Annotated in this window: 50 protein-coding genes, 1 tRNA gene and 1 pseudogene (2 of these 52 only partly in view); 28 read left to right on the top strand and 24 right to left on the bottom strand. The window is 47.4% G+C overall.

Features of this window, described 5'->3' with window-relative positions; translation table 11 throughout:
* Nucleotides 1-401 carry the final stretch of a DNA polymerase IV gene (dinB, locus tag CEQ32_RS10990; protein WP_069453369.1) on the top strand. It extends 679 nt beyond the left edge of the window, so only the last 401 of its 1,080 coding nucleotides appear in the window; its start codon lies beyond the left edge, outside the window; the stop codon is at nt 399-401.
* 169 nt (nt 402-570) lie between these two features.
* On the opposite strand, the gene CEQ32_RS10985 is transcribed toward dinB, so the two are convergent.
* Entirely contained in the window at nt 571-2,034 is a 1,464-nt protein-coding gene (locus tag CEQ32_RS10985) for an aminoacyl-histidine dipeptidase (RefSeq protein ID WP_037427053.1), read from the bottom strand.
* Nucleotides 2,035-2,252: 218 nt separating this feature from the next.
* On the opposite strand from CEQ32_RS10985, the gene CEQ32_RS10980 reads away from it, so the two are divergent.
* From CEQ32_RS10980 to CEQ32_RS10955, 5 genes are all read left to right on the top strand, one after another.
* On the top strand, nt 2,253-3,791 hold the full coding sequence (locus tag CEQ32_RS10980; protein WP_037427051.1) for a peptidase M17: 1,539 nt from the start codon (nt 2,253-2,255) through the stop codon (nt 3,789-3,791).
* A gap of 918 nt (nt 3,792-4,709) precedes the next feature.
* Complete coding sequence (locus CEQ32_RS10970; RefSeq protein WP_055647154.1) at nt 4,710-6,899, top strand: TonB-dependent siderophore receptor; 2,190 nt, start codon at nt 4,710-4,712, stop codon at nt 6,897-6,899.
* 409 nt (nt 6,900-7,308) lie between these two features.
* Nucleotides 7,309-8,598 carry an NCS2 family permease gene (locus tag CEQ32_RS10965; protein WP_037414991.1) on the top strand — a complete coding sequence of 430 codons (1,290 nt, stop codon included), beginning with the start codon at nt 7,309-7,311 and terminating at the stop codon, nt 8,596-8,598.
* Between the two features lie 177 nt (nt 8,599-8,775).
* Nucleotides 8,776-9,894 carry a glutamate 5-kinase gene (gene proB, locus CEQ32_RS10960; protein WP_037414989.1) on the top strand — a complete coding sequence of 373 codons (1,119 nt, stop codon included), beginning with the start codon at nt 8,776-8,778 and terminating at the stop codon, nt 9,892-9,894.
* A gap of 12 nt (nt 9,895-9,906) precedes the next feature.
* Complete coding sequence (locus CEQ32_RS10955) at nt 9,907-11,184, top strand: glutamate-5-semialdehyde dehydrogenase (protein WP_088586011.1); 1,278 nt, start codon at nt 9,907-9,909, stop codon at nt 11,182-11,184.
* A 58-nt stretch (nt 11,185-11,242) separates the two neighbouring features.
* Here CEQ32_RS10955 and CEQ32_RS10950 read toward each other — a convergent pair whose 3' ends face one another.
* The 3 genes from CEQ32_RS10950 to CEQ32_RS10940 form a co-directional block, all read right to left on the bottom strand.
* Complete coding sequence (locus tag CEQ32_RS10950; RefSeq protein WP_088586010.1) at nt 11,243-11,545, bottom strand: hypothetical protein; 303 nt, start codon at nt 11,543-11,545, stop codon at nt 11,243-11,245.
* A gap of 110 nt (nt 11,546-11,655) precedes the next feature.
* Nucleotides 11,656-12,132, bottom strand: coding sequence for a Cys-tRNA(Pro) deacylase (gene ybaK, locus CEQ32_RS10945; protein WP_088586009.1), 477 nt, complete (start codon nt 12,130-12,132; stop codon nt 11,656-11,658).
* Between the two features lie 123 nt (nt 12,133-12,255).
* On the bottom strand, nt 12,256-13,176 hold the full coding sequence (locus CEQ32_RS10940) for a DMT family transporter (RefSeq protein ID WP_088586008.1): 921 nt from the start codon (nt 13,174-13,176) through the stop codon (nt 12,256-12,258).
* Nucleotides 13,177-13,462: 286 nt separating this feature from the next.
* Between CEQ32_RS10940 and dnaK the strand changes: the two genes are divergently transcribed.
* The gene (gene dnaK / locus CEQ32_RS10935) at nt 13,463-15,382 is read left to right on the top strand and encodes a molecular chaperone DnaK (RefSeq protein ID WP_088586007.1); all 1,920 of its coding nucleotides are present in this window, start codon (nt 13,463-13,465) and stop codon (nt 15,380-15,382) included.
* Between the two features lie 109 nt (nt 15,383-15,491).
* A complete protein-coding gene (gene dnaJ / locus CEQ32_RS10930) occupies nt 15,492-16,625 on the top strand; it encodes a molecular chaperone DnaJ (RefSeq protein WP_037414972.1) in 1,134 nt (377 codons plus the stop codon).
* A 268-nt stretch (nt 16,626-16,893) separates the two neighbouring features.
* Here the strand turns inward: dnaJ and CEQ32_RS10925 are convergent, their stop codons facing one another.
* Nucleotides 16,894-17,127, bottom strand: a complete 234-nt coding sequence (locus CEQ32_RS10925; RefSeq protein WP_050991405.1) for a phage integrase N-terminal SAM-like domain-containing protein — start codon at nt 17,125-17,127, stop codon at nt 16,894-16,896.
* A gap of 197 nt (nt 17,128-17,324) precedes the next feature.
* On the opposite strand from CEQ32_RS10925, the gene CEQ32_RS10920 reads away from it, so the two are divergent.
* From CEQ32_RS10920 to carB, 9 genes are all read left to right on the top strand, one after another.
* Nucleotides 17,325-17,999, top strand: coding sequence for a hypothetical protein (locus CEQ32_RS10920; protein WP_037430410.1), 675 nt, complete (start codon nt 17,325-17,327; stop codon nt 17,997-17,999).
* 128 nt (nt 18,000-18,127) lie between these two features.
* A complete protein-coding gene (locus tag CEQ32_RS10915) occupies nt 18,128-18,796 on the top strand; it encodes a hypothetical protein (RefSeq protein ID WP_037430411.1) in 669 nt (222 codons plus the stop codon).
* Between the two features lie 534 nt (nt 18,797-19,330).
* A complete protein-coding gene (locus CEQ32_RS10910; RefSeq protein WP_088586979.1) occupies nt 19,331-20,671 on the top strand; it encodes a DEAD/DEAH box helicase in 1,341 nt (446 codons plus the stop codon).
* A gap of 132 nt (nt 20,672-20,803) precedes the next feature.
* Nucleotides 20,804-21,397 carry a GNAT family N-acetyltransferase gene (locus CEQ32_RS10905; protein ID WP_037430412.1) on the top strand — a complete coding sequence of 198 codons (594 nt, stop codon included), beginning with the start codon at nt 20,804-20,806 and terminating at the stop codon, nt 21,395-21,397.
* Nucleotides 21,398-21,532: 135 nt separating this feature from the next.
* Complete coding sequence (locus CEQ32_RS10900) at nt 21,533-22,342, top strand: M48 family metallopeptidase (protein ID WP_037415087.1); 810 nt, start codon at nt 21,533-21,535, stop codon at nt 22,340-22,342.
* 192 nt (nt 22,343-22,534) lie between these two features.
* A complete protein-coding gene (locus tag CEQ32_RS10895; protein ID WP_037430413.1) occupies nt 22,535-23,152 on the top strand; it encodes an FKBP-type peptidyl-prolyl cis-trans isomerase in 618 nt (205 codons plus the stop codon).
* Between the two features lie 70 nt (nt 23,153-23,222).
* On the top strand, nt 23,223-24,035 hold the full coding sequence (gene dapB / locus CEQ32_RS10890) for a 4-hydroxy-tetrahydrodipicolinate reductase (RefSeq protein ID WP_037415093.1): 813 nt from the start codon (nt 23,223-23,225) through the stop codon (nt 24,033-24,035).
* A 168-nt stretch (nt 24,036-24,203) separates the two neighbouring features.
* Nucleotides 24,204-25,379 (top strand): glutamine-hydrolyzing carbamoyl-phosphate synthase small subunit, encoded by a 1,176-nt coding sequence (carA, locus tag CEQ32_RS10885; RefSeq protein WP_088586006.1) that lies wholly within the window; start codon nt 24,204-24,206, stop codon nt 25,377-25,379.
* Nucleotides 25,380-25,406: 27 nt separating this feature from the next.
* Complete coding sequence (gene carB, locus CEQ32_RS10880) at nt 25,407-28,631, top strand: carbamoyl-phosphate synthase large subunit (RefSeq protein ID WP_088586005.1); 3,225 nt, start codon at nt 25,407-25,409, stop codon at nt 28,629-28,631.
* Nucleotides 28,632-28,702: 71 nt separating this feature from the next.
* Here carB and CEQ32_RS10875 read toward each other — a convergent pair.
* From CEQ32_RS10875 to CEQ32_RS10860, 4 genes and pseudogenes are all read right to left on the bottom strand, one after another.
* Nucleotides 28,703-29,471: pseudogene (locus CEQ32_RS10875) on the bottom strand (substrate-binding periplasmic protein).
* A 305-nt stretch (nt 29,472-29,776) separates the two neighbouring features.
* Complete coding sequence (locus tag CEQ32_RS10870) at nt 29,777-30,865, bottom strand: methyl-accepting chemotaxis protein (protein WP_088586004.1); 1,089 nt, start codon at nt 30,863-30,865, stop codon at nt 29,777-29,779.
* A 316-nt stretch (nt 30,866-31,181) separates the two neighbouring features.
* A complete protein-coding gene (gene mgtE, locus CEQ32_RS10865) occupies nt 31,182-32,555 on the bottom strand; it encodes a magnesium transporter (RefSeq protein WP_088586003.1) in 1,374 nt (457 codons plus the stop codon).
* 22 nt (nt 32,556-32,577) lie between these two features.
* Entirely contained in the window at nt 32,578-33,258 is a 681-nt protein-coding gene (locus CEQ32_RS10860; protein WP_037430570.1) for a hypothetical protein, read from the bottom strand.
* Nucleotides 33,259-33,869: 611 nt separating this feature from the next.
* Between CEQ32_RS10860 and CEQ32_RS10855 the strand changes: the two genes are divergently transcribed.
* Both CEQ32_RS10855 and CEQ32_RS10850 read left to right on the top strand, forming a co-directional pair.
* Nucleotides 33,870-35,003: an endonuclease/exonuclease/phosphatase family protein gene (locus CEQ32_RS10855; protein WP_088586002.1), complete on the top strand. Its 1,134-nt coding sequence runs from the start codon at nt 33,870-33,872 to the stop codon at nt 35,001-35,003.
* Between the two features lie 271 nt (nt 35,004-35,274).
* The gene (locus CEQ32_RS10850; protein ID WP_047536960.1) at nt 35,275-36,465 is read left to right on the top strand and encodes a class I SAM-dependent rRNA methyltransferase; all 1,191 of its coding nucleotides are present in this window, start codon (nt 35,275-35,277) and stop codon (nt 36,463-36,465) included.
* Between the two features lie 91 nt (nt 36,466-36,556).
* On the opposite strand, the gene rpiA is transcribed toward CEQ32_RS10850, so the two are convergent.
* Nucleotides 36,557-37,216, bottom strand: coding sequence for a ribose-5-phosphate isomerase RpiA (rpiA, locus tag CEQ32_RS10845; protein ID WP_039978629.1), 660 nt, complete (start codon nt 37,214-37,216; stop codon nt 36,557-36,559).
* Nucleotides 37,217-37,472: 256 nt separating this feature from the next.
* Between rpiA and CEQ32_RS10840 the strand changes: the two genes are divergently transcribed.
* The 5 genes from CEQ32_RS10840 (at nt 37,473) to CEQ32_RS10820 (ending at nt 41,249) form a co-directional block, all read left to right on the top strand.
* Nucleotides 37,473-38,399, top strand: a complete 927-nt coding sequence (locus CEQ32_RS10840; protein WP_088586001.1) for a DUF808 domain-containing protein — start codon at nt 37,473-37,475, stop codon at nt 38,397-38,399.
* 104 nt (nt 38,400-38,503) lie between these two features.
* On the top strand, nt 38,504-39,403 hold the full coding sequence (locus CEQ32_RS10835) for a 3'-5' exonuclease (protein WP_088586000.1): 900 nt from the start codon (nt 38,504-38,506) through the stop codon (nt 39,401-39,403).
* Nucleotides 39,404-39,447: 44 nt separating this feature from the next.
* Nucleotides 39,448-40,416 (top strand): hypothetical protein, encoded by a 969-nt coding sequence (locus tag CEQ32_RS10830; RefSeq protein WP_037430564.1) that lies wholly within the window; start codon nt 39,448-39,450, stop codon nt 40,414-40,416.
* A gap of 307 nt (nt 40,417-40,723) precedes the next feature.
* Nucleotides 40,724-40,800, top strand: a tRNA-Trp gene (locus CEQ32_RS10825).
* Nucleotides 40,801-40,958: 158 nt separating this feature from the next.
* Nucleotides 40,959-41,249 (top strand): hypothetical protein, encoded by a 291-nt coding sequence (locus CEQ32_RS10820; protein WP_037430576.1) that lies wholly within the window; start codon nt 40,959-40,961, stop codon nt 41,247-41,249.
* 41 nt (nt 41,250-41,290) lie between these two features.
* On the opposite strand, the gene CEQ32_RS10815 is transcribed toward CEQ32_RS10820, so the two are convergent.
* A protein-coding gene (locus CEQ32_RS10815) for an IS630-like element ISSpu8 family transposase (RefSeq protein ID WP_088585529.1) occupies nt 41,291-42,317 on the bottom strand; the annotation gives its coding sequence in 2 pieces (ribosomal slippage) (nt 41,291-41,866 and nt 41,868-42,317; 1,026 coding nt in all).
* A 119-nt stretch (nt 42,318-42,436) separates the two neighbouring features.
* On the opposite strand from CEQ32_RS10815, the gene CEQ32_RS10810 reads away from it, so the two are divergent.
* Both CEQ32_RS10810 and CEQ32_RS10805 read left to right on the top strand, forming a co-directional pair.
* Complete coding sequence (locus CEQ32_RS10810; RefSeq protein ID WP_088585999.1) at nt 42,437-44,584, top strand: TonB-dependent siderophore receptor; 2,148 nt, start codon at nt 42,437-42,439, stop codon at nt 44,582-44,584.
* A complete protein-coding gene (locus CEQ32_RS10805) occupies nt 44,574-45,779 on the top strand; it encodes a DUF1624 domain-containing protein (protein WP_181159775.1) in 1,206 nt (401 codons plus the stop codon). Before CEQ32_RS10810 ends, CEQ32_RS10805 begins: the two co-directional genes overlap by 11 nt.
* Before the next feature lie 84 nt (nt 45,780-45,863).
* On the opposite strand, the gene dpsA is transcribed toward CEQ32_RS10805, so the two are convergent.
* Nucleotides 45,864-46,331 carry a DNA starvation/stationary phase protection protein DpsA gene (dpsA, locus tag CEQ32_RS10800; protein ID WP_037415139.1) on the bottom strand — a complete coding sequence of 156 codons (468 nt, stop codon included), beginning with the start codon at nt 46,329-46,331 and terminating at the stop codon, nt 45,864-45,866.
* A 215-nt stretch (nt 46,332-46,546) separates the two neighbouring features.
* Between dpsA and CEQ32_RS10795 the strand changes: the two genes are divergently transcribed.
* A complete protein-coding gene (locus CEQ32_RS10795) occupies nt 46,547-46,897 on the top strand; it encodes a DNA polymerase III subunit psi (RefSeq protein WP_037415143.1) in 351 nt (116 codons plus the stop codon).
* Between the two features lie 86 nt (nt 46,898-46,983).
* The gene (gene rimI, locus CEQ32_RS10790; protein WP_181159776.1) at nt 46,984-47,433 is read left to right on the top strand and encodes a ribosomal protein S18-alanine N-acetyltransferase; all 450 of its coding nucleotides are present in this window, start codon (nt 46,984-46,986) and stop codon (nt 47,431-47,433) included.
* 70 nt (nt 47,434-47,503) lie between these two features.
* Here rimI and lipA read toward each other — a convergent pair whose 3' ends face one another.
* The 12 genes from lipA to holA form a co-directional block, all read right to left on the bottom strand.
* Nucleotides 47,504-48,469, bottom strand: a complete 966-nt coding sequence (gene lipA, locus CEQ32_RS10785; protein WP_023268311.1) for a lipoyl synthase — start codon at nt 48,467-48,469, stop codon at nt 47,504-47,506.
* Nucleotides 48,466-49,119 (bottom strand): lipoyl(octanoyl) transferase LipB, encoded by a 654-nt coding sequence (gene lipB, locus CEQ32_RS10780; RefSeq protein ID WP_088586977.1) that lies wholly within the window; start codon nt 49,117-49,119, stop codon nt 48,466-48,468. Before lipB ends, lipA begins: the two co-directional genes overlap by 4 nt.
* Nucleotides 49,120-49,211: 92 nt before the next feature.
* Nucleotides 49,212-49,478 carry a DUF493 family protein YbeD gene (gene ybeD / locus CEQ32_RS10775; protein WP_037415150.1) on the bottom strand — a complete coding sequence of 89 codons (267 nt, stop codon included), beginning with the start codon at nt 49,476-49,478 and terminating at the stop codon, nt 49,212-49,214.
* Between the two features lie 120 nt (nt 49,479-49,598).
* Nucleotides 49,599-50,774 carry a serine hydrolase gene (locus CEQ32_RS10770; protein WP_037430803.1) on the bottom strand — a complete coding sequence of 392 codons (1,176 nt, stop codon included), beginning with the start codon at nt 50,772-50,774 and terminating at the stop codon, nt 49,599-49,601.
* Nucleotides 50,775-50,918: 144 nt separating this feature from the next.
* Entirely contained in the window at nt 50,919-51,761 is an 843-nt protein-coding gene (locus CEQ32_RS10765; protein WP_037415153.1) for a septal ring lytic transglycosylase RlpA family protein, read from the bottom strand.
* On the bottom strand, nt 51,745-52,821 hold the full coding sequence (mltB, locus tag CEQ32_RS10760; protein ID WP_088585997.1) for a lytic murein transglycosylase B: 1,077 nt from the start codon (nt 52,819-52,821) through the stop codon (nt 51,745-51,747). Before mltB ends, CEQ32_RS10765 begins: the two co-directional genes overlap by 17 nt.
* Before the next feature lie 17 nt (nt 52,822-52,838).
* Nucleotides 52,839-53,942 carry a rod shape-determining protein RodA gene (gene rodA, locus CEQ32_RS10755; protein WP_037415160.1) on the bottom strand — a complete coding sequence of 368 codons (1,104 nt, stop codon included), beginning with the start codon at nt 53,940-53,942 and terminating at the stop codon, nt 52,839-52,841.
* Nucleotides 53,939-55,795, bottom strand: a complete 1,857-nt coding sequence (mrdA, locus tag CEQ32_RS10750; protein ID WP_055648083.1) for a penicillin-binding protein 2 — start codon at nt 55,793-55,795, stop codon at nt 53,939-53,941. The genes rodA and mrdA overlap by 4 nt, the downstream gene beginning before the upstream one ends.
* A 60-nt stretch (nt 55,796-55,855) precedes the next feature.
* Nucleotides 55,856-56,326 carry a 23S rRNA (pseudouridine(1915)-N(3))-methyltransferase RlmH gene (gene rlmH, locus CEQ32_RS10745; protein ID WP_011621784.1) on the bottom strand — a complete coding sequence of 157 codons (471 nt, stop codon included), beginning with the start codon at nt 56,324-56,326 and terminating at the stop codon, nt 55,856-55,858.
* Complete coding sequence (gene rsfS / locus CEQ32_RS10740; RefSeq protein ID WP_037430791.1) at nt 56,326-56,655, bottom strand: ribosome silencing factor; 330 nt, start codon at nt 56,653-56,655, stop codon at nt 56,326-56,328. Before rsfS ends, rlmH begins: the two co-directional genes overlap by 1 nt.
* A gap of 108 nt (nt 56,656-56,763) precedes the next feature.
* A complete protein-coding gene (nadD, locus tag CEQ32_RS10735; RefSeq protein WP_055648084.1) occupies nt 56,764-57,402 on the bottom strand; it encodes a nicotinate-nucleotide adenylyltransferase in 639 nt (212 codons plus the stop codon).
* A 12-nt stretch (nt 57,403-57,414) separates the two neighbouring features.
* On the bottom strand, nt 57,415-57,671 hold the 3' end of the coding sequence (gene holA / locus CEQ32_RS10730) for a DNA polymerase III subunit delta (RefSeq protein WP_055648085.1). It continues 775 nt past the right edge of the window; 257 of the gene's 1,032 nt are visible here — the last part of the coding sequence; its start codon lies off the right edge, out of view; its stop codon occupies nt 57,415-57,417.

Genomic DNA, 57,671 nt, shown 5'->3' with positions numbered 1-57,671 from the left:
ATGGGATTGATGAGCGTGGGTTATCAGTGAGTCGCGAGCGTAAATCTGTCGGCGTTGAAACTACGTTGGCGCAGGATATTTACAGCCTCGAGCAGTGCCAGCAGGTAATGTCGGGATTAATACAAGAGTTATCAACTCGCCTAAGTCGTAGTGCCAAGGATCGACAAATCCATAAGCAGGTGGTGAAGCTTAAATTCAGTGACTTTAAACAGACCACAATCGAGCATCGCAGTGACGAGGTATCCATAGTGATGTTTTATGAGTTACTGAGCCAAGCAATGGCAAGGCAAGAGGGCCGTGGAATTCGATTACTCGGGATTTCTGTTGGACTCGCCGAGAGTAAAGATACGCTTCAGCCAATCATGGCTCGCGAGACTAAGCAGTTGGATTTGGTATTTTAATATCAATCTTACTGGGCGGATCTCGCTCAGCGCTAATCAAACCTAACTTAGTTAACGCGATAATAAGCCTTACGCAGTGCATAAATAAAAGGTACAAAAAGACCGCATTGGTGAACTCTCTGCGGCCTTTGTCATTTAAGTCTGCTTAGTGACTATTCATCTGTAGCGACTATTCACCTTTAGCGGGAATGCGCTCTAGCACGGCTAATAGTAGATCCCAGTATTGACCAACGGTGGTGATATTGACCATTTCATCTGGGCCGTGCGGATAACGGATGGTCGGGCCAATCGACACCATGTCCATTTCTGGATAGGGCTTTTTAAACAGACCACATTCAAGGCCGGCGTGGATCACCATAATAACCGGTTCTTTATTGTAGATTGACTCATAGGTCTCACGCACAATTGCCATTACCGGCGAAGTGTTGTCTGGCTTCCAACCCGGGTAAGCACCGCTAAGTTCAATATCTGCACCCGCTAAGTTGGTTAACGCAGTAAGCATGCCTTCAACTTGGCTACGGCCAGAATCGATGAGCGAGCGAATTAAGCAAAGAATGCTGACTTCTTCATCGTTAGTGCTGATCACACCAACGTTGAGTGAGGTTTCGGTTACGCCAGTTACTTCATCACTCATGCGCATTACCCCGTTAGGGCAAACATGCAATAAGTCGATAAGGGTATTTTGGCTGTTTTCGCTCATCACGCGTTTTGGCGTTGGGATTTCGCTCAATACTAAGCGCATATCTGGGTCGGCAATGGCCAGCTCGGCGCGGACTAAGGCTTCAAAAGCACGCACTTTTTCATTCAGTGCATCGACATTTTCAGCAGGTAACATAAAGCTGATATTGGCTTCGCGTGGGATAGCATTACGCAGTGAACCACCGGTAAATTGGGTTAACTCTAGGGCTAATTCATCGGCATTTTCGAACAGGAAGCGCGCCAAAATCTTGTTGGCGTTGCCACGACCCAAATGGATGTTGACCCCAGAGTGACCACCTTTTAAGCCCGATAAATGCAGGCTAAATGATGCATAACTTTGCTCCGACGCTTGCCATACCATAGGCAAAGTGATCTGAGCATCGACACCGCCAGCGCAGCCCATGTAGATCTCACCTTCTTGCTCTGAGTCGGTGTTGATCAGGATCTCGGCATCAAGCATACCTGCTTGTAGTCCAAAGGCGCCTGTCATACCGGCTTCTTCGTCAATGGTGAGCAGTACTTCGAGTGGACCGTGTTTGATGTCATCTGAGCCTAAAATCGCTAAGGCCGATGCCATACCAATGCCATTGTCGGCGCCTAAGGTTGTGCCTTTGGCTTTTACCCAGTCACCGTCAACATAGGCTTCGATAGGATCTTTGGTAAAGTCATGCACTTTGTCGGCATTTTTTTGCGGCACCATATCGATATGGGCTTGGATCACAACGACTTTACGATCTTCCATTCCCGCAGTTGCGGGTTTGCGAATGATTAAATTGCCGACGGCATCTTCTACTACATCGAGTTGCTTGCTCTTAGCCCAGGTTTGGATGTGTTGGCTGAGTGCTTGTTCATATTTGGAAGGGTGGGGAATTGCACAGATTTGTTCGAACCATTGCCATAAAGGCTGTGGGTATAACTGACTTAACGCTGTCACAGAAGGTCCCTCATCAGGTCTTGTGGGTATGGGGCAAATTTGCGCTAATCCTAACACATTCTGCTCGGGCGATTAATCATCTCGATAACTCCGTGTGCGTTTGTGGCAGCGAAAGTTGCCACCCTCTGTATTTTCGATAGTGGCAAAGCGATTTTTTGATTGGTAATTAAGCGTTATAGCGGGAATAATGCTGGCACAATAATGAAAAAGGATGGGTCATGTTTCAAGTTAACTTTATTGATGTACAAGCAGAAAATTCCATTTTTGATGGCGAAGGTTGGGATGCGGTTGTGGTGGTCACACCGGATCTCGTTTCTATCGGAATTGATGAGATCAGTTTGTTGGCCGAGCACGGTGCTAAGGTCGATAAGCGGGTTGGTAAGAGCCCGACGTTACTGTTTGCCCCCGGTTTAGCCGGTGGCCGTTTAATCATAGCGCCCGTCACTCAAGTGACTGATGATTATGCCGATGTGCGTATTTATGGCGATGCGGCAAGAGCCGCGATTGCTATCGCCAAAGACGCGGGGGCTAAGCGTCCGCTGCTTTATGTTGTTCCTTCAGCAACCCCTAAGTTTGGTTTTGCGACCGAAGTCGCGGCGTTGGCCTGTGGTCAAGAATTATGGCAAACCTTAGAGTTACGTGAGGCGACAGGTTTAACGCCGGCCTTTGAAGCGATAGGTTTATTGTCGTTATCATCTGAAAAGAGTCAATTGCTCAACGCATTAGAAGCTGGCCGTGTGTTGGCAAGAGATTTATGTGGTACTGAGCCTGAGCGTATGTCGGCGAAGGCCTTTGCTGAATATTGTTTGCAAGCCTTTAAAGGCAGTGTGATTAAAACCGCATTGGTGGAAGATCGGGATATCCTTGAACGGGATTATCCGCTGTTAAGTGCGGTGGCGCGTTCTTCCTTTGCTGTTGGCCGGCATCAACCGCGGGTGGTGAAACTCGAATATCTGCCCGACGGTGAGATTACTCGTACCTTCTTATTTGCTGGCAAAGGCGTGGTCTACGATACGGGCGGCGCCGATCTGAAAGTGGGCGGCGCAATGGCAGGCATGAGCCGCGATAAAGGCGGCGCCGCTGCAGTGGCTGGGTTATTTAAAACCTTGTCTATGCTTAAGCCTAAAGGGATCCGCGTAATTGCCGAACTGGGTTTAGTGCGTAATAGCATTGGCAGCGAAGCGTTTGTCACCGACGAAATTATCACCAGCCATGCGGGCGTGCGGGTACGCATTGGTAATACGGATGCGGAAGGGCGCTTAGTATTGGCAGACCTGTTAAGCCATCTACGGATCAAAGCAGTAACGGCTGTTAAGCCTGAGCTGTTTTCGGTTGCGACGCTCACGGGACATGTGGTGCGCTGCTACGGTAATTATCCCGCAGCGATTGAAAATGCGGTCGCTAGTGGTGCACTGTGCGCGCAGACACTTGCGTCACAAGCGAGCCACTGGGGCGAACCCTTTGAGGTTTCCACATTACGCCGTGAGGATTTTGCCAAGATCCGCGAAGTGTCTGGGGCGGCTGATATTTTATCTTCAAACAATGCGCCGTCTTCAGTAACTGCCCGCGGGCATCAATATCCTGCAGCCTTTCTACTTAAGGCGTCAGGTCTGTTTGAACACGGTGTTAATGCCGCTATTCCTTTAGCTTACACACACTTAGATATTGCGGGCAGTGCAACTGAGGGCGATCCGCTCTACGGTAAACCCACTGCCAGCCCCTTGGTTAGTTTGTATCAATATCTGATCAATCGTTAACGAAATAACGTAACAAATAGAAATAATTCTGTAATATCTTATTTATTAGGTGGTTACAGGGTTATTTCTGTTTTTATGTGATGCAGGTCGCCAATATTTTTGATGGTTTGTGTAATTTAATTACATTAAAAAGCCTTAATCAAAATAAATACAAAAAAAGCTTGTAATAAAACTACGAAAACATATAATAGTTTTCGTGGACAGGGCATTAAGCCTTTCCCCTCTAGTCTATCCAGGATGGATACCCTTCTCCAAGGACCCGAGTGACAAGTCGTCTCAACGGATTTGAGAATCTCTAGTTCCAAGGAACCGAGCCAAGCTTTACTAGAGTACTTAATCTCAACTTTACTTAGGAGTAATTGACTATGTCTTATACAGGCAACAACCATTTTTATTGGCAAAATACTTGGTTTAACACTGATGTTTTGCGTGGCGGTTTATTCGCTATGAGCTTTAAGGGCTAACTATCCCTTTAAACCTAGTTTCCATCATCCATCAACCTTTGTATCGCCTTTTTGGGCGTGTTTAGACTCAAGTAGCATATCGGTGTTTTTGCATGGGTATGCCAGGTTTTTCCCGCTAGCGCGGTAATGTACTTCCCCGAAAGGGACGCTTGAAACATGTCTTGCCTGCTCATTGAGCAGGCTTTTTTTTAGCTTTTTCTGTCGTTATGACGCAATGCCTCTCATTCCTTCCCATAAACGTAAAATTTTTTGCGGCCATCTTGCGATGACTACTCTTCGCAATAGTTAATTTAATTAGCTGTTTTTAAAACATAAAACCTTGTCATTAATCTATTCATCTTTTTGTACGACTTAAGAATGATGAATTTGTTACATTTGTCACATAAAATACAAATGCAAATCGTTCTCAATGGTGTTACCGTATGCGCACCTTGACAAAACTTGCTGAACGACTATGCGTTTTAATCTACTTCCTCTGGCGGCTGCGGTCACGCTAGCCTTGAATCCTTTGGCATTGATGGCTGAAGAACAAACCTCTTCTAAAACAGAGGCACAAGATCAAAATATCGAAAAAATCACAGTGATGGGTAAATACACTGTGAGTCGCAATATTGATACCGCGACAGGTCTAGGACTCACATTACGAGAAACGCCTCAGTCGGTCAGTATCATGACGGCAGATCGAATTGAAGATCAGGCGTTAAATACTGTGGTCGATGTGGTCAACAACACTGTGGGTTTATCATCTTCAAAAACCGACAATGTGCGTAACGGTTTTTCGGCCCGCGGTTTTACCGTGCAAAACTATCAAATTGATGGTGTGCCTTTATCTTGGAGTTTAGGCGGTGATGCTGGCGAAACGGTATCAGATGTGTCTATCTACGAGCGCGTTGAAGTCGTGCGTGGCGCTACCGGATTATTAACTGGCGCTGGCGATCCTTCCGCCTCGATTAACTTAGTGCGTAAGCATGCTGACAGTTCTGATCTTAAAGGTTATGTGGATGTCGCCACTGGAAGTTGGGATAAAAAACAAGTCACCGCGGATGTGTCTAATGGTCTGAATGAAGACGGTAGTGTGCGTGGCCGTTTGGTCGCTAAGTATGTGAATAGCGATTCCTATCAAGATCTATATCAAGACCGTAAAACCATTCTCTATGGTGTTGTCGATAGCGATATCACCGCCAACACTTTACTGCGTGTCGGTGGTAGCTATAACCACAACGATCCGAAAGGGGCGATGTGGGGCGCATTGCCCGCCGTCTTTAGCGATGGTTCTGCCACAGATTGGGATACATCGACCACTACAGCCGCCGATTGGAGCCGCTGGGAAACTAAAAACATTAACTACTTTGCTAACCTAAATCATTACTTTAGCAATGGCTGGCAAGTGGTGGCCAACTACAACCGCATGGAATATGAAACCACCACTAAGATGATTTACATGTCGGGTTTACTCGATAAAGACACGGGGGCGGGGCTTAGTGGTCAGCGTTATCACAGCCATGGTGAAAGTAACTCGAATAACTTTGATGTGCAGCTTAAGGGCGACTATGACCTCTTTGGTCAAACCCATGAGTTTGTGACGGGGGCTTTGTATAGTAAGCAAAAATCCTACGCTGATACCTATGAGCCTATCCGTGACAATATGACGGGTTGGGACTCACAAGTGGTCGATAACTTCTACAAATGGCAACAAAATCAGTTTGCTGAGCCTGAATGGTCGAGCAATGCGAACCGTCAACTGAATATGGATACCGAGCAAAAAGGTTTCTACGCGGCGACCCGCTTGACCATTACCGATGATTTTAAACTGATTGCCGGTGGACGTATTTCAAGCTGGAACCGTGAAGGCGTGAGCTATGGTACCGATACTAACTTTGGTGATGATGGCGTGTTTGTGCCCTATGTTGGCACCTTGTACGATATCAATGACGCGCATCGTATTTACGCCAGTTATACCGGGATTTTTAATCCGCAGAATAAACAGGATGCAAGTGGTGATTATCTTGACCCATTAGAGGGGAAAGCATATGAGATTGGTTTAAAAAGTGCGTATTTAGATGACCGTCTGCACACATCGTTAGCATTGTTTAAAATCGATCAGGATAACTTTGGTAAACAAGACCCGGACTTTGTACCGACTGAAGAGCAAATCGCCAACGGCCAAACGACCGCATACTATGCTATCCAAGGTACGGAAAGTAAGGGCTTCGAGTTAGAAGTGGTTGGGGAGTTTATCGACGGTTGGAATATTTCAGCTGGCTATTCACAATTTAAAGCCGAAGATGCTGAAGGAAATAAGTTGGATACAACCAGTCCACGTAAGCAATTTAAACTGTTTACTACCTATCAATTTGTGGATTTATTGCCAGAGTTAACCATTGGTGGTGGAGTGAATTGGCAAAGCGACAGTTATTCTACAGGTGGCAATGTCACTATCACGCAGGATGCCTATTCTTTGGTGAATCTAATGGCGCGCTACGATCTGGCTGAAAACATGGATTTGCAGTTTAACGTAGAGAATTTGCTGGATGAGAAATATTACGCTTATATGTCAACCTCTAGTTATTTACCAGAAGCTTACAGTGTGTATCACTACGGTGCTCCACGTAACTTTACCGTCAGCTTTAACTATCGCTTTTAAGCATTTTTCCCGTTGAACTCAAAAAGCCGATGCCCTTAAGGGCGCTGGCTTTTTGCTATCGACTTCGATCCCATAGGCTGCGCAGATGCAGCCTAATATGCCTGTATGGGAAAACCATTGTACTGTTTTGTGATTATTTCGCTTTAAAAACAATGCGCTGTTAATCCTGAACGACGTTTGAATTTTTCCTAGATTAAGACTGGTATGCTAACCCCTATTTACAGTGAACTTTAATGTAAATTAAGTGCGGTGGTTTTTTGTTCTGTTTAGCGATTTCTATCAATAAAATCCCTATCAATTTTCTGGCCTGACCAGCACAAACTCCCTATAATCCCCTGCGAAAAACACTGCTACATAGTGTTTACATTTTTAGACCCTACCTACTTAAAAATAAAAGGAACCCAGTTCCATGTTAGAAAAGCTGTTCAAACTGAAACAAAATCAAACGAGCCTCAAGCAGGAAGCGATAGCAGGTTTGACAACATTTATGACGATGGCCTACATCATTTTTGTGAATCCCATGATGTTAGCCGATGCGGGTATGGATCATGGCGCCGTGTTTGTGGCTACCTGTTTAGCTGCGGCCGTAGGTTGTATCGTGATGGGTCTGATGGCGAATTATCCTATCGCGCTCGCCCCAGGTATGGGACTCAATGCCTTTTTTACCTACACTGTGGTGGGTGAGATGGGCTACAGCTGGGAAACGGCACTCGGTGCGGTTTTCTTATCGGGGATCTGCTTTCTAATCCTATCTTTAGTGCGTATTCGCGAGTGGATTGTTAACAGTATTCCTATGTCGCTGCGTATTGGTATTGCTGCGGGTATTGGTCTGTTCTTAGCGCTGATCGGCCTTAAGAGTGCAGGCATTGTAGTGGCAAGCCCTGCAACCTTAGTGACCATGGGCGATATTACTGCGTTTCCGGCGGTGATGGCTGTATTAGGTTTCTTCCTGATTATTGCTATGGTGCAGCGTGGCATGAAGTCAGCGGTGATTTTAAGTATCCTGATCATTACTGGGCTTGGATTGGTGTTTGGCGATGTGCATTACAACGGCATCGTCTCTATGCCGCCTTCAATTGCGCCCACGTTTATGGCGATGGATTTATCCCAAGTGTTTGAAGTAACGATGCTCTCAGTGGTGTTTGCCTTCTTATTTGTGGATTTGTTTGATACTTCAGGCACCTTGGTTGCGGTTGCACAGCGTGGTGGCTTTCTCGATGAAAAGGGCCGTTTACCTCGATTAAATCGTGCCTTAACCGCTGACAGTTTAGCGACGATTGCGGGAGCAGCTTTGGGGACTTCTACCACCACCAGTTATATCGAAAGTACTGCTGGGGTGAGTGCGGGCGGTCGAACTGGCTTAACGGCGGTGGTGGTTGGTTTGCTGTTTATCTTGGCATTATTTTTATCGCCTTTAGCAGGGATGATCCCCGCCTATGCCACGGCAGGTACGCTGTTTTATGTGGCTATTCTGATGATGTCAGGGTTGGTTCACGTTGAATGGGAAGACTTAACTGAGGCTGCGCCTGTAGTCGTGGTGTGTATCCTGATGCCGCTGACCTTCTCGATTGCGACGGGGATTGCACTGGGAATTATTTCCTATGCGGCCATCAAACTGTTAACGGGTCGGTTTAGCGATTTAAATATCGGTGTGCTTGTGCTCGCGGCGATGTTTATTGCGAAATTTATTTACGGCTGATACTTAGAACGAGTTGCCGTTTAAGGGATATTTTTTGAGGGTCATCTAATCGATGGCCCTTTTTAATGCGCGATCCCAAGCAGAATTGAAAATTTCTACCCGCATCCAGCCCTCTGACTACCAATTATCTAGCGGATTAGGTATAAGGATTGTACGGTTATTTTCTACAAATGAATAATGAACTTAAGTGAGATAGCGTATCGCCGCGTGGTGGTGAAGTTGGGGACGAGTGTGCTGACCTCTGGCAGTAAACAGCTAGATAAAGCCCATATGGTTGAGCTTGCTCGTCAAATGGCCGCACTGATGAGATCAGGGGTCGAAGTCGTATTATGTACTTCTGGGGCAATTGCCGCAGGACGCGAACATCTCCAATACCCGGTATTGCCCGACACTATGGCTAACAAACAGTTATTAGCCGCTGTCGGGCAGAGTCAGCTTATTCTCGCTTGGGCGCAACTCTTTAGCATCTACGGTTTACATGTGGGCCAATTGCTGTTGACCCGTGCAGACCTACACGATAGAGAGCGCTATTTGAATGCCCGCGATACGCTTAATGCCTTGCTGGCACACAATATTATCCCCATCATCAATGAAAATGATGCGGTTGCAACTAACGAAATCAAAGTGGGTGACAACGACAACTTGTCAGCGCGCGCAGCATTGCTGTGTGATGCTGATCTGTTGATTTTGTTGACGGATCAAAAGGGCTTATTCGATGCTGATCCACGCACCAATCCCAATGCCAAACTGATTTCGCAGGTTGAGAAAATTGATGACAGTTTGCGCCTGTTAGCGGGTGGTTCGGTCTCGGGGTTAGGCACCGGGGGGATGTCGACTAAGCTCGAAGCGGCCGATATCGCTCGTCGTGCGGGGATTGAAGTGGTCATTGCCTCGGGCCATCATCCTGATGTGATTAAAAAGGTGGTCGCTAAAGAATCCATTGGCACCCATTTTAGTGCCATCGAAAATCCGTTAGAGAGCCGTAAACAGTGGATTTTAGCGGGACCCGCCGCCCAAGGTTCACTGGTGCTCGATGCGGGCGCCGTTAAAGCCGTGACCGAAAAAGGTCGCAGCCTGTTATCGAAGGGCATTATTGGCGTTAAAGGGGAATTTGAACGCGGGGCAACCCTGCAATTGGTTGACCAAAAAGGCAAAATCATTGCCAGAGGCATAACTCGTTACTGTGGTGAGGCCTTAGGGTTAATTGCAGGTAAACATTCCGACGAAATCGAGTCTGTACTCGGTTACGATTATGGTGACGCAATAGTGCACCGCAACGACATGGTCGTCTTATAAGCGAGGTCTGTTTTGAGTCAAACTAATCAAGCGCAATATTTACAACAACTGGGTAGTCAAGCTAAGCAAGCCAGCTATGCCTTAGCAAATCTAAGCGCCGCACAGAAAGCGGATTTACTCGAGGCGATTGCCGAGGCCTTGACGCAGAACACTCAGGCTATTCTTGCGGCGAACGCCAAGGACGTTGTAGCCGCAAAGGCTGATGGTTTGAGTGATGCGATGATCGACCGTCTATTACTGACCGAGTCGCGCCTAGCGGGGATTATCGGTGACATTAGCGATGTGGTTCGCCTTGCCGATCCCGTTGGCGAAGAGTTCGGTAGCCGAGTGTTGGACAATGGCTTAAGGCTCACGCGCCGCCGAGTCCCGCTTGGGGTGATTGGGGTTATCTATGAGGCACGGCCGAATGTAACGGTCGATATTGCGGTGTTGGCACTTAAAACCGGTAATGCGGTGATTTTACGTGGCGGAAAAGAGACCCTCGAATCCAACAAACTGATTAGTGAAGTGATCCGTGGCGCGATTGCAAGCCAAGGGCTGCCTGTCGATGCGGTGCAATTGATTGATTCTCCCGATAGAGCCTTAGTCACAGGGTTACTTAAGCTCGACCAATATGTCGATATGATAGTCCCCCGTGGCGGACAAGCCTTACAGCGTCTTTGCGCCGAGCAAGCGACAATTCCGGTGATTTTAGGTGGCATTGGGATCTGCCATCTGTATGTCGATAAACATGCCGATCTTGAGCGGGCTCTTGAGGTGATTGCCAACGCAAAAGTGCAGCGCCCAACGGTATGCAACGCTCTGGATACCTTGCTGGTGGATAACGCTGTTGCCGAGCGCTTTGTGCCACAAATTGCCGAATACTTACATCGTTTAGGTGTGCGTTTTTCGGTGTGCGAACAAAGCTATACACTGCTCGATGGGTTGGGGTTTGATATTTCCCCGGCAACGGAGCAAAGCTTTGCGACCGAATGGTTATCTTTGACCTTAGGCATTAAAGTGGTGAGTGATATTCATGCAGCAATTGCCCATATCCGTACCTATTCCAGTGGACACTCTGAGGCGATTCTGACCGATGATATCCATGCTGCAACGTATTTTATGAATGAGGTTAATTCGGCCGCTGTGTATGTAAATGCCAGTACCCGCTTTACCGATGGCGGCCAATTTGGCCTAGGTGCCGAGGTGGCAGTGAGTACGCAAAAGCTCCATGCCCGTGGTCCAATGGGGCTTGAGGCGCTAACCACCTATAAGTGGTTAGCGTGGGGCGATTATACGAGTCGTTCATAGCCTGATTGGTACACTAAAAAGCCGCTGAAAAGCGGCTTTTTAGTGGTAAATCTTTATCTTAGTGGATAAGTGGGGTATAGGTGGCAATCAGCCATAAACATACAAAAGCGATTGACATCACTGTGGTGAATTTTCGAAAGGGCCGGATATATTCCAAGGTATAGATAAAATACTTCTCTTGCACTTTGCGAGTCAGTAATACCGACGGAAGTAAAAAACTGCAATAGAGCATCACCACCATGGTGGTAAAACCATTCCCCCAAAAATGCTCGTAGATAAAAAGGGCGATACACACCAGCATGGCAACCCAACCGATAGGGGTTATGCCATCTTCTTGATTCCAATGGGTTGATTTTTCCATATGACTATCCTTAGTCACTTAACCGATTGTTTAATTTATAGACGGTTAAGGGGGGCTTTTCAATGATTTTATGGATAGCGTGTAAAAGAATTTTCTAGACCGAGTTTAAGTTATAGGGTTTTAATATCGGCAAATGATCCGCGGCACAACTTCGCTAAGTCATTTGCAGCGAGACATATCTCAAGCCCACGGCGACCAGCACTGACATAGATGTTGTCAAATTGCTTCGCAGTTTCATCAATCAGCGTTGGCAGTTGCTTCTTTTGCGCTAACGGGCTGATCCCTCCAACCAAATAGCCGGAAGACTTTTGCGCTAAATCCGCATCGGCCATTTGCAGTTTTTTCTGGCCTAAACATTTGGCTACGGCTTTTAAATTGAGTTGATGATCAACCGGAACGAGCGCAACCGCAAGCGGCGAATGCGCTTTATCGGTCGCGACCAGTAAGGTTTTAAATACCTGCGCGGGAGCGAGGCCTAATACATTGGCGGCTTCTTCGCCGTAGGCGGCGCAGTGTGGGTCGTGGCTGTATTCTAAGATTTCAAAGGGGATTTTGGCTTTCTTTGCCATTTGTACGGCAGGTGTCATGCTTTACTCCTTGCGTCAATTTCTGGGGCAATAAAAGTCCGCCATAGTAGCTCTTTATTGGCGTTTAAAATGTTAGCTCGGGCATAAATTATCTATACCCGAGTAAGGCACCTTATCCGTTGCTTAGTCCGCAAGTTTGGTATTGAGTTTGGTTTTGCGCTCCAGATAGCGCGGGAATAACTGCTGCAACATCATGCCGCTTAAAATAAAGCCTAGGCCAATGTAGGTTGCGGTGGCGATGGTTTCTTGCAAAATCCAAGCAATAAAACCAATCGACATCACCGGCGATAAAAACACTAAGGTGCTGATATTGGCGGTACGAGTCGCAGTTTTAAGCGCCATTAACCAGAGTACAAAGGTAATCCCCATTTCAAATAAGCCGACATACATCCCCGCCATCACGGCTTTAATGCTAAAGCTAGGGATCGCATCGGTAAGTAACAGCGTGATGGTAATAAAGGGTAAACCGATTAAAAAGCTCAACAGTAGGCTGACGACGGGGTCGCCTTGATCTTTGGTGTTCACAATCCAATATAGGCACCAGAGCAGGGTGCTAGTCAGCGCCAGCCCAATGCCAAGGGGGCTATCGAAGCGAAAACCGCTAATATCGCCGCCGGTGGCAATAATAAATACCCCAGAGTAGGCAATCAGTGCCGCAATCATATCGCTCTTACGCAAATGTTGTTTTAGCAGTGGCGCAGCTAACAGCGGTAGCAATACCGCCCACGTGTAATTAAGTGACAGCGCCTGCTGGGCGGGTAACAGTGAATAGGCTTTAAAGAGCACCACATAATAAAGAAAGGGATTAATCAGCCCAGTGATCAGATAAAAAGTCGGGCGACGCAACAGCTGCGTTTTAAGTAGCGGTAGCTTTTTTTGCCAAGCGAGAATGGCCCCTAGAGCGACGATTGAGGTGAGTACCGCCACAAATACCAGTTGTAGTGGTGTGTAAAATCCAAGGGCAATTTTAAATGCGGTTGCCACCGTCGACCAGAGGAATACCGCACCCATGCCGTACACATACGCCAAATTTGAAGATTTCACACTCTTACCTTATGCACTTAAACCGCCACTCAATGTGCGCAGATTGAATAACAGCTATTGTTTATATGCAAGCGGATTTTGCCGTTTTGAATATTTTATACAGCTGAGTTTTTCGAAAAGATAAATCAGAAAATTTTTTGTATGGCCCTTGTAATTAAATTCCCTGTCCCAATATAGGTGTTAAGGCTGAGAAGGTGGCCAACAGTGGACTTGAAAAAAATGCGTCCGGCCCCATATCAAAACCAACTTATTAATTTAGTTTGACAGAAATTTTTCGGAGGACCTCATGGGTAAAATTATTGGTATCGACTTAGGCACAACAAACTCTTGTGTAGCTGTCCTCGATGGTGGCAAAGCACGCGTATTAGAGAATGCTGAAGGCGATCGCACAACCCCTTCTATCATCGCTTATACCGATGATGAGACCATCGTGGGTCAGCCAGCAAAACGCCAAGCTGTAACTAACCCAAATAACACATTCTTCGCGATCAAGCGTTTGATCGGTCGTCGCTTCAAAGATGACGAAGTTCAACGTGACGTGAACATCATGCCATTCAAAATTATCCAAGCCGACAATGGTGATGCTTGGGTTGAATCACGTGGCAACAAAATGGCTCCACCACAAGTTTCTGCTGAAATCTTGAAAAAGATGAAGAAAACTGCAGAAGACTTCTTAGGTGAAGAAGTGACAGAAGCGGTAATTACCGTACCTGCATACTTTAACGATTCACAACGTCAAGCCACTAAAGATGCTGGCCGCATCGCAGGTCTTGAAGTTAAACGTATTATCAACGAACCAACGGCTGCAGCTCTGGCCTACGGTATCGACAAGAAGCAAGGCGACAACATCGTTGCAGTGTATGACTTAGGTGGTGGTACATTCGATATCTCGATCATCGAAATCGACAGCAACGACGGCGACCAAACCTTCGAAGTATTAGCGACTAACGGTGACACTCACTTAGGTGGTGAAGACTTTGACAACCGTTTAATCAACTACTTAGCTGACGAATTCAAGAAAGAGCAAGGCTTAGATCTGCGTAAAGATCCATTAGCAATGCAACGTCTGAAAGAAGCGGCTGAAAAGGCGAAGATTGAGCTTTCAAGCACCAACCAAACAGAAGTGAACCTGCCATACATCACTGCCGATGCAACAGGTCCTAAGCACTTAGTGGTGAAAATCACCCGTGCTAAGTTAGAGTCACTGGTTGAAGACTTAATCATTCGTACTTTAGAGCCATTAAAAGTGGCACTGGCTGACGCTGATTTATCAGTATCAGACATTAACGAAGTGATTTTAGTGGGCGGTCAAACCCGTATGCCTAAGGTTCAAGAAGCAGTGACTAACTTCTTCGGTAAAGAACCTCGTAAAGACGTAAACCCAGACGAAGCCGTAGCCGTAGGTGCTGCGATTCAAGCGGGCGTACTGTCAGGCGACGTGAAAGACGTTCTGCTGTTAGACGTAACACCACTGTCTCTGGGTATCGAAACCATGGGCAGCGTAATGACCAAGCTGATTGAGAAAAACACTACTATTCCGACTAAGGCACAGCAAGTGTTCTCAACAGCCGATGACAACCAAAGTGCAGTAACCATTCACGTACTGCAAGGTGAACGTAAGCAAGCAAGCGCGAACAAGTCATTAGGTCAGTTCAACCTTGACGGTATTGAGCCAGCACCACGTGGCATGCCACAAATCGAAGTGATGTTCGATATCGACGCTGACGGTATTCTGCATGTTTCTGCAACCGATAAGAAAACCGGTAAGAAACAAAACATCACCATCAAAGCTTCTTCTGGCTTAAGCGAAGAAGAAGTGGCGCAAATGGTACGTGACGCTGAAGCCCACGCTGAAGAAGACAAGAAGTTTGAAGAGTTAGTGCAATCTCGCAACCAAGCAGATGGCTTAGTTCACGCAACTAAGAAACAAGTTGAAGAAGCGGGCGATGCACTGCCAGCAGACGACAAAGCTAAGATTGAAGCGGCAATGAGCGCAGTTGAAGTTGCAGCAAAAGGCAACGACAAAGAAGCCATTGAAAAAGCGACTCAAGAGCTGATTGAAGCGTCTGCTAAGCTGATGGAAATTGCTCAGGCTAAAGCTCAAACTCAAGGCGGCGCACAAGAAGGTGCTGCTAAACAGTCTAACGCGACTGCCGATGACGTTGTCGATGCTGAATTTGAAGAAGTGAAAGACGACAAGAAATAACATTTGCTCTCAATCAAATTGATTGATTTCAAATAGTTAATTTCTAGGCGGGCGTTACGGGGAAACCCTAACGCCCGTTCGTTCAACTTAAGCTGAGAAGCATGAGATTATGTCAAAGCGAGATTATTACGAAGTATTAGGCGTTGGTCGTGACGCCAGCGAACGTGAAATTAAAAAAGCCTACAAGCGTTTGGCGATGAAGTTTCACCCCGATCGCAACCCTGGCGACAAAGCTGCTGAGGCGAGCTTTAAAGAAGTTAAAGAAGCCTACGAAATCCTTACCGATGCCAACAAAAAAGCGGCCTATGACCAATTTGGTCATGCGGGTGTGGATCCGAATCGCGGCGGCGGTGGTGGCTACGGCGGCGCGGGAGATTTCGGCGATATTTTCGGTGATGTCTTTGGCGATATTTTCGGCGGTGGACGTCGTGGCGGTCAACGCCAAGCGGCCCGCGGCTCAGATTTACGTTACAACCTAGAGTTATCACTGGAAGAAGCCGTAAAAGGCCTCACCAAAGAACTGCGTATTCCAACCTTAGCTAGCTGTGATGTGTGTGACGGCAGCGGTGCGAAAAAAGGCACTTCGGCGACCACTTGTACAACCTGTCATGGTCAAGGCCAAGTGCAAATGCGCCAAGGTTTCTTCACCGTACAACAGCCATGTCCAACCTGTCATGGACGCGGCAAGATCATTAAAGATCCTTGTACTAAGTGCCATGGCGATGGCCGTGTCGAAAAAACGAAGACATTGTCAGTTAAGATCCCAGCAGGTGTCGACACTGGCGACCGTATTCGTTTAGCGGGTGAAGGTGAAGCGGGCGAGTTTGGCGCGCCAGCGGGCGATTTATATGTTCAGGTCAGTGTGCGTGAACATGCCATCTTTGTTCGCGATGGCAACAACCTCTACTGCGAAGTGCCGATTTCATTCAGTAAAGCGGCGCTCGGCGGCGAGATTGAAGTGCCAACACTGGACGGTAAAGTCAGCCTGAAGATCCCTGCCGAAACGCAAACGGGCCGTATGTTCCGTCTGCGTGGTAAAGGGGTTAAATCGGTTCGCAGCCATGCCGTTGGCGATTTGCTCTGCAAAGTCGTGATGGAAACGCCAGTCAACCTAAACGAGCGTCAGAAAGAATTACTGCGTGAGTTTGAAGCGACCTTAACCGGCGAATCAAAGAAGCACAGCCCAAAGGCTGAAGGCTTTTTCGATGGCGTGAAGAAGTTTTTCCAAGACCTAAATAGCTAATTAGGTTGGGTGGCGCAGCGGTTATGTTAGCAGCGCACGAGATAAATAAAGCCTCGCAGTGTTTAGCACTAGCGGGGCTTTTTTATGCTTGATTGCATGCTCAAATTTCAAACTCTGTCCGCAGCAATCAATTAAGCACTGTCATTTCAGTGACTCGCCATAAACTCTTCCCTGAGGGCTCGACGACGGCATCCATGCCGTCAACGGTCACTTCCATGGCAGTGCTTAATTCTTTTTAAGTCCTGCGTATACCTGATAAATGTTCTGTCTAGCCGATCTTTCCTGTAACGGTGCTCCATGAATGGGAGGCAATCAAATCGGCAAAATAGCGCTTCAAATCATATGTAGTCAAGTGGGCTGGGCGGCAATCAAAATAAGTCGCAATTCGGCGTATCGCTTGGCTATAGACATCAATGGTTGCAGACCTCTTGCCATGCAAGGTTAAGTGGGTAAGATGTTGTTCATCAGGTAAATCAAAGCGTTGTTGTTCGTGAATGTCCATGATGATATTTCTAGGTGTGCGGCCGAAGCAGGTTGCGTCTAGCAAGTATTTTGAATGTAGGGAAAAAGATGGCTTTATCTTGTTCCTGGCAAAAAGCGACTTCGTTCAACAAGTGGCTCAACTGTTCGCTTCGTTCACTGGGACGTTCTAAAGCCCGCCTCTTGACTAAAGTTATGCACTAAATCAAGGTTGAAAACATGGAATCAAATCAGTTTTTAGGTCTAGTAAAATTCTTCAGGAACGAAGATTTCCTTGATAGTTTACGAGATGGTTGTTTCCACTGTACACCTCCAGAAGTTTATCGGCTTGATGAGCAAGAAGGTGTTTCAGACAAGTTTGAGAGCTGCGCATACTCTTATAGAAAAGATCGAGGCGACTCGCCAATCATAGCCAAATTTGGTGATATTGATATTAGCGATGCTTTAGGGATAACAGTACATAATCGAAAAGAAAAAGATGCTTGGATGCATTGCTGGTTTTCACTGCGTTTACCTAAGGATCTGGAAGCTCTAGAAAAGCTGAAAGATGATGTGGCTAAAATGAAAGCTCAATTTGGGACTCATTACGCGTTCTTACCTGCTCAAAATCTAAAGCCACTGGTTTCCAAGTTACAAGGCTTAAGTAATAAACCACTATTTTGTGGTGAGGTTGAATACACTGGAGACAGATCAAAGTGGGGAAATTTGGTTAAAGCTCTGGATTATGCATATCAACGCGAATATAGATTTTTGTTTGGTGAATGTTCTACAACTGAGACTGATTACTATATATTCAATAGTCATGATGGCTTTTCAGATCTAATTCTTAAAAATACCGATTTTAAACTACAGAGTGATGATGGCGAACAAATTTGGTTTGATCTCAGAGCATAGCAAATAGTTGGTGCTCGTAAATTTCCGTAGAGCGCGGTGTTATGTATGCGATAAACACTAGTAATAAGAAACGCGAAGATTTTTTACTAACCACCGACTTGTATAGGATTTTATAGGTTGATTCTTAAATGCAAATACAAATTTTAATGAGTACATATTTATCTATACATCACGCAAAATCAGCCGCTCATTTTTCCAGACTTGCTGCCCGTATAGAAAATAATGAAAATCAACTGAATAGGAGCGAAATAGCCTCCCATGTGGGAGCTTCAATACTTTCTGCTGTCGCATTTTTGGAGGCAACAATAAATGAGTTGTTTGCTGAATCGGAAAGGGACTCAAATGCTTGGTTAGCTAATGTCACGGACAAAAGTAAGAAATTAATCAAAACGTTGTCAGAAATCGATGCAATAGATAGAGCCAATATACTTGAGAAATATGACATATTTTTAGTTGCTGCGGGTTTTGAACCAATAAGTAGAGGTTGTCCTGAAAGCCAAAATGTAAAGGCCCTGATTACTTTGAGGAACAACATTACTCACTATAAGGCTTCTTGGCTGGACTCTGGATCTAAGGAGCTAATGCGCAAAGGTAGCTCTCACAAGGGTAATTATTGGATTGAACTGAACCAGCTTATTTTCGGTAAAAATCACAATCACAAAGCACATACGTGGGAACAAAGCGAGTATGCCGAATGGGCTTGTAAATCTTCATTTGAATTCGTTGAGGCCGTGTTTAAAGTATTAGGATCTCCGTCAAACATTAATCATGTGCAAGAAGATTTACTTCTGAGATAGCATCAATAAAACAATTTCAGAACAGGCACAAAAAGTAGTTCATTCTCTAGTGGCAGAACAAAAGAAACACAAAAGAAAGGACAGGCGGAACTCTTTCAAGATTAACAGCTGACACAGTAATTTCAGGAGTTCACCTTCCCCTGCGAAGTTGCTGAAGGGCGTTGAAGGAAATCGCGTGAGCGAGGCATGGATGCCGAGTTAGCTTTCGGGGTACAGGATGTACCATCGGAAGCGTTAGCGATTTTCGAATAAGCACGAAGCCAGTCTCTAATGCATGTAACTTCGCTAGGGCGGCAAGGGAGATCCAAGAGGGGATTGCTGTTGATCCCCTCTTGGTCGGGTGTGGGTTGAAGACCCACGACTTTGATTTAAAAACCTTTAACTCAATCATTGCTTGTCGATAGTTGGTAATCCGATACGTCACTGGATATGACGAAACAACTATCCCAAGGCTTTAGTCCAAGCCGAAACAACATTGGTATTAGCAGCCAACTCTGCGTAAACTTTCGCTCCCATGTTTTTATCGGTGTTGTGATGACCATTCCTAAACCTTCTCCTTCCACAGAGTCTTCCCCTGAGCCGTTAACCTTTGCCGAGCTTGGCGTCAATGTGGCGTTATGTTCGGTATTGCCAGCCGGGCTCAAGCATCCGACACGGGTGCAGCAATTAGCGATTCCGGCGATTCTGGCGGGGCGGGATGTGTTAGCGCTGTCGCAAACCGGTAGCGGTAAGACCTTGGCTTTCGGTTTACCTTTGCTGCAAATCCTCTGGCAACAAATTGCTGAGCAAACGATGGCTAAATCCGTGCCTGCGGCTAATCCACTGGCATTAGTGTTGGTGCCAACGCGTGAGTTAGCGCAGCAGGTAACGATAGCGTTGCACGCGCTGGCGAGTAAGTTATCGTCTTCTTTGAATATTCAGCTCCTCTGTGGCGGTATCGCGCAGGAAGAGCAATTAGCCGAACTTGCCGCTAAACCGCAGTTTGTGGTGGCAACCCCTGGGCGCTTATTGGATTTATGCACGCAGTCCTATATCCGTCTCGATTCGATAAAATATCTAGTGCTAGACGAAGCCGACCGCTTACTGGAAATGGGATTTTGGCCCGATGTGCAAAAGCTGATGACCATGATGCCTAAGCGTAAGCAAACCTTACTGTTTTCAGCCACCTTGCCAGAGGCGTTGGATTCCTTGGTGGGTAAATTGCTGAGCAATAATCCCCTGCGGGTTGAAGCCAGTACACGCAATGCTGTCGCCGCCGAAATCGAAGAGCAACTGTATTTAGTCAATAAGGGCAGTAAGGCGCAGGCATTGATTGCGTTACTCAAACAATATCAATGGCCGCAAGTGCTAGTGTTTATCAGTGCCCGCGATGATGCTGATGCGATAGCGAAACGACTCGTTAAGGCGGGGATAAATGCTGCTGCGCTGCACGGTGAAAAAGATCAAACCGTGCGCAGCCAAACCTTGGCCGACTTTAAAGCCAATCGTATTCAAGTGGTGGTGGCGACAGATTTGATGGCCCGAGGTATTCATGTTGATGCCTTACCAGTGGTGATCAATTTAGATTTACCCACCAGTGCGCCTGTATATGTGCACCGTATTGGCCGCACCGCAAGGGCGGGCGCCAAAGGGCTCGCTATCTCTTTGGTGTGCCATGGTGAAGTGCCAAGCTTAACCGCGATCCGCAACTTGACGGCGCGTGAGTTACCGTTAGCATCATTGGCAGACTTTCCGGTGACCGATAAGCCGAGCGAAAGAGCTAGAGAAGATGGGGCCGAGAATAAGGTTGTACCTAAGCGTCCACCTCGGGATAAACAGGCGAATCGTCGCAGTATTAATAAGCACAGCGTCAAAGCCTTTAAAGGCAAGCGTTGAGATAAGCCCGCGCTGCTATCCATAAACTGCTAGCACTTATTGGTACTGTTTACCGGTTTCCGCTGGGTGAACTATATAGCGAGTTTAGGGACTTACTGACATTAGCGGTTTATTCACATGAAAGGAGCTGGCATGGCGTCGACATTGGCGATAGGTAACGCACTTCACCATATGGTAAATCACGGTTTAACCACCCAACGTTTTACGCTTCGAGCATTTCAGCGAGCGGATCTTGAAGCTTTTACCGCCTATCGAGCCGAGCCTAAGGTCGCCAAATATCAAAGCTGGACGGATTACTCTTATAGCGATGCTGTCGCGTTATTCGAGAATATGGATTACGCACAATTTGGCGCGGCGGACACTTGGTTTCAATTGGCGATTGTCACTGAGGCATCGTTTGCGACGCCTGCCACCTTAGTGGGCGATGTGGCGCTGCATTTTATCGATGAGCAGCAAATGGAAATCGGCTTTACGATTGCGCCTGAGTATCAAGGCCAGCAGGTTGCGTTTGAGGCCGTCAGCGCATTGCTGGGTTATCTCTTTGTGGAATTAGATAAGCATCGTGTTATTGCGATAACCGATGTAGACAATCTTGCCTGCTGTAGATTACTCGAAAAACTCGGCTTTCGGCGCGAAGCCCATTATGTCAAAAATATCTTCTTTAAGGGTGCATGGGGCGATGAGTATCTCTATGCCATGTTAAGGGAAGACTATATTGCACCTTAACTGGCGCTAGGCTCACTCGTGCTACCAGACAAGATTCTGAATCTCGTTTGGCTTCTGCTTGCTATCTCAGTAAAATCTTAATCATGATTAGTTGAGTCTGCTAGCTTCAGCCTCGTTCGGATTAAGGAGTTCCCTATGAAATCAATAACACTCGCCTTAGTGGCGGTTGGACTCACGTTAGGATTATCGGGCTGCGCGACCACTAAATCGCCCACGGGGCGTGGCCAAACCTTGCTGTATTCGGCATCGCAAATGCAGCAAATGGGGGATGCTTCTTTTGAAGAAATGAAAAAGCAGCAAAAGATCAGCAGCGATAAAAAGCTCACCCAGTATGTAAATTGTGTGGCGAATCGCGTCACCGCTGTGCTACCCGATCAAAGCCAGAAGTGGGATGTCGTGCTATTCAACTCCGAGCAAGTGAACGCCTTTGCATTGCCTGGCGGACACATTGGCGTGTATACCGGATTATTAAAAGTCGCGAGCACGCCGGATCAACTCGCGACAGTCTTAGGCCATGAAGTGGCCCACGTATTAGCCCAGCACGGTAATGAGCAGGTCTCTCGGGCGCAGATGACGGGGATGGGGATGCAAATCGCCGATGCCGCCCTTGGCGCGAGCGGCGTTTCAAACCGTGACTTATATATGTCGGCTTTGGGGCTTGGTGCGCAGGTCGGGGTGATTTTACCCTTTGGCCGCGCTCAGGAGAGTGAGGCGGATGTGATGGGGCTGGAGCTGATGGCACGGGCAGGGTTCGACCCTGCCCAGAGCGTGGTGCTGTGGCACAATATGTCGAAAGCGGGAGGTAGCCAAGGGCCAGAGCTGTTATCAACGCATCCATCCAACAGCAATCGCATTGCCCAACTCGAGCAATTACAGGGGCAAATGCAGCCTTTGTATCAGAGCGCAAAGGCGAGTATCAAAAATCAATGCGTGTTGCCTAAATAGTCATTCAGAGCGTGGCGATCGTTTAGATGCAGGCCTTATCTTGCCGCAATTAGGCGCTATTGCTGGATAAATACGCATCGGTTACGTAAAATCGCCGCCAAAGTTAAATAAGCAGTCAGTTTATCAGCATAGGGCGTGGAACTATGGTAAACTGGCGCGCAAAATTCCATTGAACATTGAGAGTCGTTAATTATGTCTGATAAATTCAGTACTGTTGAACAGCAAGCAAGCTATGGTGTTGGTCGTCAAATGGGCGAGCAACTGGCTGCCAATTCTTTTGAAGGTGTGGATATTGCTGCTGTTCAAGCAGGCTTAGCCGATGCGTTTGCTGGCGTTGAAAGCGCTGTATCTATGCAAGATATGCAAGTTGCATTCACTGAGATCAGCCGTCGCATTCAAGCGGCTCAAGAGCAAGCAGCTGCTGCGGCTTCTGCTGAAGGTGAAGCGTTTTTAGTGGAAAACGCTAAACGTGCAGGCGTGATCGTGACTGACTCTGGTCTGCAATACGAAGTATTAGTTCAAGGTAGTGGTGCAAAACCAACCTACGAAGATACTGTTCGTACTCACTACCATGGTTCTTTCATCAATGGTGATGTGTTCGACAGCTCTGTTGTTCGTGGTCAACCAGCTGAATTCCCAGTATCTGGCGTTATCGCTGGCTGGACTGAGGCACTGCAACTGATGCCAGTAGGCACCAAGTTAAAATTATTCGTTCCACATCACTTAGCTTACGGTGAGCGTGGTGCGGGTGCTTCTATTCCTCCATACTCAACCTTAGTGTTTGAAGTCGAGTTATTAGACATCGTCTAATGTGATTGAAACGCCTAAGCCAGTCTTAGGCGTTTTTGTATGGAAGACAAAAAAGATTGAGGAGATTGAAATGAGTGGACAAGTGAGAGTTGCAATTGTCGGTGCGGGTGGACGCATGGGACGGACTCTTATTGAATCGGCTTATCATCAAGAGCACATTCGCTTAGGCGCGGCGATTGAGCGTTCAGGTTCAAGCTTAATTGGCGTGGATGCGGGCGAGCTTGTCGGTGTGGGTAAGTTAAATGTCATTATCATGGATTCGCTTGACTATGCGACCGATGACTTTGATGTGCTGATTGATTTTACTGCGCCAGAGGCCAGTATTGTCCATTTAGATTGGTGCGTACGCCATAAGAAAGCCATGGTGATCGGCACAACCGGTTTCAATCATGCTCAAAAAGAACAAATCAATGCCTTTGCCGAGCAAACGCCGGTGGTGATGGCGCCGAATATGTCTGTGGGTGTCAATCTGATGTGGAAATTGCTTGAGTTGGCCGCTGAGGTCATGGGCGATTACACTGATATCGAGATTATCGAAGGTCACCACAGATATAAGAAAGATGCGCCATCTGGCACGGCACTAAAAATGGGTGAAGTGATTGCCAAGACCTTAGGTCGTGATCTTGAAAAATGCGCCGTCTATGGCCGCGAAGGGATCACTGGCGAGCGTGACCGTGAAACCATCGGTTTTGCGACTGTGCGCGCGGGTGATTTAGTCGGTGAGCATACCGCCATGTTTGCCGATATTGGTGAGCGTTTAGAGATCACCCATAAAGCCTCAAGCCGTATGACCTTTGCCAACGGCGCTATGCGTGCCGCTCATTGGTTGGTGGAGCAGAAACCGGGTCTGTATGATATGCAGCAGGTATTAGGTTTACATTAAAATTAAAAAACGCCATTTGGCGTTTTTTTTTGCACTCAGATACCAATGTATAGACGAGTTTGAGTTTATCCTGTAAACTCGCTGGAATTTGTCAAAATTTCGTAAATCAGCGGAAATTGGTATCTTAACATAACATAAAAACATTATATTTCAGTGGCTTGGCTCTTTATGGAGGTCGCGTTGACAAAGTCTGCCTTACTCGTACTCGAAGATGGAACCGTATTCACTGGCACAGCAATAGGTGCCGATGGTCTCTCAGTTGGTGAAGTTGTTTTTAACACTTCGATGACGGGATACCAAGAAATTTTAACTGATCCCTCTTATTCACGCCAGATAGTAACTTTAACCTACCCCCACATTGGTAATACTGGTACCAATAATGAAGATGTCGAATCCAATGGGGTTCATGCTTGTGGTTTAATCATTCGCGATCTTCCGCTCATAGCAAGTAGTTTCCGTAATCAACAAACCCTTAGCGATTATCTCAAAGCAAACAATGTTGTTGGCATCGCAGATATCGATACTCGTAAATTAACTCGAATCCTCCGTGAAAAAGGTGCCCAAGCGGGTTGCATCATGGCGGGTGCTGACTTAGATGAAGTCAAAGCGCTTGCAGCTGCTAAAGCCTTCCCAGGTTTAAAGGGCATGGATTTAGCGAAAGAAGTCACTACTGACAAAGCCTACCCATGGCGTAAAGGTAGCTGGCGTTTAGTGGGCGGTTTGCCTGAAGATACTCCAGCAGAAGCGCTTAAATACAAAGTGGTTGCCTACGACTACGGCGTTAAGCAAAACATCCTGCGTATGTTGGTTGACCGTGGCTGTGATGTGACGGTTGTTCCTGCAAAAACACCCGCTGCTGACGTGTTAGCGATGAACCCAGACGGTGTGTTCCTCTCTAATGGTCCCGGTGACCCAGAGCCATGCGACTACGCGATTGAAGCGATTCAACAAATCCTGAAAACCGATACGCCGATTTTCGGTATCTGTTTAGGCCACCAATTACTGGCATTGGCATCAGGCGCGAAAACCTTAAAGATGAAGTTTGGTCACCATGGTGCTAACCACCCAGTGAGCAATATCGAAAAAGGTAACGTGATGATCACCAGCCAAAACCACGGTTTTGCTGCCGATGAAGCCACATTACCAGCCAATATCAAAGTGACCCACAAGTCACTGTTCGATGGTTCATTGCAAGGTATCCATCTGACGGACAAACCTGCGTTCAGCTTCCAAGGTCACCCTGAAGCGAGCCCAGGTCCTAACGATGCGGCCCCACTGTTCGATCACTTTATCGAGCTTATTGAACACTATCGTCTTGTAACGAAAAGTCAGAACGCTAAGTAATACGCAAGCTAGGAGAAGAGAGAAGCAATGCCAAAACGTACAGATATAAAGAGTATTCTTATCCTAGGTGCAGGCCCAATTGTGATTGGTCAGGCGTGTGAATTTGACTATTCAGGCGCTCAAGCCTGTAAAGCCCTGCGTGAAGAAGGTTACCGCGTCATTCTGGTGAACTCTAACCCTGCCACCATTATGACCGACCCTGAAATGGCCGATGCCACTTACATCGAGCCAATCCAATGGGAAGTGGTACGTAACATTATCGCCAAAGAACGCCCAGATGCGATTCTGCCTACCATGGGCGGTCAAACCGCGCTGAACTGCGCGCTTGAGCTTGAGGCTAAAGGTGTACTGGCTGAATTTAACGTTGAAATGATCGGTGCGACCGCCGACGCGATTGATAAAGCAGAAGACCGTAGCCGCTTTGACAAAGCCATGAAGAGCATTGGCTTAGAATGTCCACGTGCGGGCATCGCCCACAGTATGGAAGAAGCCTATGGCGTGCTTGAGCAAGTGGGTTTCCCTTGTATTATCCGCCCATCGTTCACTATGGGTGGTTCAGGTGGCGGTATCGCCTATAACAAGGAAGAGTTCGAAGAAATCTGTTCTCAAGGCTTAGATTTATCGCCAACCAAAGAGCTACTCATCGACGAGAGCTTAATCGGTTGGAAAGAATACGAGATGGAAGTGGTTCGTGACCGTAACGACAACTGCATCATCGTCTGTTCTATCGAAAACTTCGACCCAATGGGCGTGCACACCGGTGACTCTATTACCGTAGCACCCGCACAAACCCTGACTGACAAAGAATACCAACTGATGCGTAACGCCTCTATGGCCGTACTGCGTGAGATTGGTGTTGAAACCGGTGGTTCGAACGTACAGTTTGGTATCAACCCGAAAGATGGCCGTATGGTTATCATCGAGATGAACCCACGGGTATCGCGTTCATCGGCACTGGCATCTAAAGCAACGGGCTTCCCGATTGCGAAAATCGCCGCCAAGTTAGCGGTGGGTTTCACCCTCGATGAGCTGATGAACGACATTACTGGTGGTCGCACGCCAGCCTCGTTTGAACCTGCAATCGATTACGTTGTGACTAAAGTCCCTCGCTTTAACTTTGAAAAGTTTGCCGGCTCAAATGATCGCTTAACCACGCAGATGAAGTCAGTGGGTGAAGTGATGGCAATTGGCCGTACTTTCCAAGAGTCACTACAAAAAGCCCTGCGCGGTTTAGAAGTAAGCCGTCACGGTTTAGACCCGATTACTGACATGTCAAAGCCTGATGCGTTAGCCCGTATCCGCCTCGAGCTAAAAGAGCCAGGTTGTGACCGTATTTGGTACATCGCCGATGCGATGCGTGCGGGTTTAACCCTAGATGAAATCTTCCGCTTAACCAATATCGACCCATGGTTCTTAGTCCAGATTGAAGAGTTGATTAAGCTGGAAGGCCAAGTGGCCGAAGGCGGTTTAGCCGGTCTTAACGAAGAGCTGCTGCGTAAGCTTAAGCGTAAAGGTTTTGCCGATGCGCGTCTGGCGGCGGTCCTTGGCGTAAACGAGACTGAAGTGCGTAAACTGCGTGACCGTTTCGACATCCACCCTGTTTACAAGCGCGTAGATACCTGTGCGGCTGAATTTGCCACCGACACCGCTTACATGTACTCAACCTATGAGGAAGAGTGTGAAGCTAACCCATCTAACCGTGACAAAATCATGGTGTTAGGTGGTGGTCCAAACCGTATCGGTCAAGGTATTGAATTCGATTACTGCTGTGTGCACGCGGCATTAGCACTGCGTGAAGACGGTTATGAAACCATCATGGTGAACTGTAACCCTGAAACCGTTTCTACCGACTACGACACTTCAGATCGTCTGTACTTCGAGCCTGTTACCCTAGAAGATGTGTTAGAAATCGTCCGTATCGAGAAGCCAAAGGGCGTTATCGTGCAGTACGGTGGTCAAACTCCGCTGAAACTGGCTCGCGCCCTTGAGGCGGCGGGTGTGCCGATTATTGGTACTAGCCCAGATGCGATTGACCGTGCAGAAGACCGTGAGCGTTTCCAGCAAGCGATTCAACGCCTGGAAATGAAGCAGCCTGAAAACGATACCGTCACTACGGTTGAAGGTGCTGTGATTGCCGCCGAGCGTATCGGTTATCCGTTAGTGGTGCGTCCATCCTACGTACTGGGCGGCCGCGCGATGGAAATCGTTTACGACCAACAGGATTTACTGCGCTACTTCAACGAAGCGGTAAGCGTATCTAACGCTTCACCAGTACTGCTAGACCACTTCCTAGATGATGCTATCGAAGTGGATATCGACGCAGTCTGTGACGGTGAAACCGTAGTTATCGGCGCGATTATGGAGCATATCGAGCAGGCGGGTGTTCACTCAGGTGACTCAGGTTGTTCGCTGCCTCCTTACACCCTAAGCCAAGAAATCCAAGATCGCATGCGCGTGCAAGTCGGCAAGTTGGCGATGGAGCTGGGTGTTGTTGGTCTGATGAACGTGCAGTTTGCCGTGAAGAATAACGAAATCTACATGATTGAAGTTAACCCACGTGCAGCGCGTACCGTGCCATTTGTGTCGAAAGCGACTGGTGTGCCGTTAGCGAAGATTGCCGCCCGTGTGATGGCAGGTCAAAGCTTAAAAGCGCAAAACTTCACTCAAGAAGTCATCCCACCTTTCTACTCTGTGAAAGAAGTGGTACTGCCATTTAACAAGTTCCCTGGCGTTGACCCACTGTTAGGCCCAGAAATGCGCTCAACGGGTGAGGTAATGGGCGTGGGCGATACCTTCGCCGAAGCCTATGCTAAGGCGCAGTTAGGTGCGACTTCTGAAGTGCCTAAGTCTGGTCGTGCACTCTTGTCTGTGCGTAACAGCGATAAGAAACGTGTTGCCGACTTAGCCGCTAAGCTGATTGAGCTGGGTTATCAAATCGACGCCACCCACGGTACAGCGGTTATCCTAGGTGAAGCGGGTATCAACCCACGCTTAGTGAACAAGGTACACGAAGGCCGTCCACACATTCTTGACCGCATCAAGAACGGTGAGTACACCTACATTGTGAACACCACCGAAGGCCGTCAAGCGATTGAAGACTCGCGTCAATTACGTCGCGGTGCACTGCGTTACAAAGTGAACTACACCACGACCATGAACGCGGCATTTGCCACTTGCATGGCACACGCTGCGGACGATCGCACTAACGTGACGTCAGTGCAAGAGCTGCATCAGCGCGTATTGGCTAAATAAGCCATAAGCCTCTGCAATCAAAAGGCCGGATAACTGAGTTATCCGGCCTTTGTTTTTAAGGGGGAAAAGGTTTATAAACCGATACGCTCGGTTTCCATTGGCGGCGCATCATTGGGCAGCCAGCGGTGATAAATTTGTGCAAAGGTGCCATCGGCCTTGATGCTGACTAGTGCCTCTTTCCATTTATCAACTTCCTCCGTTGGTGTGCCTTGAGAAAATGCAATGTACAGATGATTCGCGCTGATGGTGTAGAGGGATTTTACATCATCAATACTGGCTCCGGCTTCTGCAAGAATACTTGGCGCCGTGAGATTAGCGTTGCACCAGAGATCGATTCGCTGCTTCATTAACTGCTTTGCGCTTAGTAGTGGTGTCGATGAGGGGGGCGAGATTTGTAAACCCATGATCTATTAATAATTTTTCTTCGACTGAGGAACGATACACCCCAATTGCTTTTGCCTGCTTAGCACCTTCAATTGAGTCAATGTTAAGCTTGCTACTTTTTAGAGCATAAAAGTTTGTTGTGCCAACCGCGACAGGGCCTATCAAACTAAACATACGCTCCCGCTCTGCGGTACGTGTCATCGTGAATAACACCGTGTTGGGTTGTTCGGTGATAATTTTCCAGCCACGAGCCCAGGGCACAATCTTGATAGGATCTTGGTTATCAATACGTTTTTGGATTTCTTGCACGACTTGTACAGCTAATCCATCGGGTTGGCCATCAACCGAAAAGCTAATCGGAGCCCATTCTTCTGTATAAATATTGAGTGTGGCCTGAGCTGTGTGCGGGATAACGCAGAGAAGCATAACGCGCACTAAATGGGTAAAAAATGTCATTAATAACCCTAGGAATTAGAATGTTATATGCGAGTCTCACGGCGTGCTCATATTGAATTAAAGATGACAACTCTTAAGCTCGCAAGCCACTTTAGGGTTATTTTGTGATCTGTACTCTTGGGTTAGAAAATTATCGATAAATCATATTGGTCATTGAGGCAAGATAGAGTTGCCTCCTTGTTGTGCAAAGGAGGCTGCCGATGCGCTATATCTGTTTTAGTGAGCTTTAGATGAGTGAGGTTGCTAATTGATGACCCATGAATAGGTCACTTAAAAAGCGCGCTATTCATGGGTATATATTGCTGTTACTGGCGATAAACATCACGTAGTAGATTATCGAGACAATTGACGACCCGCATACTTGAGTCTTCCATCAAACGTAGTTGCCTAACCATTTCGGGTAAATTGTCCTGTTGCCTTGCCGCGAGTGCTGCTTTACCTGCATCGTGTACCGCTTTGTGGGGAGCATCCAAGGCCTTAAAGTTACTCAAATGTTGATAATTTTCAGCACCAAAGCCTTTAAAATACCATTGGCCTAAACGGCATTCAGTATGGGAGTTCACACCATGGCTGTGCTGATTCTTTTCAATAAGTTGATACACATTACTCTTCCAAACGGCGTGGTCGAGTTTAGTGGTATTTAAGAATGAGGCTGTCGCGGCATTATGGATTACCTGCTGCATTTTATTAGAGCGTTGCAGCACATCTTCAACGACTTGCCCTATTTGTGTTGAAGATGAGGCAACATCAAGAGCGCTGTTTTGGTTATTATGGACAATCTCTTTAATATTAGAGGCTTGTGTAACAATCTGTTTTACTAGTTTTTCGATTTGGCTGCTCGCTTCGTGAGCTTTACTGGCTAATTGTCTGACTTCATCGGCAACAACCGCAAAACCTCGTCCAGCTTCGCCCGCTCGGGCGGCTTCAATTGCTGCGTTGAGAGCGAGTAGGTTAGTTTGCTCAGAGATCCCTTGAATAGCGGCAACAAACTGGTTAATAGAAGAAGTGGTACTATCGAGCTCGGTTACAGCAGTCATGCTACTGGTGGCTTGTTCATTAATATAGGTTGCTCTATTACCTAAATTAATAATGGCTACCCGCGTTTGATCAAAAATCTTATCTAATTCGGACAGTGCTTCTTTTTCTTCAGTGAGTAGCTCTGCACTGCTGGCAAGGCCATCTCTCACTGCATTTAACATCTCGCCGCCCTGATTTTGGCAGGCAATCACTGCACTATAATGATCGGTATTTTGGCGGGACTGTTGTTGCATGGCTTCATTTTCGCGGGCCATATTTTTTAGCTCTTCGATTTCAACTTCGTATCTATCTTGTTGATCAATGAGCTTTTGCTTCAGCACTTCGTTTTCTGCTTTGAGTCTTGAATTAAACCACATAAAAACCTCTAAACTTTTATTGATATTGTTATGGCCACTGAATTAATAACGTCTAAGGTGCAATCCCTGCGGTATTAGGGTAAGTAGGAAAGTGTGGTAAGAAAATATTAACGTATATCAATGCCATAATCTTACTTTTTTATTGAATAACAATGAATTTATGAACTTGAGCAAATAAATTGCCCAAGTCCATTTTGGGTAACAAGTGAATATCTCGTACTGTATTTCTACAAATTGCGATTCAACCTTAATTGAGCTTGCTAGTTTGAGTGTTAACGCTTTTCATCAGCATCGCAGCAAAAGCGTTGTAACTCTTTTAAGCCACAGGTAAATCTAAAATCATTGTAGCAATACTAAAGTAAACGAGCACACCAATGATATCGGCGATTGAGGTGATAAGTGGTGCGCTGGCTGAAGCCGGATCCATTTTTAACTTGCTGAGTAAAAAGGGCAGTGACATGCCAATCAGGCTGCCAATGATCACTACGATCTGCATGGTTAATGCAACGACCAAGGCGATTTCTGGACCGCCGCGCCAAAACCCAAGTAGCGATACTGCCAAGGCCATGCTGGCACCGAGTAATCCTGCTACCCCTAATTCACGCCCCAGCAATGAGAGCCAATCCTTGAGTATCACTTCGCCCGTGGCTAAGGCTCGCACCATTAAGGTGGCTGATTGTGAACCCGCATTACCGCCGCTATCGATGAGCAGGGGAAGAAAGAACACCAAAGAAACATAACTGGCAATGGTATCTTCAAAAAAGGCGATGCCAGCGCCTGAGAAAATATTACCAAACACTAAAATGACCAACCAAACGACTCGTTTACGATAGAGCAAGCCTATGCTGGCGGTCTTTAAATTGTGATCAATATTGCCGATGGCCGCAGTTTTAGTAAATTCAAGATCAACCTGTGAACTGGCAATGTCCATCGCATCGTCATAGGTGACAATACCGACTAACTGTCCCTTGCCATTGATGATGGGGAGAGCCAATAAATCGTAATGGGCGATCATCTGTACTGCCTCTTGGCAAAGGGCGTTGGCATCTAAGGCGATGGGGTTGGGTTTCATAAAGTCGACCACTCGCTCTTCTGGCTGCGCTAAAAGTAATTGTCTAAGTGATACCGTTCCAATTAAACGGCCTAACATATCGACCACATAGGCTTGATAAATCGTCTCTTTATCGGCGGTTTCCGTGCGCAGCATTTCAATTGCTTGTGCGGCGGTATGACGGCTATTGAGCAGGGTGTAATCCGATGTCATCGCCGCACCGACTTTGGTTTTGTCGTAGGCGGCTAAAGTGCGCATATCCTCTCGTTTTGCCTGTGCTAACACGGGCAATAATCGTTTTTGTTGTTCAGGTTCGAGCAGGTTATAAAGATCGGCGCGCTCGTCCGCTGCCATAGTGAGCAACAGCGATGACAGCGTGGTTTTATCTAACTGCTGCACTAATTCTGTTTGTAATTCATCACGTAAATAACGAAATAAATCCGCCGCAATTTTGGCGGGCGCAAGTTGCAAAAACCGTAATTGCTGTGGCTGAGTAAAGCTACCAACTACAGCGGCAATATCTGCGGGGTGACGCTCTTTCGCTAAAGCCGTAATGCCTGCTGTATCGCGCTGCTCTAAAATATTTTGGATAGCTACGACGATTTGCTTAGTATTTTTTTGGTTGTTGTTCATGTTCATAGTTCATTCTCCCAACGATCTATTAATTAAAGAAAAAGGTAAAGTCAGCGCCCAGCTGTTGTGTGTTTCCTTTTAGGCTGTTGCCTAGGCTTAGTTGAAGTTGTAACTGTCTTTTAAGTAAATATTGATATGCGAGTTTGTAGGCTCGTTCATGGGACTCATGGCGATAAAATTCGGCTATCCATTGCTGCTCAGTGTCGTATTCGAAGGCGATAGCAACTCCTGCAATAAGCTGGGGCGATTGAGCGCCATACTGATCTATACCTAGGTTGCTATAGAGGCGTAAATTCTGAGCTGCCAAGTCATATCCCAAAATCCCTACAATTTGCGTTGTTAGAGGGTGGCTGCCTTGATGATTTTTTTGCAAATTAACAGCCAGCGCACTTTGCCAAGGGGCATAGTCTGCATTTAATGGCAATTTGAATCCCAGCTCGGTTTGCTGCTCATTGATAGCATTATTACTTTGTTGTTCAATGCCTAAGTGCCATTCCCACTGGCCTGAGTTGCAGGTGCCACTGCCATTTATCTGTTTTGCGCTATGATCGGATCTCGGCTGTTGCCAACCTAGCTGTAACTCGCAGTGTTCGGCGATGCTGGGATCATCCACATCGAGTTGAGAGGCATGTGTTGCGACGCTAATGCATAGTCCCAAAAATGCCCAAGACTGAAAAGCAAAGGTGAATGGCTTGTTTGTGTACGCCATGGTTTAACTCCCTGAGTGTGGGGAGCCAACTGGGGCAAAATAGGCGTGAAGATGTATTCAATAGGCAGCACTTATCCTCCGGCTCAATGCCGGAAAAACCAATAGGCGAGCGCTAACGCTAGCATGACTGGCTAATATTAAGGTCTGAAATTGAATGTACGGGTGTGGGGTGAGATGTGTCACGCTACTACCCTGCTTAGCAGGTAGCAGCAAAATATTGCGGGCTAGTGCTAGGCGTTAAATCCTGTCTTTTGGACAGGGCATCTACTGTCGCTTATGTGTGTGCCCACAGTGGGTCTCCTAATGGTAAAATCGGCTAGATTCTAAACCGCTGACAATGAAAGTCAACCCAATAGGCAATTACCTATGTTTATGTTTCAATTTTGCTTTTATTCTTGAGTTGATTTTTGTTTTAGGTTTTTGCTGTGTTGCATTTTGGTGTGCAGTAGGTTGCCTTGGGGGCTGGCTGTATTTTTATAAGGTTTGATATTTATTAATTGCTGTTGTTCTGCGCCAGTTAATGGATGTATTTAATGATAAAATCGATTTATCGCAATCAGTTAAGAACCGAGTTTAATTAGCACAACGGTTTGGCTAAAGAGGAATCACCTGTGACATTTGCTTCCCAACAGCAGTCCATTTCGGCTGAAAACTGCCATTCGAATATTCGTATTGCGACTATCAATCTATTTAATTTTATTGAACCACCTTTAGCCTTTTACGATTTTGAAAATATCTATAGCCATGGCCAGTGGCAAAAGAAGTGTCAGTGGTTTGGCGAGCTTTTAAACCAATATCATCCGGATATTGTCGGGTTTCAGGAGGTGTTTAGCCCTGAGCCATTAAAACAACTTGCGGCGCAGCAAGGGTTAACACATTTTGCCATAGTTGATAGCGCCACTTTGATCTGTGATTACATTTATCAAAGCCCTGTGGTTGCGCTAGCGTCGCGCTTTCCAATCCTTGAGGTGCATGCGATTGAACCCGATGCACATTTAGTGGCAGCGATGGGGTTATCGAGCCAATTTACCTTTAGTCGTAAAGTACTGCGGGCGACGGTGGATATACCGCAAATTGGCGCTTGTGATTGCTATGTGGTGCATTTTAAATCTAAGCGCCCGGGACTTGCGTTAGAGCCACATCCCTTAGGCTTAACCTTAAGTGCGCCACCTACGCTTGCGTTGCACTCTGAGACTAAGTTATTAACTGAGCAAGCCCTAGGTCGCTGGGCATCGACCATGCAGCGGGGCGCAGAGGCGGCATTGTTGTTCCATACTATTCTCGCGCGGCGGCAAAGCATAAGATATCCGGTGATCCTGATGGGTGATTTTAACGATAGTTTGTCCATGGGGGCGTTGGATGCATTAACGCTCCAAGGCGAGCATCTCCACAGCAACGATATCAAGGCCGCGGGACTTGGGCATTTGTCTGATACTGCACGTTCGGCTGTGTTTGCCCAATATCGACTGCAAGATGCTTACGAGTTATTTATTGCGGCGAATATGCCCGATAACCTAGTCCATTCTCGGGAGCATCGAGCTGCAACCCATTACTACGGCCCTAAAGGTTCGGTACTCGATTATATTTTGCTTTCCAATGAGTTTGATGCCAGTGATAGTCGCAGTTTGGCTCAGGTGGTGGATTATCAAACCTGCGATAGACACTTAGTCAGGCCCGAATATGAGCGCGATGCTTACAGTACCGACCATGCACCGGTATGGGTGGAATTGGCGCTGCGGCGTTAGCAAGTAAAATAACTGTCGAGGATGCCATCAAGAACAACATCTCATCTTGAATCGTTAACACGCCCTCGGCCCAGGGTTTTACCCGCGAAACTGGAGTATGATCGCAGACCATGGGAATGGAGAGCTGATGTTTTGGACAGATGGCTCGCACTTGAACCCTATTAGGTATATTATCCGCTTCCATTTTTAGAGGGCGGCGCCTAGTGTTCGAGCGGTACTATTGATTACGGTGGTACAACACACAGGCGGTACAATTATCAAAGGCGGTACTATGGCTATCAGAATCAAACTTAAACCCGGTCGCGAAAAGTCCCTTGAGCGTCGTCATCCTTGGGTCTTTTCCAACGGGATCCACAACGTTAAAGGTAAGCCTGAACCGGGGCAGACCGTCGATGTGGTTGCCCACGATGGTCATTGGTTGGGCCGTGGTGCTTGGTCTCCTGAGTCTCAAATCCAAGTACGAATTTGGACTTTTGATCGCGAAGAAGAAATTGACCGTGAGTTTTTTAAGCGTCGTATTCTGCGTGCACAAGCGGGACGCGATGATTTGATCCGTGAACAAGGCTTAACGGGTTACCGTTTAATTGCCGCTGAGTCCGACGGCTTACCCGGTATCACTATTGATAAATATGCCAATGTATTGGTGTGCCAATTACTGAGCATGGGCGCCGATGTATGGCGTGACACTATTGTCGATGTGCTCGCCGAGCTGTACCCCGATTGCGCGATTTATGAGCGCTCAGACGTCGATTCCCGTAAGAAAGAAGGCTTAGCCTCTACCATGGGTTTACTCCATGGCACGCTGCCTGAAATGCCCGTCATTATTGAAGAAAACGGTATCAAAATCGCCGTTGATGTGACTAAGGGTCATAAAACCGGTTTCTACCTCGACCAGCGCGATAACCGCGCCATCGCCGCCCGTTTTGTGAAAGGCAAATCGGTACTGAACTGTTTTTGCTACACCGGCACCTTTGGCCTCTATGCTGCTAAGGCGGGCGCGGCCAGCATTGAGAACGTCGATGTCTCATCACTTGCCCTCGATACTGCGCGTTTGAATATGCGAGTCAATGGGTTAAATGATGACAATGTGCATTACAACGAAGCCGACGTGTTTAAGCTGTTACGTCAGTATCGCGATGAGGGTAAAACCTTCGATGTAATTGTACTCGACCCGCCAAAGTTTGCCGACAATAAGTCGCAGCTCAACGGTGCCTGTCGTGGCTATAAAGATATCAATATGATTGCGCTGCAATTATTAAATCCGGGCGGGGTGCTGCTGACCTTCTCTTGCTCGGGATTAATGCCTGCGGATCTGTTCCAAAAAATCGTTGCCGATGCCGCACTGGATGCCAAACGTGAGATCCAATTTATCGAGCGTTTAAGCCAGGCGAGCGATCACCCGATTGGCAGCGCCTTCCCCGAAGGTTTTTACCTCAAGGGCTTAGTGGCTCGAGTGTGGTAATCGCTTAATGGCCATAGGGTCATAAAAAATGCCGGTGCAGTTGCATCGGCATTTTTGTTTCTCGCATGGGAGTCTTTCGACTCACCTTGCCTTAAGCGGTAAAGGTTTTCACGCCTTCAGGGGTGCCAACCAGTAACACATCGGCGCCGCGTTTTGCGAATAGACCGTTGGTCACTACGCCGACGATGGCGTTGATCTTATCTTCTAATTCCTTAGGATTGATGATCTTAAGGTTGTAAACGTCGAGGATCACGTTGCCGTTATCAGTCACAACGCCTTCACGGTACACTGGGTCGCCGCCGAGTTTGACGAGTTCACGGGCCACGTAAGAGCGCGCCATTGGGATCACTTCAACGGGCAGAGGGAATTCACCCAAAATATCCACTTGTTTAGTGTTATCCACGATACAGACAAACTTTTCAGCCACAGCCGCAACGATTTTCTCGCGGGTTAATGCCGCGCCGCCGCCTTTGATCATGTCCATATGGCCGTTGATTTCATCGGCACCATCGACATACACAGATAATTTATCGACGCTGTTTAAGTCATAAACTGGGATGCCAAGGGCTTTCATCTTTTGGGTAGAGGCTTCTGAGCTTGATACTGCACCTTCAATATCGGCCTTCATTGTCGCCAAAGCATCGATAAAGTGGTTAACGGTTGAGCCTGTGCCCACACCTACAATGCTGTCCTTCTCAACGTATTTGAGTGCAGCCCAGCCTGCGGCTTTTTTCATTTCATCTTGAGTCATGTTGACATCCTGTAATGGCAAATGAGTAAAAAATTCTGCGCTTAGTATACTCTTTTCCGCCAAATAGTGTGGTGCTATTGCACTATGGCTGTGATCTTGCTTACAGCCCGCACTGATTTAATCTGTGTATAAAGGGAAGTGCTTTAAGATAAAGTACATCTGGATAGAGACAATACTCTATGCGGGCTTAATCTAACTAAGTTACTATTGCCAAAGCAGAATCGGCAAAATAAAACATTGGTTTAAGGGAGTGTGTATGGCAGGGGCAAGTTTATTAACCTTACTCGACGATATTGCATCCATTTTGGATGATGTGGCAGTGATGAGTAAGGTCGCGGCCAAGAAAACCGCTGGGGTGTTAGGCGACGATTTAGCCTTGAATGCGCAGCAGGTGACAGGCGTGAGTGCCGACCGTGAATTACCAGTTGTCTGGGCGGTGGCCTTAGGCTCTTTTCGCAATAAATTGATTTTAGTGCCAGCAGCCATGTTGATCAGCGCCTTTATTCCTTGGGCTGTGACCCCCTTGTTGATGTTCGGCGGCTTGTTTTTATGTTTTGAAGGCTTTGAGAAATTACACCACAGCTATAGCCATCGAAAAGACAAACACGCGGAGCAGACCGAATCGGACTTACCCGAGATAAGCGATCTGGCGGCCTATGAGAAGGAAAAAGTGAAGGGTGCTATCCGCACCGACTTTGTGTTGTCGGCAGAAATTATCGCCATCACCTTAGGCATAGTCGCGGACAAGTCGCTCTCGACGCAGTTTTTTACCCTCGCCGTTATCGGTATCGTGATGACCATAGGCGTTTATGGTTTGGTCGCGGCGATTGTCAAAATGGACGATGCGGGTCTGTATCTGAGCCAACGTCAGGGCGAGTCGAGCTTTACTCGCTTTAATCGTAAGTTGGGTTTTGGTTTACTCAGCGCGGCCCCCGTGTTGATGAAGAGCTTAACCATTATTGGTACTGCCGCCATGTTTATGGTGGGCGGCGGCATTCTAACCCATGGATTACATTGGGTCGGCGAGCAAATCCACCATGCCGAGCAATTCGTGGAAACCTTTGCCCTAGTCGGCCCAGTGCTTGGGTTACTGACGCCAAGCATTCTTAACGCGCTCTTTGGCATCGCGGCGGGCGCGGTGGCGGTATTGGTGATGACTGGATTTCAAAAGCTGCGTAGCTGATCCGTTGTCATCCTTTCATAGCTGGCGATTATAGCGTCAGCTAATCCGAGCTGTGCGAGTGCGAAGGTGCTCGCCGCGATTATTTCAGCGCTCAAGGACGAATTATGCAATTAATGCGTTATTGCCTTTCCCCCAATAAGTTGGCTTGGCTGCGTGAGGAATTAGGCGAACATGCCGACAAACTGCTGGCGGCGATGGATGCGGCGGGCAGCAACTATCTGGCGGAGTTAACCGAGCTCCAAGCGGGGGATTTATCGGCAGGCGATTCGCAACTCAAGTTTGCATGGTTTCAACAAAAGCTTGCCTTAACCACGCGCTTAACGGATGCCGAGCTGGCTAATCTTTCGCCACTGTCGCTGGTGGATATGCGGGACGACATGCGGGTGGAAATGCGAGTAGAATTAGTCATGCTCGATAAGCTTACCGCCGCCTTACAACAACTTAGCAGTGAATCCGTGCTGGGGTTTGATACCGAAACGCGGGCAAGCTTTGAGCCGGGTGTTCAACATCCCTTGAGCTTAGTGCAATTGGCGACCTCCGATACCTGTTATTTATTTCAACAGGCGGTATTGGGTGAGAGGCTCGCTGAGCTTAAACCTTTGCTCGAAAATGAGCAGATCCTCAAAGTGGGGATTGGATTAAGGGGCGATGGCCAAGCACTGAAACGAGATTGGGATATTCATGTCTCCCCTCGACTCGATTTGAATTGGGCGATGGCGCAGCTCCGGGCTGGGAAGGAGATGGGCACGCGGCAATTGGTGGCGGCATTACTGCATAAACGCATCGATAAACCTAAAAAAATTACCCTCTCGAATTGGCAACAGGTGCCTTTATCCCAAGCGCAAATTCAGTACGCCGCCCTCGATGCATTGGCGGCAAACCTCTGTTTTTGGCAGTTAATCGACAAGCTGCAAGGTTTTTATGGCAAAACGACTGTCGGTAATAAACCCTTATTGCCGCCGAGTTTAGCCACACGACTCGCGAGCTATTTTCATCCAGCTTAAGACTTGAGATAAGGTCGCGAAGATAAGGATTAGGGGGGCAAGAGATGTTGGATGCGATTTGTGTACTCACAACCGAGGCTGCGGCAGAGCAGGCTTCGTCACCATTACGACTCAATCCTCATGCTCAGGCCGGTGTCACCTACAGTGTGTTCAAGTTTCAGCAGTTACCCGAGGCTGAGATTGAGCGTTTGCGCCAGCATTTATATTGCCCCGCCTGCTACGGCAAAGCCTATTTTCGTAAAGCATCTAAGGATGGTAGGGCCGCCTGTTTTGGCTCCCGTTACCATGAGCTCGATTGCATCGAATTTAATCCGTCGGCGCAAAAGTCCCGTGAAGAACAAGATGCCCTCGAAGTGCAGCAACAACTGCTCGACGCAGATGCCTTGGTTATCGATTTCTCACTTAATCCCAGTAATAAGAGACCATCTAACTCAGCGCACAAAATCAAGGCTCCCCAAGAGCAAGAGGTTGGAGCCAAAAGTGACATTGAAAATGATACTGAGCAATTAGCGTCAGTACAGGAGCCCAAAGCTGACTATCAGGTAGCGGCCGATAAGCCAGAAATAGCCATCACGGCAAAGCGTACACCGAGCCAAGGGCTAGAAAAGTTACTCCATAGCCTGCTGCGAGGCTCCGATCTGGCGACTTCGGATCTTTGGGTTTATACCGATGATGAGCGTAAGTACCGCTGGCGGGCGAAGAATTTGTTTGTGAATTTTGCCGATGCGGATCCGACGGATAATAAACCCCATATGTACTGGGGCACTATCTCCCATAGCGACCCGACGTTATCTTGGCTCAATCCTGCCGACAGTAAAGACATAGGCATTCCTATTGAGGCCGTCAAAATCAAACTGTTTAAGCGCTTTAATATCGAAGATAAGCGGGATTTAGAGGGCGCAGGGCTTATCCTGTTTGGTAAGTGTTTTTGGAATAAGGATAAGACCCGCAAGATTATCCAGCTTTGGGACAATGATTTGCGGCGAATTTTTATCTCAACCCTTGATGATTAACTTTCAGCGATGGGATTAATTAGTGAGTGCTTGGTACGCACAGCGCTTAAATTTATCCTTTAAGGCGTTTTCACGACTCTTTTGTGAGTTTCTGGGGCATAGACAGAGCATCAGGTTTCACCGTTTACGCTGTTGCCAGCGGGTTTTGAACATTCTGCAATGAGCTTACATGACGACTTTTTCAGCTTTATGCCAATTAAATCAACAGTAGATGCAAAACTTGTTTGAAAATTCCTCAGTTAATTAAGTTTGTCATAAAAAGTCCTTTACCTTTGAGAGTGCTTTTAGCATAATGCCCCACGTCAACAGGGGTGTAGTTCCAATTGGTAGAACAGCGGTCTCCAAAACCGATGGTTGCGGGTTCGAGTCCTGCCACCCCTGCCAAATAAAACAACGGCTTGCATAGAAATATGCGAGCCGTTTTATTTTAGCCGTCATAAAATTTCGTAGTGCATTTGCTTACATTTGTTAAGTAAAGGTATTTGCAACTTTCGTAGTGTCTAACATACAATCGCAATCCATTTGGTTTGAGGATGTATGGTTTGAGCTCTGTGATGCAAACAAGGCGCAGATTAGCACTATGGCTTGCAGCCATCTTAGTGTTGCTGTCTGTTGCGTTTGCGGTGCACAGTGTTTCCCACCTCAATGATGATACCAAAGCCCATTGCGCGCTGTGTTTGCATCAGCACCAATTGCAGCATGCCCTCTCATACTCTCCTTTAGATTTTCAAGTTGCTCAACAGGGTGTTATCTCGGTTGAGTTTGATGTTATTTCCTTTAAGACGCCATTTAGGCGCAACTTCCTTAGCCGCGCGCCGCCGCTAGCAGCCTAACTCCTGCTTTTTATCTATTTCTCTTATACCAATTCCATTAACTAACTGGTCAAAATTGTCCATGGTCTAGTACACAATTCTATCACTCTTGCTTTCTTCTCAATGAAGGTATTCCATGCGATAGAGCACTGTTCGACAATATCGTCATAACCACTAAAACAACGATTGGCCAACACATTTTGACGCAGCCATTGCCATACCTGCTCTATTGGATTCAACTCCGGTGAATAAGGTGGCAACTTGAGAAGCGTCAGATTATCAAAGTCATCGGCCAAATCCTGTTGATGCCAGCCTGCGCCGTCCATGATGACCAGCGCATGGCGCCCAAATGCGGTGGCGGCTGAAATCAGTTTTAAATGCTCGTTCATATATTCGCTATTGGCATGCGGGGCAATAATCGCTTGTGTCGCCCCCGTTGCCGGACACACGGCGCCATATAGATACGCTGATTCAAATTGTTGCTGCTTGACGGCCCGTGGACGGGTCCCTTTCTCAGCCCAAATACGGGTGGTGGTATTCTGTTGGCCAAAGCGGGCTTCATCTTGAAACCAAACGTCAATGCGATCGAGTGCAACGTGCCCAGGTGTGTTAAGGATCGTTGCCATCCGGAAGTTTTTTAAAAGCCTCTTGTATAGCCTCAGATTGTTTCGGGTGGCGAGAGCGAGTGGTAATCCATGAGAAGCCAAGTTGATGCAGCAAGCGGTAGATATTTGCTTGCTTGAACGTCACACCAAATTCAGACTGAATAAATAGGCCGACATCCTTGGCCATCAACCTGCCACCTTGTTCAGATAGACTTCTGTGCTGTACGAACGCTTTAAGCTTAGCTTGTTGTGCGATGGACAGTGTCGCAGGACGGCCCGGATTGGGCGCATCGTCAAGGCCAGTCAGCCCATGGGTTAAATAGGCGGTGACCCAGCGATTGACACTGGTTCTACTGACCTTAAGCATGCTTGCGATGGCGGTACGAGAATGACCTTCAGTGAAATGGAGTAAGGCAAGATAGCGCATACGTTTGCGTGCACTTTTCTCCGATTTTACTAAGGCTGCGATGTGGGGATTATTCATATTTTGTATGATTAAAAACTGATGACCAATTAGATCACATAATTAATATAATTGGTATTATTTTTCGAGCGCCTTGGCTTAACCAAGGCGCCCGATGCTGTTTATTTTTGGAGTAAAAAATGGCTACTTATGTCATTCAAAAGCGCTCGGTATTACTGCTGGGCGTGACGTTGTTGGCGTTGGATACGAGTGTTCCCCTATTGGCCGCCGAGGCGCTGCAAACTGATAACACTGGACTTAATAATGATATCGAGCGTTTAAGCATTCATTATCGACAGGCCTACCGCGGCAATGTGCCTGCGACTGAGTTACCTCAGGCCATCACAGTGCTGGATGAGCAACTGATTAAAGATACTGGGCTGACGCGTTTTCAAGACTTATTGGATTATTCTGCCAGTGTCGCGCGGCAAAACAACGGTGGTGGGCTATGGGATAGTTTTTCGTTACGGGGCTTTCCTGGGAATGAAAACATGCCATCGGGCTATTTAATTAATGGTTTTAATGGTGGCCGAGGTTTTAGTGGTCACCGAGATCTATCGAACGTAGCCTATGTGGAAATCCTTAAAGGCCCGGGCTCGGCGCTTTATGGACGCTCGGAGCCCGGCGGTACTGTGAATATTGTGACTAAAAAACCGCAGTACGAGGCGCAGGGCTATTTAAAAGCCTCCGCGGGGAGTTTTGAGCAATATCGGTTAGAAGGGGATTTTACTTCGGGGCTGACCGATACCTTGGCCTTTCGGATCAATGGCGCTTGGCAGGAGCATGACAGTTTTCGCGATCATGTATTTAGCGATAAAAAGATCGTCACGCCATCGCTACGCTGGCAACTGTCCGATAAGTCATCGCTCCTGTATGAGGTTGAATATCTTAAGCAAGAACAGTTATTTGACCGTGGCGTAGTAGTGCTCAATAACGACTTTAATACCGTGCCCCGTTCGCGTTACTTAGGCGAGCCCAACGATGGGCCAACTAAAGTGGATGCGACTGGGCATCAGCTTACCTATGAGTATGAATTAAATGAGGATTGGTCGCTTACCGCGGGTTATAACTACCGCGATTCGAGTCTGAATGGCTACTCATCGGATGCCGAATTAGCAAAGGGACGTCAATCATTATATGACGATGGCCGTACTCTGACGCGGCAGCATCGCTATCGAGATTACGCTTCTGAAGACCATTCTGTTCGGGCCGAACTCAGCGGCCAGTTTGATACTGGCAACATAAGGCACAATCTGCTGCTCGGGACGGATGCCTATCATTATCGACTAAAAACGGGACTCTACCGTTATCGAGGCAAGAAGGGCGCCTATGCTATCGATATTTTTACGCCCCAATATGGCGCGGCTCAGCCTGAGGTCAGTTTGCTCTATGAAAACCGAGAGACTCAAGATGCCTGGGGTGCCTATTTACAGGATCAATTGGAGTTAACCGAGCACTGGAAATTGCATTTAGGGTTAAGGTTTGACCGTTATTCCCAAGAAATTGCAGAGCAGATCAACGAGAGTCTGTCGGATCAAAGCGATCACAGAGTCAGCCCGAAAGTCGGATTAGTGTATCAATGGTCTGAGGCGTTAAGTGTTTACGGCTCCTATTCGGAAGGGTTTTTACCGCTTTCTGGCACTGATTATGCGGGTAATCCCTTCGAGCCAGAGGAGAGTAAATCCATCGAGTTAGGGGTTAAGTTCAACAACACTTGGTTTGAGTTACCCGTTAATGGCAGCTTGGCTTGGTTTGATGCGCAAAAGAGCAATATCTTGACCTCAGATCCCGTCAATGTCGGCTTTTCGGCAACCCTTGGTGAAGCTAAGAGCACGGGGATTGAATTGGATGTCGCGACCGAGTTGACCGAGAGCTTACAAGCGACTTTGTCCTATGCCTACCTGAATACTCGCACGGTGAACGACAGCCTGAATCTGGATTGGGGCGTGTTAATTCCGGCGGGCAGTCCGCTGGTCAATGTGCCAAAACACACGGGCAGTATCATTCTCAAGCAGGACTTAAATGATCTTTCTATCGACGGTCATTTAGGGCTGAGTTGGCGTTATGTGGACTCTCGTTTGGGTGATTCGGCCGATCCGAGTTTTCAATTACCGAGTTATCAGTTACTTGGAATGTTTTTCACGACTCGACTTGCTGACAACTTAAGTCTCGCGCTCAATGTCGATAACCTGCTGGATGAGCACTATATCGCTAGCAGTTATTCGGCGCTGTGGGCCGTGCCGGGTGAGCCACGTAACGTTAAAGTGAGTGTTAGCTATGAATTCTAATGTCACAGTGACACCCATGGCTTCGTCTGTGGCGCCTCAGCTGCAAGGGCGTCAGCGAATCAATAGCATCGACATGATGCGCGGCTTAGTGATGCTGATTATGTTGCTCGACCATGTGCGGGAGCGGTTTTTCCTGCATATGCAGGTGAGCGACCCAGTGGATTTAAGCACAACAAACTGGGCGCTGTTTGTCAGCCGTTTTGCAGCGCACTTTTGTGCGCCTGTGTTCGTCTTTTTAACTGGGGTCTCGGCCTGGCTTTACACCAATCGTGGCTATGGTGAGCCGCGCTCTGCACGCGAGTTTTTAATCAAGCGCGGGCTATTCTTAATCGCCCTCGAGGTGCTGGTGATTAATTTTTCATGGATGGGCAATTATCACACCCTCTGGTTGCAGGTGATTTGGGTGATAGGGCTGAGCATGTTGGCCCTTGCGGCATTAATCAACCTCCCGAGGTTGTGGATGGCATTACTCGGACTATTGATTATCTTTGGCCATAACCTATTGTCGCCTATTCATTTTACGCCAGACGAGTGGGGCTATAGTCTGTGGACGATACTGCATGACCGAGGTTATTTGATTGCCGAGGGCGAGCTTAAGCTGAAAATAAGTTACCCAGCGCTACCTTGGATTGGCGTGATTTTATTGGGCTATGTGGCTGGCCCCTTATTTGGCAGAGGGAGTGATGCGGGGCTGCGTCAGCAAAAATTAATACTGTTAGGACTTGGCTGCGCTCTGCTGTTTGGCTTGCTGCGCGGATTCAATATCTACGGCGAGACGTTGCCTTGGCAGTTTGGCGATACTCTAGGTCAAACCTTAATGTCGGTATTTAATCTAACTAAGTATCCGCCATCACTGAGTTTTTTGTTGGTGACCTTGTGCGGGATGTTCTACGGCTTAGTGGTGTTTGAGCGCTATTTTGCTACAGGCAGAGTATTAGGTTGGATGGGGCAGAGGTTAGCAGTGTTTGGCTCTGTACCTATGTTCTTCTATATCTTGCACTTATATGTGCTGCTGTTGCTGTATTCGCTGGCTAAAGGGATATTTGGCGCCAACCATGGTGAGCTGTTTGGCGTAGCGCATATGGGGTGGGTATGGCTGATAAGCTTAGTCTTAATTCCTTTGCTCTATTATCCCGTGCGCTGGTTTAGCCGTTACAAAGGACAGAGTCCGCAGGCTTGGCTTAAGTATCTCTAAATTAGCTTTACCCTAAAACAATGCCCAATAAAAATAGCCGAGCGCGTGACTGCTCGGCCATTTGGCTTGGGGATGATGAAAAGGTTATTCGCTTAATAAGCTACGTAACATCCACGCATTTTTCTCATGGAGTTGAATGCGCTGGGTGAGTAAATCTGCCGTGGCCTCGTCGTTGGCTTGGCTAACCAAGGGATAGAGCGCACGGGCATTTCTAATCACTACTTCTTGGTCGCTTAACAGTTCACGGATCATGGTTTCAGCTTTAGTGACACCTTGATCTTCACGGATTTCGGTCAACTTGGCATAGTCCGAATAGGAACCTAATGCCCTTGCGCCCAATGCTCGTACCCGCTCGGCGATTAAATCGACCGCTAAGGCAAGCTCGGTATATTGCTGTTCAAACAATAAGTGCAAGCTAGTGAACATGGGGCCTGTGACGTTCCAGTGAAAGCTGTGGGTCTTAAGGTAAAGGCTGTAGCTGTCGGCCAATAACTGATTTAACCCTGCGGCGATTTCTTCTCTATGAGCTTGGTTGATGCCGATGTTAATCATGGAAATTCCTCCTATTGTCCTACTCAATGAAGATAGATTATCAAATAAGCTAAACATATAAAGCGGTTAAAATAGATTCATAAAATCGATTTTACAGATTAAAGCGTAAGTAAACGTTTGGCTTGAGCCATGAACCGTATCTTGGCAATAACATTCGGCCCATTTAGCTGGTATCCTTATGTGGTGTCAGTGCTTAATGAAACCCCAATAACCCCATGAATAAATCTGCCTATTTAGCCGCGATGGAGATAACTCCTTGGCAGCTTCGCGATACTAAAGTGCGACCTTATCAAGTGGTTTGGGATGTTGATGATATGTCGTCTGCCGCTGAGCCACTGATTGATACTGTCCTTGGTTTAATTGGGATCAGTAAGGATGACTGTGAGTTCAACACTGAGCCACATAAGGGTAAACCCATCGTCTGGGATTTACGTCGCCACAGGGTTAGGCCCAGAGTGGCTTGGTTAGTGTCGGATCCCCTAGCTGAGTTACTAACGCGCAGTGAGGCAAAGCGCGCCTTGTGGGGGCAGATTTGCCAGTGGCGTGAGCAGCAATTAACGGCCTAGTCGTGTCCAGTACACATTATCGTGAGTTACCTTTTAATTTGGATTTTCCCGTGAGTCATCAAGTCCTTAATACCCTTAACGAATCATTGCAAATCGTGCTTCTGACGCCAACCGATGTGAGTCAAATGGCGCGCATTGAAGCGAGTGCTCATTCCCATCCTATGAGTGAGAATAACCTTGCCGATTGTTTTGGCCACTTGTACCGCGTTATTGGGTTAATGCAACGTGATGAGTTGCTCGGCTTCGCGATTGTGCAGCAGATTGTCGATGAGGCAACGCTGCTGGATATTTGTTTGCCGCCAGAACAACAAGGGCGAGGATATGGGCATCTGCTACTCACGGCGGTTGTCGACTGCGCTAAGGCTGCCAAGGCGGTGGTGCTGATGCTGGAGGTTCGCGAATCAAATCTTGCCGCGCGCGCACTCTATCAGAAGCGGGGCTTTGTCGAAACCGGTCGTCGCAAAGGCTATTATCCTTTGGCAGAGGGCAAAGAAGATGCGATTTTGATGGATTTAGCCTTAATCGAAACGGTTTAAGGTTTTCAAAGTAGATATAAAAAAAAACAGCGCCTTAGCGCTGTTTTTTATGGGGCTAATAAAGCGAAGGTTACTTCACTTCTTTACCTTGAGCTTGCAAGTCTGCATGGTAGCTTGAACGCACTAATGGACCACAAGCAGCATGGGTAAAGCCTAGCTCATCGGCAAGGGCTTTAAGCTCATCAAACTCGGCTGGTGAGACGTAACGCTCAACCGGCAGATGGAACTTAGACGGTTGCAGATATTGGCCTAAGGTCAACATTTCAACCTTGTGCTCACGTAAGTCGCGCAGTACTTGGGCGATTTCTTCGTTGGTTTCACCTAGCCCCATCATCAGTCCCGATTTTGTCGGCACATTGGGATGACGCTCTTTAAAGCGCTTCAGTAGGTCGAGTGACCATTGATAGTTCGCACCTGGACGCGCTTTGCGATAATGCATAGGCGCAGTTTCTAGGTTGTGGTTGAACACATCAGGCGGCTCGGTCGACAGAATGTCGAGGGCGGCGTCGATACGGCCACGGAAATCGGGCACTAAGATCTCAATCTTAATCTCGGGATTGAGCTTACGGATCTCACGGATACAGTCGGCAAAGTGCTGGGCACCGCCATCACGCAAATCATCGCGGTCAACCGAGGTGATTACCACGTATTTTAGCTTCATATCACGGATGGTTTGAGCCAATTTAACAGGCTCTTCCGCATCGGGCTTGAGTGGACGACCATGGGCCACGTCGCAGAATGGGCAGCGGCGAGTACAAATTGCGCCCAAAATCATAAAGGTCGCGGTGCCATGGTTAAAACATTCTGCCAAGTTAGGACAAGAAGCTTCTTCACAGACCGAGTGCAGGCCGTTAGCGCGTAACGCTTGCTTAATATCGAGAATGCGTTGGTTAGACGCGGGCAGTTTAACCCTTAACCAATCGGGTTTGCGTAACATGGTTTCGCGCTCAGAGGGCACGATTTTAACCGGAATGCGCGAGACTTTATCGGCATCTCTTAATTTGACTCCGGGTTGTAAACGTTCAGGCCTATTCATGACGCTGCTAATCCTTGATGATGAACTAGATGTTGGTAGCCCAGTAGTTGGCTAAAGGTAATAATGAGTTGCTCGCCTGCTTCAATCACGGTTTGTGGGCCGCCAAGTTCCTTACATTGCACCATCTCAAGACCAGCATAACCACAGGGGTTAATGCGTCGAAACGGCGCTAGATCCATATCCACATTCAGTGCTAAGCCATGGAATGAACAGCCTTTACGGATCCTAAGACCTAAAGAGGCAATTTTGCGCTCATCCACATACACGCCCGGCGCATCGGCCTTGGCGTAGGCATTGATAGCGTATTTGGCGAGCATATCGATAATGCTTTGCTCGATATGGGTCACAAGTTGGCGGACACCCACTTTACTGCGTTTAATATCGAGGAGAGGGTAGACAACTAATTGTCCTGGTCCGTGGTAAGTGACTTGACCACCACGATCCACTTGGATCACGGGAATATCGCCCGGATTCAAAATATGTTCGCTTTTACCGGCTTGGCCTTGGGTAAATACGGGTGGATGTTCAACGATCCACAGTTCGTCTGGACTGTCGCTGTTACGAGTGTCGGTGTAATGCTGCATTGCATGCCACACAGACTCATAATCCTGCTGTCCCAGATGCCGAATATGCAAAGTGGTGTCTTGCAAGGGCAACCTCTCCCCTATAATTGAGTGGCGCTATTATACGCCTCTTGGCCATAAATGTAAGATAGATCACATTTTATAGCCTTGAGGAATACTTATAGTACGCGGCGAACGCCTTCGATACCGGCAAGCTCAGTGTACAGTATTTCGATATGATCTTTGCTGGTCACAGTGACACGGATAGTGACTGAATAGTAGCTCCCTTTGCTCGAGGCTTTAACTGTTGGTGAATAATCACCTGGAGCGTGTTTTTGCACTACCGCAACCACTCTATCCGTTAAGGTTTCGTGGGCATCGCCAACCACTTTGAATGGGAAGGCGCAGGGAAACTCCATGAGTTCATCAAATTTTGTGTTTAACATAGTCGTGCTCAATAACCATTTTAATAGGAACTATATGGTGGCGATTATACCCGATTCAAGGGCGATACTCCCCCAAAAACAACAAAGCCACCCGAAGGTGGCTGAGTTTTGTGAGCCGGATTAGCTAAACCAACCAGAAAACAGTTGCTTAAAGTAATCAACTAATTTGCTGAACCAGCTGCCTTCGTTGACTTCTTGTAAGGTGACTAGCGGGAATTGCGCAATATCTTTGCCATCTAACTGGAAGTATAAACGACCCACTGTTTCACCTTTTTTCAGTGGTGCGTCCAGTGGCTTAGTCAGTTCGAAGTTGGCTTTTAAGTCTTTTGCACGGCCACGGCTGACGGTAACTGGTGCATCTGTAGCGACACCTAAATCGACGGTACTCTTATCACCGTACCAAATTTTTTGCGTCACGAAGCTGTCGCCGGCCTTGTAAGGGGTCACTGTTTCGAAGAAGCGGAAACCATAGGTCAGTAGTTTTTTACTTTCGGCTTTACGAGCGGCTTCACTTTGAGTGCCTAATACCACTGAAATCAAACGCATACCGTCCTTAGTTGCAGAAGCGACTAAGTTATAACCTGCTCCAGAAGTGTGGCCGGTTTTGATACCATCTACATTCATGCTGTTATCCCACAGCAGACCATTACGGTTATATTGTTTGATACCGTTGAAAGTATAGTATTTTTCGCTGTAGACACGGTATTCTTCTGGCACGTCACGAATGAGTGCTGCACCTAAAAGTGCCATATCATAGGCCGTCGTTTTATGGTTCTCTGAATCTAGGCCATGGGAGTTTTCAAAGTAGCTATCACGCATACCAAGCTGCTTTGCCCACGAGTTCATCATGTCAACAAAGGCGCCTTCAGTACCCGCAATATGTTCGGCCATCGCGACACAAGCATCGTTACCGGATTGAATGATGATGCCGCGGTTTAAGTCAGAAACTTTTACGGTTTTACCCACTTCGATAAACATTTTCGATGAGTCAGAGAAGTTCTTCGACCAAGCATTTTTACTGATGGTGACATCATCATCGGGAGATACGTTACCGGCTTTAATTTCCTGACCAATCACATAGCTGGTCATCATCTTCGTTAAGCTGGCGGGGTTTAAACTCTCGTATGCATTTTCTTCGGCAATGATTTGGCCTGAATTATAATCCATCAAGATGTAAGCCTTGGCGGCCACGGTTGGTGCATCAGGGGTAACAATCGGCTGCGCAGCATAAACAGGAAGAGAAACACTCGAAATTAGCAGCAATGTCTTAATGGGACTTTTTACAAAATTCATCATTAACTTAGCACGTCTTTTTGGTTGTATTGAAAGAAAAGGCAAAATAGTTTCGCGAGTATACCACCCTTCGACAAAGGTTTTCAGTGAAGGTTCCTTCATCTGCGGTATTTTTAAGCTAAATTGACTCCATAATGTGAGTGTTCACTATTCCAAAACCATATAGCCTTCGGGATAGCCATCTTGTTTCACTTTAATGAGTAATCGGTCGGCAAGCTCCGTTTGACCAATCGGACCGAGCTGTAGTCTAAACATATTGTTTGCCGGTTGTACACGAGTCTTGACCTGATATTTCTTCTCCAGATCCTTCGCTATTTTATGGAGTCGCTGTTTATCCTTCGAAGCCACTAACTGTATATAGTGGTTTCCTGAGGATTGAATATTGGCTATTGCCGATTGGGTTGCGGTTTTATTGCCAATATAGATGACATCCAGTTTTATGCGTGCCGTGCCTGTGCCTAGCATACCAAGCTTATAGGCGGCGGCATAGGATAAGTCTAAAATCCGGTCAGAGTGGAACGGACCGCGATCATTAATGCGAATAATCACCTGCTTATTGTTATCTAAGTTAGTGACGCGAGCGTAGCTTGGTAGGGGTAGGGTCTTATGGGCACCAGACATGCCGAACATATCGTAGGGTTCACCATTGGATGTCTCATAACCGTGGAATTTTTCGCCGTACCATGAGGCGCGACCCATTTCGGAAAAGCCTTCCCCCGAGTCTAATACCGTATAGGACTCACCATAAACCGTATAGGGTTTGTTACCGCGGCGGCTATAGGGTTCATATTTTGGGGTCGCATTCGGTACATGATCTACATTGGGTGGATTAAGGGGCATCTTATCGTTTTTAAGCGCGTAGCGGCCCTTATTGGGATCCATATTCTTATTCTTCACGCTGGCTGAGCCAGAGTTAGAACTCGAGCAGGCCGCGAGCGCAAAACAGCAGCCGAGCATCAAAAGCGATAAAAGATTATTTTTTAGCGTCATGTTGTTGCTTCAGTTGTTGGCTAAATTGATAAACAGCCATGGAATACAAGGGGCTACGGTTATAACGGGTGATTACATAAAAATTATTGAGCCCTAACCAGTAATCTTTACTTCCCACTTGTTCTAGCTCGATAAGCATGGCTTTTTGCGAGGCATCTAAATCGCGGGCGTTGGCTAGCGATAAGCTCGGGGAGAGAATATCAGAGACCTTGTATTGTAACTTCTCGCCTGCCCACACTTTGGCTTTAGGTGTATTGGCACTGCTATTCACTAAGGGTAAAGCAACGGGGGCATGCAATTGCCAGCCATGTTCATGGAAGTAATTGGCAACACTGCCAATGGCGTCCTCTGGACTCTGGAGTAAATCACGGTTGCCGCTGCCATCAAAATCCACAGCATAGTGGCGGTAACTTGAAGGAATAAACTGACCAAAGCCCATGGCGCCAGCGTAGGAGCCTTTGAGGTTATTGATATCTAAGTGTTCTTCTTTTACCAGCCTCATTAATTCACCAAATTCCTTGCGGAAGAAGGTGGCTCTTGGCTCGTAATAAAATCCTAAGGTATAGAGTGCGTCGATAACCGGATAATTACCCGTGTACTGGCCATAGAAAGTTTCGATACCAATAATAGCCACAATAATTTGTGGTTCGACTTGGTACTTAGTGGCGGCTTTGGCAATCGTCGCCTCGTGTTTTTTCCAGAAGGCCAGACCTGCGTTGAGGCGTTTTTCGGTTAAGAAAATCGGATAATACTGATGCCAAGGTTTCGCTTCCCAAGGACGCGAAATCGCATCGATAACGGCTTGGTTGTAGTTGGCTTTGGCCAAGAAATTTTCGACTTCGGCTTGGGTAAAGCCTTGTGCCATTTGGGTTTTGATAAACTCAGCCTTTAAGGCCTCAGGTAATACTGGTGCCTCGGTTAATACCGGTGTGGGAGCCTGTGTGGTCACGGCGGCACTTGGCTGTGTTGTCGCGGACTCGTTAGCGGTTGAACAGCCAATAAGGTATGAACTGAGGCAAAGCATTGCCAGTGGAGCCAAACAAGCTCGAAGAATCGGCATTAAGAAGTCCCTAAAAATTATCTATCTACAAAACGTCTATGGGTATGAATGCTCATAAGAATGCCAAACCCTGTCATCAATGTCAGCATTGATGTGCCACCATAACTGACAAGGGGTAAAGGTACACCCACCACAGGCAGGATACCTGAAACCATACCAATATTCACAAAAACATAAACGAAGAAAGTCAATGTGATACTGCCGGCAAGGAGTCTGGCAAAGCTGGTTTGCGCCCGAGAGGCAATGACTAAGCCGCGTCCGATGATGTAGAGATACATCAGGAGCAGGATAATGCTACCTATCAGACCAAATTCTTCACCGATCACCGCAAAGATAAAGTCGGTGTGACGTTCGGGGATAAATTCTAATTGGGATTGAGTGCCATCGAGCCAACCTTTACCCCAGAGGCCACCTGAGCCAATAGCAATTTTCGATTGGATAATGTGGTAACCCGCACCGAGGGGATCTTGTTCTGGATCGAGTAGGGTCAAGACGCGGGTTCTTTGGTAATCGTGCATTAGGAAGTACCAGAGAATAGGCAAAAATGCCAACACGGCGGCAATAAAACCGCCCACAATCACCCAGCTCATACCCGATAAAAACAGTACGAAAATACCTGATGCCGCAACTAAAATAGAAGTGCCGAGATCGGGTTGTTTAGCAATTAATAATGTGGGTATCAGTAGAATGACACCTGCGCCCGCTAGATAGCGTTTTTTGGGCGGTAGTGGGAATTTACTGATATACCAAGCCATAGTAATGGGGAAGGCGAGCTTAATCAGTTCAGATGGTTGAAACTCCATAAAGCCTAAGTTCAACCAGCGTTGTGCCCCTTTGTTAATCTCCCCAAAAAAATGCACCCCAAGCAGTAACACAATGCCTGCAAGGTAAATGGGTAATGCCCAGCGTTTTAGCGCCTCAGGATTAATTTGCGCCATGGTAAACATGATGCCCAGGGATAAAAACATCCTAAACAGTTGGCGTTCCATCATGCCAAGATCTTCACCACTGGCGGAATAGATAACAAATAGGCCAAAGCCCATTACAGCCAATAGGCCGAGCAACAGGGGCAGGTCGATATGTAATCGTTGCCAGATATTTTGACGTTGATGGGCACTCATGGCGTTGGTTTCCAAGTGTCTCTGAGCATATATTCATCGAGCATAGCGCGAGCGACGGGGCCAGCGTTTGCGCCACCCCAGCCGGCGTTTTCCATTACCACAGCCAGCACGATTTTCGGATCTTCAAAGGGCGCGTAGGCGACGACGAGGGCATTATCGCGGAAATGCTCGGCAATCTTATTAGCATCGTATTTCGTGTTTTCGGCCACGCCAATCACCTGCGCCGTACCGGTTTTCATCGCCGCGGTATAGCTTGCGTCGGTGAAGCGAGACTTATGGGCGGTTTGGCGCATGGCTTCGTTAATGATATTCCAGTTGCGCGGATTTTTAAGCTCAATCGGTGGTAACTCGTTAATCGGCGAGTCAATTTTGGCCGTATTATCTTTAATCGATCTTAATAAGTGCGGCGGAAAACGGCGGCCCTTATTGGCGAGAATAGCGGTAGCATTGGCCAGTTGTAACGGAGTTGCGGTCCAGTAACCTTGACCGATACCGACTGAAATGGTGTCACCTATGTACCAAGCTTGATTGTATTTTAAGCGCTTCCATTCTTTCGACGGCATATTGCCCGCTGATTCTTCGAAAATATCGACACCAGTATTTTGGCCAAAGCCGAATTGCTCCATAAAACGGGCTATGGGATCAACACCGATTTTATAAGCTAATTCATAGAAGTAGGTATCGCAGGATTCCACGATAGCACTATAGACGTTAACCCAGCCATGGCCCCAGCGTTTCCAGTCGCGATATTTACGCTCAACCCCTGGGATTTGCCAAAAACCAGGGTCCCAAATACGGGTGTGTTCGGTCACGGCTTTTTCATCAAGTCCCAGTAGGGCAATAATAGGTTTAATCGTTGATGCGGGCGCATATTGGCCTTGGGTAGCGCGGTTAATCAGCGGACGTGATTTGTCATTCAATAAATCACTGTAATCCTTGCTGTTAATCCCTTGCACGAACTGGTTGGGATCGTAACTTGGGCTCGACACTAAAGCTAAAATCCCGCCATCTCTTGGATCGATAGCGACGATTGAGCCTTTATGGCCTTGGAGTAGTTCCACGGCTTTTTGCTGTAATTGTAAATCGAGAGTTAAGTAAATATCTTGCCCAGGCTCCGGCGGCACGATTTTAAGCGTGCGGATAGTCCGGCCGCGGTTGTTCACTTCTTCTTCGAGGTGACCAGGCGTGCCGTGCAGCAGAGATTCATAAAATTTTTCAATGCCTTGCTTACCAATATCCTTGGTGGCAGCATAGTTCTTCCATTGATCGTTACGCTCCAATTGGGCGCGATCACGGGTGTTGATTTTGCCCACATAGCCCAGCACATGGGTGAGCTGGCTCGCATAGGGGTAGTTACGCTTTAAACCCGCCTCGACGGAAATCCCAGGAAAGCGATGCTGGTTCACGCTAAAAATCGCAACTTGCTCTTCAGTCAGCTGATTTTTAAGGGTAAGCGGCTTAAAGCGGCGGTGAAACTTTAAAGCGTCGGTAAAGGTTTCGCGCTCATCTGGGGTGATCTCGATTAACTTGCCTAGCTCGTCCAAAGTCTCGGACATATTGGCAATTTTCTCTGGAACCAGATCGAGGGAGTAAAAGGGTTGGTTTTCGGCGAGGAGTACGCCGTTTCTGTCGTAAATCAGGCCACGGCTTGGGGCGATGGGCACGACGCGAATACGGTTGTCATTAGAACGTGTCGCGTAATCTTTATAGGATTCAACCTGAAGGTGATAAAGATTAGTCACCAACACGCTCAAGAGGGCGACAACACAAAAAAAAGTGAACAGCGCACGGCGCTTAAACAGTGACGCCTCGGCGGCGTGGTCGTGCATGGTTATCCGCTTTTTTGGCGACACTTAGGCTATCTCCAGCTGATCCCATCCGGGTGGTTGACACTCGTTAACATCAAGATCCCGCTATTCTCTGTGATAAGGGTGATTGGTGTTCACGCTCCACGCGCGGTATAAGCTTTCGGCAACCACAATCCGCACCAAAGGATGGGGCAGGGTTAATGCCGACAGGCACCAACTCTGATGGGCGGCTTCCTTACAGGCGGGCGCTAAGCCTTCGGGGCCGCCAACCAGTAAGCTCACATCACGGCCATCGAGTTGCCATTTGTTCATGGCGGTCGCCAATTCTGGCGTAGTCCAGTTTTTGCCGGGAAGATCTAAGGTGACAATATGATTGCCCTTAGGGATAGCCGCTAACATTTGCTCGCCTTCCTTTTGCAGGATACGAACGATATCAGCGTTTTTTCCGCGCTTGCCGGCAGGGATTTCAATCAGTTCCAGCGCCATATCTCGGGGGAAGCGGCGTTGGTACTCTTCAAAGCCGCGGGTGACCCAATCGGGCATCCGTGTCCCTACTGCGATAAGTTGCAACTTCATTAGGCTTGCTTTTCTGACCAGAGCTTTTCAAGCTGGTAGAAATCGCGGGTTTGGTCTTGCATAACATGCAGGATCACGTTGCCCATATCCACCAATACCCATTCGCTGCTGTCGCGGCCTTCGATACCGATTGGTGGAATGCCAGCGGCTTTTGCCTCGAGCACGAGGTTTTCGGCGATCGCTTTCACGTGAGTTTTAGATGTACCTGAACAAATCACCATATAGTCGGTGATGTTAGATTGGTTGCTGACATCGATAACCACGACGTCACGGGCTTTTAAATCGTCGATTTTGTCGACAACAAACTGCTTTAATTCGGCGCTCTGCACGCTGATGTACCTCATTTATTTTAAATAGCGCGCTAGTATATCAGTCTTAAGCGGTGGAATACATTATCTTAGCGGCCGAGTTTGTATTATTGGCGCGGGATTTTGGGCCTAGGAAAAATAAAGCCGTTGTTTTTGAATGTAATTTAAAGTGACGGGCAGCAGGGCATCCTGTGGAATTTCCCCCATCGCCAGTTGTGAGCGAATTTGGGTGGACGAAATATCCTGTGGGCTGATATCGACGGTAAAGATGCGTCCATGTTGCGGCGCGCTTGAGTGACTTAACGCATCAAGCGTTGCGTGACGTACGTTTAACTCATGCAGCATCGGGTGCCCTTCGGCTAAATGCCAGCCCGGGCGCTGACATACTACGATATTGGCTAATTCAAACAATTGCTGCCATTGGTGCCAGCTTTGCAGATGAATAAACGAATCCATCCCCATGATAAAAAACAGTTCGTCATCGGGATAAAGCCGAGTTAACTGCTTAAGGGTGACAACCGTATAGGATGGACTGTCGCGTTTAGCTTCGATATCACAGAGCTCGAAGCCGGGTAAACTCGCACATACCTGCGCGACCATTTCGAGCCGCTGCGCTGTGGTCGAGTGAGTGGTGTTCTTATGCGGCGGAATATGGTTGGGCATCAGCAGGATTTTATCCAGCTTGAGACTGGCTTTGACTTCCATCGCGGGGCGAATATGGCCGTAATGTATGGGGTCGAAGGTGCCGCCTAAAATACCGATACGCATCAACACTCCGCCTTAATCTAAGCTGATATGGGCCAGATGACTGTGGGCTTTAGGATCGAATAATAAGCACAGGTGGCTGAGCCCTGTCCAATCTTCATGGCCTAATTGCTTTAGGTTCAGCTCCAGCTTAGACGCGAAGGCAAGCATATGTTCGATTTGGGTGAGGCTTAAACGCTGCAACGTGGTTTGGTACAGCGGTTTACGCTTATCCCAAATTCGATGTTTGCCAAAGAGACTATTTAAGGGCGCGCCTTGGGCCTGTTCACTCT

The sequence above is a fragment of the Shewanella sp. FDAARGOS_354 genome (genome assembly GCF_002209245.2).
In the GTDB taxonomy this organism is placed as follows: Bacteria; Pseudomonadota; Gammaproteobacteria; order Enterobacterales; family Shewanellaceae; genus Shewanella; species Shewanella xiamenensis.
This window is presented reverse-complemented; position numbering and strand designations above follow the sequence as displayed.

Excerpts from the sequence above, each read along its gene's own strand:
- CEQ32_RS10980 (WP_037427051.1), top strand. The coding sequence starts at position 2,253 with ATGTTTCAAGTTAACTTTATTGATGTACAAGCAGAAAATTCCATTTTT.
- CEQ32_RS10970 (WP_055647154.1), top strand. The coding sequence starts at position 4,710 with ATGCGTTTTAATCTACTTCCTCTGGCGGCTGCGGTCACGCTAGCCTTG.
- CEQ32_RS10965 (WP_037414991.1), top strand. The coding sequence starts at position 7,309 with ATGTTAGAAAAGCTGTTCAAACTGAAACAAAATCAAACGAGCCTCAAG.
- proB (WP_037414989.1), top strand. The coding sequence starts at position 8,776 with ATGAACTTAAGTGAGATAGCGTATCGCCGCGTGGTGGTGAAGTTGGGG.
- CEQ32_RS10950 (WP_088586010.1), bottom strand. The coding sequence starts at position 11,545 with ATGGAAAAATCAACCCATTGGAATCAAGAAGATGGCATAACCCCTATC.
- ybaK (WP_088586009.1), bottom strand. The coding sequence starts at position 12,132 with ATGACACCTGCCGTACAAATGGCAAAGAAAGCCAAAATCCCCTTTGAA.
- dnaK (WP_088586007.1), top strand. The coding sequence starts at position 13,463 with ATGGGTAAAATTATTGGTATCGACTTAGGCACAACAAACTCTTGTGTA.
- dnaJ (WP_037414972.1), top strand. The coding sequence starts at position 15,492 with ATGTCAAAGCGAGATTATTACGAAGTATTAGGCGTTGGTCGTGACGCC.
- CEQ32_RS10925 (WP_050991405.1), bottom strand. The coding sequence starts at position 17,127 with ATGGACATTCACGAACAACAACGCTTTGATTTACCTGATGAACAACAT.
- CEQ32_RS10920 (WP_037430410.1), top strand. The coding sequence starts at position 17,325 with ATGGAATCAAATCAGTTTTTAGGTCTAGTAAAATTCTTCAGGAACGAA.
- CEQ32_RS10915 (WP_037430411.1), top strand. The coding sequence starts at position 18,128 with ATGCAAATACAAATTTTAATGAGTACATATTTATCTATACATCACGCA.
- CEQ32_RS10910 (WP_088586979.1), top strand. The coding sequence starts at position 19,331 with ATGACCATTCCTAAACCTTCTCCTTCCACAGAGTCTTCCCCTGAGCCG.
- CEQ32_RS10905 (WP_037430412.1), top strand. The coding sequence starts at position 20,804 with ATGGCGTCGACATTGGCGATAGGTAACGCACTTCACCATATGGTAAAT.
- CEQ32_RS10900 (WP_037415087.1), top strand. The coding sequence starts at position 21,533 with ATGAAATCAATAACACTCGCCTTAGTGGCGGTTGGACTCACGTTAGGA.
- CEQ32_RS10895 (WP_037430413.1), top strand. The coding sequence starts at position 22,535 with ATGTCTGATAAATTCAGTACTGTTGAACAGCAAGCAAGCTATGGTGTT.
- dapB (WP_037415093.1), top strand. The coding sequence starts at position 23,223 with ATGAGTGGACAAGTGAGAGTTGCAATTGTCGGTGCGGGTGGACGCATG.
- carA (WP_088586006.1), top strand. The coding sequence starts at position 24,204 with ATGGAGGTCGCGTTGACAAAGTCTGCCTTACTCGTACTCGAAGATGGA.
- carB (WP_088586005.1), top strand. The coding sequence starts at position 25,407 with ATGCCAAAACGTACAGATATAAAGAGTATTCTTATCCTAGGTGCAGGC.
- CEQ32_RS10870 (WP_088586004.1), bottom strand. The coding sequence starts at position 30,865 with ATGTGGTTTAATTCAAGACTCAAAGCAGAAAACGAAGTGCTGAAGCAA.
- mgtE (WP_088586003.1), bottom strand. The coding sequence starts at position 32,555 with ATGAACATGAACAACAACCAAAAAAATACTAAGCAAATCGTCGTAGCT.
- CEQ32_RS10860 (WP_037430570.1), bottom strand. The coding sequence starts at position 33,258 with ATGGCGTACACAAACAAGCCATTCACCTTTGCTTTTCAGTCTTGGGCA.
- CEQ32_RS10850 (WP_047536960.1), top strand. The coding sequence starts at position 35,275 with ATGGCTATCAGAATCAAACTTAAACCCGGTCGCGAAAAGTCCCTTGAG.
- rpiA (WP_039978629.1), bottom strand. The coding sequence starts at position 37,216 with ATGACTCAAGATGAAATGAAAAAAGCCGCAGGCTGGGCTGCACTCAAA.
- CEQ32_RS10840 (WP_088586001.1), top strand. The coding sequence starts at position 37,473 with ATGGCAGGGGCAAGTTTATTAACCTTACTCGACGATATTGCATCCATT.
- CEQ32_RS10835 (WP_088586000.1), top strand. The coding sequence starts at position 38,504 with ATGCAATTAATGCGTTATTGCCTTTCCCCCAATAAGTTGGCTTGGCTG.
- CEQ32_RS10830 (WP_037430564.1), top strand. The coding sequence starts at position 39,448 with ATGTTGGATGCGATTTGTGTACTCACAACCGAGGCTGCGGCAGAGCAG.
- CEQ32_RS10810 (WP_088585999.1), top strand. The coding sequence starts at position 42,437 with ATGGCTACTTATGTCATTCAAAAGCGCTCGGTATTACTGCTGGGCGTG.
- CEQ32_RS10805 (WP_181159775.1), top strand. The coding sequence starts at position 44,574 with ATGAATTCTAATGTCACAGTGACACCCATGGCTTCGTCTGTGGCGCCT.
- dpsA (WP_037415139.1), bottom strand. The coding sequence starts at position 46,331 with ATGATTAACATCGGCATCAACCAAGCTCATAGAGAAGAAATCGCCGCA.
- CEQ32_RS10795 (WP_037415143.1), top strand. The coding sequence starts at position 46,547 with ATGAATAAATCTGCCTATTTAGCCGCGATGGAGATAACTCCTTGGCAG.
- lipA (WP_023268311.1), bottom strand. The coding sequence starts at position 48,469 with ATGAATAGGCCTGAACGTTTACAACCCGGAGTCAAATTAAGAGATGCC.
- ybeD (WP_037415150.1), bottom strand. The coding sequence starts at position 49,478 with ATGTTAAACACAAAATTTGATGAACTCATGGAGTTTCCCTGCGCCTTC.
- CEQ32_RS10770 (WP_037430803.1), bottom strand. The coding sequence starts at position 50,774 with ATGATGAATTTTGTAAAAAGTCCCATTAAGACATTGCTGCTAATTTCG.
- CEQ32_RS10765 (WP_037415153.1), bottom strand. The coding sequence starts at position 51,761 with ATGACGCTAAAAAATAATCTTTTATCGCTTTTGATGCTCGGCTGCTGT.
- mltB (WP_088585997.1), bottom strand. The coding sequence starts at position 52,821 with ATGCCGATTCTTCGAGCTTGTTTGGCTCCACTGGCAATGCTTTGCCTC.
- rodA (WP_037415160.1), bottom strand. The coding sequence starts at position 53,942 with ATGAGTGCCCATCAACGTCAAAATATCTGGCAACGATTACATATCGAC.
- rlmH (WP_011621784.1), bottom strand. The coding sequence starts at position 56,326 with ATGAAGTTGCAACTTATCGCAGTAGGGACACGGATGCCCGATTGGGTC.
- nadD (WP_055648084.1), bottom strand. The coding sequence starts at position 57,402 with ATGCGTATCGGTATTTTAGGCGGCACCTTCGACCCCATACATTACGGC.